We start from the raw sequence: 56,988 nt of genomic DNA on the forward strand, positions 1-56,988 counted from the left end.
CGATGATCTCGGGGAAGGCGCCGGAGACATCCTCCCCGCCCCGGCTCCACAGCCGCCGCCCGCCCGGCCCGGCGGTGAGCTGCACCCGAATGCCGTCCCATTTCCACTCCGCCCGCCACTGCGCCGGATCCAGCGCTGCGAGGTCGGCATCCTCCAGCGGGTGCGCCAGCATCAGGGGCCGGAAGACCGGCGCCTCCCGCGGGTCCGGGCGCTCCGCCTTGCCCTCCAGCCAGTGGAACAGGGCGGTGTAGGGCGGCGCGACGCCGTGCCACACCTCCTCGATCTCCTCCACCGCCCGGCCGGACCATTCGGCCAGCGCCACCCGCGCCAGCCGGCCGGAGACGCCGACGCGCAACCCCCCGGTGATGAGCTTGATCAGCGCCAGCCGCCCGGTGGCATCCAGCGCATCCAGCCATCCGGCGATCAGCCCTGGCAGCTCCGCCTTCGGCGTCAGCTCCAGCGCCTCCACCACCTCGGCCAGGTCCGGGGCCGGCGTGTTCACCCCCTCGCGCTCCGGCCAGATCAGCGCCACCGTCTCGGCGAAATCGCCGACATAGTCATGGCTCAGCGCCAGCAGCACCGGGTCGGTGCGGGCGGCCACCATGTCCCGGATCAGGGCCGGCTTGGCGGCGGTGAAGACCAGCTCCCCGGTCAGCGCTGCCAGCCCCACCCCGCGGTCCGGGTCCGGCTGGGTGGCGTACCAATCCCGCAGCAGGGCCAGCTTGGCGAGGCGCCCGGGGGTGAAGACCAGCCGTTCCAGCAGGGCGGCGAAGGCGGGCAGGCTCATGCCGGTTTCACTTTTCCGTGGCGGGACGCGGGGGTTTTCGGGCAGAACCCGGTCCCGTGTCCGAGGCCCTTCTCACCCGCGGCCCGGCCGCGCGCTTCCTGCCGGCAGCGGGAACGGCGCCGGCCCTGGCCTTCTCCATCTGCACCCTGGTGAATGACCGGGCGCAGCACGCCGCCATGGCGGAGAGCTTCGCCGCCGGCGGCTTCGGGCCGGAGCGGGCCGAGTTCATCGCCATCGACACCACGGAGGGCGCCGGCTGCGATGCCTTTCAGGGCATTCCCCGCCTGCTGGAAGCCGCGCGCGGCCGCTACGTGATCCTCTGCCACCAGGATGTCCGGCTGCTGGAGGAGGGCGCCGAGGCGCTGCTGGCCCGGCTGGCGGAGCTCGACCGGCTGGACCCGGACTGGGCACTGGCCGGCAATGCCGGCGGCACGCCGGAGGGGGAGCTGGCGATCCGCATCTCCGACCCCTATGGCGAGGATCAGCGGCGCGGCCGGCTGCCGGCCCGGGCGGTGAGCCTCGACGAGAATTTCCTCGTGCTCCGCCGCGCGGCGCCGATCGGGCTTTCGGCCGACCTGGCGGGATTCCATCTCTACGGCGCCGATCTCTGCCTGCAGGCCGGGCTGGCCGGGCGCGGTGCCTGGGTGATCGACTTCCATCTGCGGCATCTCAGCCCGGGGCGGAAGGATGCCAGCTTCCACGCGGCCCAGGCGGGGTTCGAGGCGAAATACGCGGCGCTGCCGACGCGCCTCCGCCGCATCCGCACCACCTGCACGAAGCTCGATCTTCGCCGCTCCCGCCTCGGCCGCTGGCTGTGGCGCCGGCGGCGCGGCCTCGGCTAGGCCGGGACGCCGGCAGGCCCGCTCAGGCCGCATCCACCCCCTCCTCCTCCTCGCCCAGCCCCACCAGGTGCAGCGCCCGGCCCCGCACCCCGCGCTGCGCCAGCGCATGCACCAGCGCATCGTCCCGCCCATGCGTCACCCACACCTCCGGCGCCCCCACCTCGGCGATGGTGCGCAGCAGGTCATCCCAATCGGCGTGGTCGGAGATCACCAGCGGCAACTCCACCCCGCCCTGCTTTGCCCGCTGCCGCACCCGCATCCAGCCGGAGGCCATGCACACCACGGGATCCTCCAGCCGCCGCGCCCAGCGATCCGCGATGGCCGAGGGCGGCGCCAGCACGATGGCGCCGCGCAGCGCGGATTTCTCCGCCACCGTCGCCGGCCGCAACTCGCCGAGTTCCACCCCCAGCTCCTGGTACAGCCGGCAGAGCGGGATCAGCGTGCCATGCAGCCAGATCGGCTGCTGCCACCCCGCCTGCCGCAGCAGCGCGATCAGCCGCTGCGCCTTGCCCAGCGCGTAGCAGCCGATGACATGCGTCCGCTCCGGGAACAGCGCCACGCTGCGCAGCAGGCGGCCGATCTCCTGCGCCGGCGGCGGGTGGCGGAAGACCGGCAGGGCGAAGGTCGCCTCGGTGACGAACACGTCACAGGGCACCGGCTCGAAGGAGGCGCAGGTCGGGTCCGGCTGGCGCTTGTAGTCGCCCGAGACCAGCGCCCGCGCGCCCCCATACTCCAGCACCACCTGGGCGGAGCCGAGCACATGCCCGGCCGGCACCAGCCGCAGCGCCACCTCGCCGAGGCGCAGCGTCTCGCCATAGGCCAGGGCCTGCTGGCGGTCCCCCGCCCCCTCGCCCATCCGCGCCCGCATGATGGCCAGCGTCTCCGCCGTGGCCAGCACCGCCCCATGACCCGGCCGCGCATGGTCGGCATGGCCATGGGTGATCACCGCCCGCGCCACCGGCCGCGTCGGGTCGATGAAGACCCCTGCCGGGGCGCAGAACAACCCCTGCGGCGTCACCCGCAGCCACTGCTCCGGTGGCGTCATCCTCCTGCCCCGCCCTGCATCGCCCCGCCTCTCCCCGCTGCTGCCCGCCTGTTCCCGCGCTTCCCTGCCTTGTCCCGCCTTTCTCCGCCCATCGCCACCACGCCAGGCGCCGCCCCGGACCCGGAGCCGGGGCGCCCGGCCCGGCCGGGAAGGCGCCGCAGATTCCGCCGCCGCCGCTGCATCAAAGCTGCGCCAGCCACGCGCTCTTGTGCTTCCCAGCGGCCGGAGCCCGGCCTATCCCGCTGCCGGGACGAGTCCCGGGGCCCATATGGCCGGGATATGCAACTCGGCGGTCCATGGCGCGTCCACGGCTCCGGCGGGGATTGAGTGAAGGGCAGCACGGCATGGGAGAGGCGGAGGTGCAGGGACAGCCACCCCCCGCAGCCGAGCCGACCGAAGCCGAGCTCCGCTTCCGCGCCCTCGCCGACCAGGCGCCGCTGATGATCTGGCGCTGTGATACCGACCGCCAGTGCGATTTCGTCAACCGCCCCTGGCTGGACTTCACCGGCCGGCCGATGGAACGCGAGCGCGGCTCCGGCCGGCTGGAGCTGGTGCATCCGGAGGACGCCGCCGCCTGCCTCGCCGTCTTCGCCGCCGCCTTCGAGAAGCGGGAGGAGTTCCAGGTCGAGTACCGGCTGCGCCGGCATGACGGCGCCTGGCGCTGGCTGCGGGAGCATGGCAGGCCGCTGACCGAGGGCGATGCCTTCGGCGGCTACATCGGCGCCTGCACCGACATCACCGAGATGCGGGAGGCCCAGGCGGGCCGCCAGGCGGCGGTGCAGGCGCGGGAGGAGCTGCTCTCCGAGCTGCACCACCGGGTGAAGAACAACGCCCAGGCCACGACCTCCTTCCTCAGCCTGCAGGCGGCCCGGGCCAGCGACAAGCTGGTGGCCCAGGCGCTGCGCGGCGCCGCCATGCGGGTGATGCTGGCAACGCTGGTGCAGGATCGCATGTTCCGCGTGGTGGACGATGCCGGGCTGGAGCTGGGCGAGGAGCTGGGCACCGCCGCCCGCGCCGCGCTGGAGGTGGCCGGCCGGCCCGGGCTGCGGCTCGAGATCGACCTGCAGCTCAGGCTGGAGCTGCCAGTGGCGCAGGTGCAACCCCTGGCGCTGATCGTGAACGAGCTGGTGGTGAACGCCGCCCGCCACGCCTTCCCCGGCCGCTCGAACGGCACCATCCGGCTGGCGCTGCGCCGGGGGGAGCCCGGCCAGGTCGAGCTGCTGGTGGAGGATGACGGCATCGGCCTGCCGGAGGCGACGCCGCGCAACACGCCCTCGGGCAGCCTCGGCCTGCATCTGGTGCCGCTGCTGGCCCGCCAGGCCCGCGCCAGCCTGCGCCTCGAGAGCGGCAGCGGCACCCGGGCGACGCTGCGCTTCCCCGCGGGTTGAGTGCAGGCGACCGCCGGCCCGGACAGGGCTGCCGGACCCGCCGCTTGGCGCGGCAGGCAGCGGCGGCCGTCCTGGCGTGCCCGCAGAACCCGCCGCCACCCGCCATCCTGCCGTGGCTTTGCCGCGCAAGCTCCCGGGCCTCCGGCGCTCCGGGGGTCCGAGGACGCCGCGCGGCCTCCTGGGCCCTTCCTAGAGCATGCTGCGTTCGCTTGCGCTCCCGCAGCCTGCTCCAGGCCGTTGTTTCGCGAGCATCTTCACGCGTTCAGATGAGTCCATCTGAACGCGATCTGCTCTAGATCAGGGCGACGGGCCGCACCGGCGCGCCGGTCGCGCCCCGCATCTTCGGCGGCAGCAGGATCAGGCAGAAGCGGCTGACGCCCGCCGCCGCGATCTCCTCCAGCGCCAGGTTCTCGATGATGTGCACCCCGGCCTCCGCCAGGCAGTGCTGGTGGACCGGCAGCGCCTTGCTGTGGTCCGGGTTCGGCAGCACCTCCAGCGCCATGTTGTCGGCGCCGATCGCCACCACCCCCTGGCGCGTCAACCACTCCGCGGCCGGCACGTCGATGCCCGGCGCGCCGGCGAGGTAGCGGGCATTGTCCACGGCGAAGTAGCAGCCCCAGCCGGTGCGGATCAGCGCGATGTCGCCCGGCTCCACCGCGAAGCCGGCCTTGGCCGCCGCCGCCTCCAGCTCCTCCGGCGTCACCACCCGGCCGGGCCCGAGATGCGCCCCGCCATCAAGGCCTGCCACGTCGAAGAGCAGGCCGCGGGTGATGAGCGGCGGGATCTTCTCGACGCCGAGCCGCAGTAGGCCCCAATCGCCCAGCGTCTCCGCCGCGTCGAAGCCGTTGTAGAGCCTGTCGCCCTTCGAGACATGGCCGAGCGCGTCGATATGCGTGCCGACATGCGCCGTCATCTCGATCCGCTCGACATTGCTGCCGGCGTCGTTGGTCATGCCCAGCCTGCGGCGGCGGCGGATGGAATCCCGCCAGGTGGCCCAGAGCATCATCAGGAAGGGCGGCTGGTTCGGCGCCATGTAGGGCGCATCCGCGCCGAAGACATGGGAGAGGTCGAAGACCTGCCCCGTCTCGATGCCCTTCAGCGCCGCCAGCCGCTTCTCCGGCGTCAGCAGGTTGGCGGCGCCCAGCTCGTCCTGCGGCCCCCAGCAGGCGCAGCCCCAGGGGCCGTGGTCGTGCGCGGCCGGCATCACGCCACCGCCCGGCGGGGCTGGCGCAGCGCCAGCCAGACGATCGCCGCCCCCACCACCGTCAGCAGGCCGAGCGAGAACCAGTTCAGCACGAACCAGCCGAGATGCTCCTGCAGCAGCCCGGCCAGGAAGCTGGCCGTCGCGGTGGTGCCGAAGATCAGGAAATCGTTCAGCGACTGGGTCTTGCCCCGCTCGTTCGGCCGGTAGCAGGTGGTGACCAGCGCGGTCGCGCCGACGAAGAGGAAGTTCCACCCGACGCCGTTCAGCATCAGCCCAAGCCGGAAATGCCAGGCGGAAATCCCCGCCAGCCCGCAGCCGACGCCGAGCGCCAGGACCAGCAGGCCGAGCGCCATGATCCGCGTCTCGCCGAAGCGGGTGATGAGCGCGCCGGTGAAGAAGGAGGGCACGAACATGCCCATCACATGCAGGAAGATCACCCAATGCGCCTCCGCATGCGGCATGCCGCAGGCGACGATGGCGAGCGGTGAGGCGCTCATCAGGAAGGACATCACGCCATAGGCCATCATCGCCGCGGTGACGGCGACGACGAAGCGCGGCTGGGCGGCGATCTCGCGCAGCGGCCGCGGCGGCGCCTCCGCCCGTCCCGTCCCGGCGGCGGCCGCCCGCGGCGGCGGCGGGAATTCGATGAAGGACATCAGGGTGAAGACGATGAGGTGCAGCACGAACATCGACGCGTAGGTCGCCAGATAGAGCGGCACCATCTGGTCATGTGTCAGCCGGGCGATGCTGGGGCCGAGGATGCCGGCGGCAACGCCTCCCGCCGTGACCCAGGAAATGGTCTTCGCCCGGTAGGCGGGCGGCGCCAGCTCCACCGCGGCGAAGCGGTACATCTGCAGGCTGGCCACCGCATAGCCGAGGATGAAGCCGCCGAGGCACATCAGCGGGAACATCGCGTGGTAGAGCCCGAGGCTGATGGTGACGGCGCCCACCATCCCGCAGATCGAGCCGAGCTTGAACCCGACCCGCCGCCCGAAGCGCTGCATCAGCAGCCCGGCCGGGAAGGCGGAGAGCATCACGCCGAGATGCTGCAGCGTCATCGGCAGGGTGGCGAGGTCGCGATTGGCGTAGAAGCTGATGACGGAGAGGGCGGTGGCCGAGGCCATCATCGTGTTCCCCGCCTGGCCGATCGCCTGGCAACAGGCGAGCAGCAGCAGGTTGCGCCGCATCCGCCCGGTCAGGCGCTGCGACTCTTCGGCGTTTCCAGACATGCGGGCAGAGTAGCCTTGCCGCGCCCTTGGGCAAGTTCTGCCCCTGGCATGGGCAATTCACGCATGGCGACAGGACAAGGTCCATAGGGCGGGCGATTTCACGCTGCGGCATCGAGGCTTGCGACAGGCTGCCGCGGCTTCCTCCGGCGCCACGCTCCCGCCGCGCCCAATCCACGCCGCCGGCTGCGCCCGCCGTCCCAGGCCGCCATCCGGACCGGCACGTGTCCGATGCCGATCCGTCACGCCCGGGCGCAACCGGCGCCCGCCGCCGTGGCGAGGAGCGGGATCGGCCAAGCTGCGTCAGCCAACCCGGCCCCATGCCGACCCGTGGAATTCACGCTGTCCGGCGGGAACGCCTCGCGGTCCCCCGCCGCAGCGGGCCGGGCGCCGCGCCCCGCCCCCGGGCTGGCCGGTGCGGCGCGGGGCTGCCACCGGCGCGGGTCTCGGGCATGCTCGCCGCCCACCCCCAGCGCCGGAGCCAGCCCGTCGCCATGACCGATCGCCTCGCCCTGCTCGTCATCCTGGACGGCCTCCGCCGCGACGCCCTTTCCCCGGAGCGGACCCCCAACCTCTGGCGGCTCATGGGCCGCGGCACCGCCTTCACCGGCTACCGCTCCATGTTCCCCAGCGCCACGCGCATCGTCTCGGCCAGCACCGCCACGGGCTGCCTCCCGGCCTCGCACGGGCTGGCGGGCAATTCCCTGGCGCTGCTGCGGGAGGATGGCACCCTGCTGCCCCTGGATGCCGGCGACCCCGGCTTCCTGCCCACCCGCCGCGCCCTGCGCGGCAGCGCGCTGGACCGCCCGACCCTGGCGGACCGCCTCGCGCCGCATGGCGGGGTTGCCATCTTCAGCAACGTCTCCCCCGGCGCCGCCCTGGCGCATGACCCGAACCGCAGCGGCCGGCTGGTGCAGCGCGCCATCGCCCATGAGCCGGGCCGGGAGGCGGCACCGGCCACCGACATCACCCTGGACGCCGCCGGCGACGCCAGGCTCACCGCCCGCTTCCTCGAGGAGGGCCTGGGCGGCGCCCTCGGCCTGCTCTGGCTGGGCGAGCCGGATGCCTCGCAGCACGCCCACCCGCTCGGCTCGCCCGCCGCCTGGGCCGCCATCACCGCCGCCGATACCAGGCTTGGCGAGGTGATGGCGGCGGTCGATCGCCGCCGCACCGCCGGGCAGGAGGTGCTGCTGCTGGCCGGCTCGGACCACGGGCATGAGACGGTGGAGGCGGTGATCGATGTGGAGGCGGAGCTGGCGGCGGCCGGGCTCGATCCGGGCGAGACCCTGGTCACCGCCTCCAACGGCACCTCGGTGCTGGTGCATCTGGCGCCCTCGCGGGATCCGGCCCCGGTGCTGGAATTCCTCCGCGCCCGGCCCTGGGTCGGCACGCTGCTGGAAGGCGAGGCGCTGGCCGCCGCCGGCCAGCGCCCGGGCGCCGAGGGGCTGATTGCCGCCATCGCCATGCGCCGACATGGCGGGGTCAACCAGTACGGCATCCCCGGCATGGCGCTGGCGGCGAAGCCGGTGGCCGGCAAGCCGGACCGCCTCGGCTGCGGCCAGCATGGCGGGCTCGGCGCGGCGGAGCAGGCGCCGGTGATGATCGCGGACGGGCCGGGCTTCGCCCCCGGCGGCCGCGACGCCGCCCCGGCCCGGCCGATCGACCTCGCCCCCACCCTCCTCGCCTTCCTCGGCCATGGCGATGCCGGCGTGCCGATGGATGGCCGCCCCCTGCAATCCCGCCCTTCGCAGCAGCCCCCCGGCTGAGGTCAGCCCCGCTCTGCCGGCCGCCGCGCGGCGTTGACCGATGGCCCAGCAACAGACAAGCTGCGACCTTGTCTGTGTACCACGCCGCCTTGGCACCCCCGTCTGGCGCCAAGGCGCAGAGGAGATGGAGATGCCACGGCTACGCCGCGTCGGATTGAAGACCTATCGGCAGCATCGGCTGGAGATGCTGGATGACGGCCATGAGGGCTGGGTGGTGGCGATCCATGCCCCGGATGACGGCGGGCAGGTGACGCTGCGCAACCACGTGCCGAGCGGCCTGGTGCAGCTTCTGGAGGAAGCCCGGCAGCAGGTGGACCGGCGGCTTGACCCGCGCCCCCTCGACGCCGTGGCCCCCGGCACCTCCAGCCCACGCCCTTGAAACTCACGGTGTCCAAAGGCCTTTCGGCCTTTGGTGGGGAGCCCGAGGGGCAACGCCCCTCGGGATGCCTATAGCAGCCCCAGGCTCCGCAGCTCCGCCCTGAGCGCCTCCGGCAGCTCCCCTTCCCCCTCCGCCTGCGCCATATCGGCAAGGTCCGGCGGCGCCGTCTCCGGCGCCAGGTAGCGCCAGCCCTGGAAGGGCTTCATCGGCCTTGCCGCCACCGGCACCAGCACCGGGTCCAGCACCAGCCCGGCGCAGGCGGACCCGTCCTCCCAATTCTCCTCCCGCACCTCCAGCAGGCGCTGGCGCACCTGCACGAAGCCGGCGACCACCCAGTAGATCGAGCCTCCCGCCACCAGCTCCGCCGCCCGCTTCGGGGCCATGCGGGTGCGGTGGCGCAGCGGCGGGTCTTCCGCCAGCCGGCGTTCCTGGATGGCGCGCAACTGGCCGACATCCTTCGGCCCGACGGAAAGCTTGATCAGGTGGAGCACGCCCCTGGTCTACCGCGCCCCGGCCAGGGCGCAAGCCGCCTCCCCGCCCCGGCTTCGTAACCATTGGCAAACCAGCGGCGCGCTATGCCTCCGAGGCTCTACCACGTCACAGGAGGTGCCGGCGGATGAAACGCGCACGCAAGCGGAGCCTGGTCACCGGCGGGGCCGGCTTCCTCGGCTCGCATCTCTGCGAAAGGCTGCTGGCCGCCGGCGCCGATGTCCTCTGCGTGGACAATTTCTTCACCGGCTCCCGCGACAATATCCGCCACCTGCTCGGCCATCCGAATTTCGAGGTGATGCGCCACGACGTCACCTTCCCCCTGTACGTCGAGGTGGACGAGATCTGGAACCTCGCCTGCCCGGCCTCGCCCGTGCACTACCAGCACAACCCGGTGCAGACGGTGAAGACCTCCGTCCACGGCGCCATCAACATGCTGGGGCTGGCGAAGCGCACCGGCGCGAAGATCCTCCAGGCCAGCACCTCGGAGGTCTATGGCGACCCCGCCCTGCACCCGCAGCCGGAGGAGTACCGCGGCAACGTCAACCCCATCGGCATCCGCTCCTGCTACGACGAAGGCAAGCGCTGCGCCGAGACGCTGTTCTTCGACTATCACCGGCAGAACGGCGTCAACATCCGCGTCGCCCGCATCTTCAACACCTATGGTCCGCGCATGCATCCGAATGACGGGCGCGTGGTTTCCAATTTCATCGTCCAGGCGCTGCGCGGGGAGGCCATCACCCTCTATGGCGATGGCAGCCAGACCCGCTCCTTCTGCTATGTCGACGACCTGATCGAGGGGCTGATCCGGCTGATGGATGCGCCGGACGACCTCGTCGGCCCGATCAATCTCGGCAATCCCGGAGAATTCTCCATCCGCGAGCTGGCGGAGCAGGTGCTGCGCCTCACCGGCAGCTCCTCCCCCTTCCTGCTGCGCCCCCTGCCGGCCGACGATCCGATGCAGCGCTGCCCGGACATCGCCAAGGCTCGGCGCTTCCTGGCCTGGGAGCCGCGCATCCCGCTCGCCGAGGGCCTCAGCCGCACCATCGACCATTTCACCGAGGCGCTGGGCCTGCGCCCCGCCCTCCTCGCCAGCCCGGCCTGACCCGCTTCACCCCCGACCGGAGCCAAGGATTGGCGCCCGAACTCACCGCGCTGCGCTGCATGTTCCTCGTCGCCATGCACCACGGCCTGCATCTGGCGCCGGAGGAGCTGCCGGCGATCGACGGGCCGGACATGGTCCCTTCCGTGCTGCGTGCCATGAAGAAGCTTGGGCTGCAGGGCCGCGTGCTGCGGCACTGCGACTGGGCCAAGGCCGGCGCGCTCGGCACCGCCTACCCGGCCATGGCGGTCCGCAAGGATGGATCCTGGGTCATCCTCGTCCATGTCATCCCGGGCGCCGATGGCCGCCGCAGCGCCGCCATCGTGGACCCGGCCGAGGAACGCCAGGGCATGCAGCTCTGGCCGGAGGAGCGCTTCACCGCCGAATGGACCGGCACCCTCATCCTCTGCAAGCGCGTCCATGCCCTGGCGGATGAGGCGCAGCCCTTCGGCCTGCGCTGGTTCCTGCCGGAGATCATCCGCCAGCGCCGCTTCTTCCGCGGCGTCGCCATCGCCGCCATCCTCTCCTCCCTCATCGGCTTCGCCACGCCGCTGATGTTCCAGGTGATGATCGACAAGGTCGTCACCCACCATTCCTGGCAGACGCTCTACGTCGTGGCGGCGGCCTTCATCCTGCTCTCCGGCTTCGACGCCTGCTTTTCCTACCTCCGCCAGCGGCTGATGCTGCTGGCGACGAACAAGATCGACGCCCGGCTCGGCGCCCGCACCTTCCAGCACCTGCTCGGCCTGCCGCTGCATTTCTTCGAAAGCAACACCGCCGGCGTGCTGGTGCGGCACATGCAGCAGACGGAGAAGCTCCGCCACTTCCTGACCGGGCGCCTGTTCCAGGCCATGCTGGACGCGGTGGCGCTGCCCGTGCTGCTGGTGGCGCTTGCCCTCTATTCCGGCCTGCTCACGGCCATCGTGCTCGGCTTCTCGCTGGCGATCGCCGGCGTCATCGCCGCGCTGGTGCCCGGCTTCCGCCGCCGGCTGGACCGGCTCTACCAGTCCGAGGGCAGCCGCCAGGCCTATCTGGTGGAGACGCTGCATAACATGCGCGCGGTGAAGTCCCTGGTGCTGGAGCCGGTCCGCCAGGCGGCCTGGGAGCAGAAGCTGGTTAACGCCGTACGGCAGCAGGCGGAGGTGGGGCGCATCGGCATTGCCGGCACGGTGGCCACCAACCTGCTGGAGAAGCTGATGCAGATCAGCGTGCTCGCTATCGGCGCCGCCACGGTGTTCGAGGGCAGCCTCAGCATCGGCGCGCTCGTCGCCTTCACCATGCTCTCCGGCCGCGTCACCGGCCCGCTGGTGCAGATGGTGGCGCTGATCAACGAGTACCAGGAAGCCGCGCTCTCCGTCCGCATGCTGGGCCATGTGATGAACGCCCAGCCGGAGCGCCGCGGCCAGGAAAGGCTGGCCCGCCCCGCCATCACCGGCGCCCTCGCCTTCGACCAGGTGACCTTCCGCTATCCCGGCGCCGCCATGCCGGCGCTGGACCGCGTCTCCTTCCAGGTGGAGCCGGGCCAGGTCATCGGCGTGGTCGGCCGCAGCGGCTCCGGCAAGACCACCCTCACCCGCCTCATCCAGGCCATCCACACGCCGCAATCCGGGCTGATCCGGGTCGGCGACATGGATCTCCGCCATATCGAGCTGACCCATCTCCGGCGGGGAATCGGCGTGGTGCTGCAGGAGAATCTGCTGTTCCGCGGCACGATCCGGGAGAACATCGCCGCCGCCCGCCCCGACGCCCCGCTGCATGAGGTGCTGGAGGCGGCGCGCCTCGCCGGCGCCGACGAGTTCATCGAGCGCCTACCGCATTCCTACGACACGCTGGTGGAGGAAAATGCGGCGAACTTCAGCGGCGGCCAGCGCCAGCGCCTCGCCATCGCCCGCGCCCTGCTGCCGCGGCCGAGCCTGCTGATCTTCGACGAGGCCACCAGCGCGCTGGACCCGGAGAGCGAGGCGATCGTGCAGCGCAACCTGGCGCGCATCGCGGCGGGGCGCACCATGATCATCGTCTCCCACCGCCTCGCCTCCCTGGCCGGGGCGGATGCCATCCTGGTGCTGGATCGCGGCCAGGTGGTGGACATGGCGCCGCATGCCGCGCTGCTGCAGCGCTGCGACATCTACCGGCATCTCTGGCAGCAGCAGACGCAGCATCTGCTGGCTCCGGCCTGATGCCTTCCGACGCCGCCCTGCCGGCGCTGCCCTTCCGCGCCATCGGGCGCCGCCGGCGGGCGCCGAAGCCGGTGCCGGTCGCGCCGGAGGCGATCCCCTTCCAGGACGATCTGCATGCGCTGCTGGCGGAGCCGCCGCCGCCCTTCCTCGGCGGCGCGCATTACCTCGTCGCGCTGCTCTTCCTGGCGCTGCTTGCCCTGGCCTGCGTCGCCCGGGTGGACATGGTCGTCACCGCCTCGGGGCGCCTCGCGCCGGATTCCCCGCCCATCGTGCTGCAGCCGATGGAGCGCGCGGTGCTGACCGAGCTGCGGGTGAAGCCGGGCGAGGAGGTGAAGCGCGGCCAGGTACTGGCGGTGCTGGATTCCACCTTCACTGCCGCCGACATCGCCGCCCTCACCACCCAGCGCCAGACCTTGCTGGCCCAGCGCCGCAGGCTGGAGGCGGAGATGAGCGACCAGCCCCTGCCGCCCCCCCCGCCGGGCGACCAGGACCAGCTCCTGCAATCCGTGCTCCACGCCCAGCGAGAGGCCGTCCGCCGCGCCCGGCTCCGCGCCTTCGAGGAGGAGATCGGCAGCATCGCCGCCAGCCTCCGCACGCTGGAGGACTCGACCGGGCTCCTCGCCGAGCAATCCGCCATCGCCCGGGACGTGGAGACGATGCGCGCCCGGCTGATGGAGGGCCAGGTCGGCTCCCGCCTCAACCTGCTTGGCGCCCGCTCCCAGCGCCTCAAGGCGGATCAGGACCTCTCCCAGGCCCGCAACCGCATGGCGGAGCTGCGCCACGCCCTGCAGGCCAAGCAGGCGGAGCGGCAGACCTTCCTCGATGACTGGCAGCGCCAGCTGCTGGAGGAGCTGGTGCGCATCCGCGGCGAGCTCTCCCGCACCGAGGAGACGCTGGCCAAGGCCAACCGCCTGGCGGAGCTCACCCTGGTGACGGCGCCGCAGGATGGCATCGTGCAGGAAGTCGCCCGCCGCTCTGCCGGCTCCGTGCTGCGGGAGGCGGAGCCGCTGGTGGTGCTGGTGCCCGCCCATGTGCCGCTGATCGCCGAAGCGGCGGTGCGCTCCGCCGATATCGGCTATCTGCGACAGGGGGCGGAGGTGGTGCTGAAGGTGGATGCCTTCCCCTTCAACCGCCATGGCGCCCTGCACGGCACGCTGCTGAGCGTGGGACAGGACAGCTTCGCCCGCCAGCCCGCCGCCGAGGCGCGGCCGGACCCCGGCGCCGCCGGCGCCTTCCACGCCGCCCGCATCGGCCTGACGCAGACCGCGCTGACGAACCTGCCCCCCGGCGCGCGGCCGCTGCCGGGCATGACCCTCAGCGCCGAGATCAAGGTCGGCAGCCGCCGCGTCATCTCCTACCTCGTCGATCCATTGCTGCGCGGGTTGCAGGAGAGCATCCGCGAGCCGTGACCGGCGGCTGGCGCGCTTTCCGGGGCCGCCCTGCAACGCCACCCGGGACGGCGTCGCGTCCGGGCCCGCCATGCGCGCTTGACAGCGTCGAGCGCACCCCAAGCCCATGGCCTCCGCGAGTGGCGCTTCCTGCCGGAGAGGACGCCGCCCCGTCAGGGGCCCCGCGTCAGCCTCTCCCGCTGTTGCCGCACGAGGGAAACATCCACCTCCGGCGCCGCATTGCCCCAGGCGTTGCGGACATAGCTCAGCAAATCCGCCACCTGCTGGTCGTCCAGCCGCCAGCCGAAACTCGGCATGCCCGGCGCGGTCGGCTCAAGGTCGGTCGCCGCGCTCCGCACCCCGGTCAGCACCACCCGCGCCAGCGTCTCCACCCCCGGCTGCACGGTGATCTGATTGTCCTTCAGCGAGGGGATCATCCCCGCCACGCCCGCCCCGTCCCGCCGGTGGCAGGCGGCGCAATTGTCGATGTAGAGCGCCTCCCCCGCCCGCATCCGCGGCGCATCGGCCGCCAGCGGTGCCGGCGGCGCCGGACCGCGCGGCGGCCGGTCCTTCAGGTAGACGGCAATGGCGCGCAGGTCCGCCTCCGTCATGCCGCTGGTGCTGTACTCCACCACCTCGGCCATCGGTCCGCTCGCCCGCGTCCAGGCGGTGGCGCCGGTGCGCAGATACTGCACCACGTCATCCACGCCCCAGGCGCCGACGCCCAGGGCCTCGTTGCCGCCGATATTCGGCGCGATCCAGCCCTGCAGCGACTGGCCGGCGAAGGCCTCGCTGCTGCGGCTGCCGCCCAGCGCGTTCATCGGCGTGTGGCAGACGCCACAATGTCCCGGCCCTTCCACCAGATAGGCGCCGCGATTCCACTCCTCGGATTTCGCCGGATCCGGCCGCAGTTCCCCCGGCGTGAAGAACAGCATGTTCCAGCCGATCATCGCCGCGCGGATGCGGAAGGGGAACGGCAGGGTGTTGCGGTTCACCGCATGCCGCACCGGCGGGATGGTCCGCAGGAAGGCGAAGATCGCATCCATGTCCTGCCGGCTCATCCGCGTGTACCAGGGATAGGGGAAGGCCGGGTAGAGATGCGCCCCATCCGGCCGCCGCCCCTCGCGCATCGCCTGCGCGAAATCATCCGGCGTCCAGCGCCCGATCCCCGTCTCCACATCCGGCGTGATGTTGGCGGCATTGATCATGCCGAAGGGCGTCTCGATCGGCCGCCCGCCGGCATAGTCGCTGGCGGCGACGCCCTCCGTCGCCTTGTGGCAGGCGACGCAGTCGCCGACCACGGCGAGGTAGCGGCCGCGCGCCACCTGGGTCCAGTCCTGGTTGTCGGCGCGCGCGGCGGGGGCACTCAGCAGCAGCGCGGCCAGCAGCAGCAGCGCCCTCATGCCGGCACCAGGGGCCCGGGGTTGGGCAGGTAGCGGTCGCGGATGGCATCCGCCGCCCAATAGGCCAGCGCCCCCACCGGGCCGGTCGGGTTGAATCCGGCATTCATCGGGAACAGGCTGGCGCCGGAGAGAAAGACATTCGGCACGTCCCAGACCTGGCAGTATTTGTTCGCCACGCTGGTCTTCGGGTCGCTGCCCATGATGGCGCCGCCGGTGTTGTGCGTGCTCTGGTAGGGGACGATGCTGTAGGGGCCGCTGATCTCGTTGCGCCGCACCGTGTGCGCCCCCATCGCCCGCACCGCCTCGACGCAACGGTCCACGGCGAAGCGGCTGAGCTTCCGCTCATTCTCCGGAAAGTCGAAGGTCATCCGCAGCAGCGGCAGCCCGTTGGAGTCCTTGTAGGTGGGATCGAGGTCGAGGTAGTTGCCCCGGTAGGGCATGACGCTGCCCTGCAGCCCCACCGCCGCCCAGCGATTGTAGTTGTCCCGCGTCGCCCGCTTCCATTCGCTGCCCCAGCGCGGCGTGTCCGGCGGCACCGGCCGGTTGGTGATGGGGCGGCCATTGGTCAGGATGCAGGCGAGGCTGGCGCCGCCGACGAAACCCGCCGGCCCGTGGTCGAAATTATCGGCGTTGAACTCATCCGCCACCATGCCGACCGAGCCGGCGCCGATGAAGGGGTTGAAGATCTTGTCCTGGCCGAAGAAGCCGGTGGCGCCGCCCGTCACCTGGTAGGCGTAGTTCCGCCCCACCACGCCCTCCCCCGTCGCCGGGTTGTAGGGCTTGCCGATGCCGGAGAGCAGCAGCAGCCGCACGTTGAAGAGCTGGTAGGCGCAGAGCAGCACCAGCGCCGCCGGCTGCTCCCATTCCTGCCCCGCCGTGTCCACATAGGTGACGCCGGTCGCCCGCTTCCCGTCGCGCGAGAGATTGACCCGCGTCACCTGGCATTCGGTCCGCGCCTCGAAGCCCGGATGCCGCACCAGCACCGGCAGCACGCAGGTCTGCGGACTGGACTTGGAGAAATTGCCGCAGCCGAAGCGCTCGCAGAAGCCGCAATAGGTGCAGGGCGCCAACTTGCAGCCATAGGGGTTGGTATAGGCCTGGGAGAGGTTGGCGGAGGGCTGCGGAAAGGGCTTCCAGCCCAGCTCCGTCGCGGCCTTGGCGAAGAGCTGGGGCGCCGCCGTCATCTGCATCGGCGGCGTTGGGTAGTCCCGCCGCCGCGACCCTTCGAAGGGGTTGCCGCCGGGCTGAAGCTGCCCGCCCAGATTGCCCGCCTTGCCGGAGATGCCGCAGAGATACTCGAAGCGGTCGAAGCTCTCCTCCAGCTCCTCATAGGTGATGCCCCAATCCTGCATCATGTGGTCCTGGGGCAGGAAATCCGCGCCGTAGCGCGCCACGGAGGAGCTGTGGAAGGTGAAGTCCCAGGGGTGCCAGCGCCAGGTCTGGCCGTTCCAGTGCACGCCCGCGCCGCCCACGCCATTGCCGGGCAGGAAGCTGCCCCAGCGGCGGATCGGCAGCGCCGTCTGGTTCATGGTGTTGCGGAAGGTCAGCGTCTCCTGCGCCGGCCGCACGAAGAGGTCGTGGCGGATGGAGTAGCGCAGCTCGTCCGGCGCCGTGGTCGGCGGGAAGTCGGTCGGCGTGTCGCGCCACGGCCCGCGCTCGATCGCCGTCACCCTGAGGCCAGCGCGGCAGAGCTCATAGGACATGATCGAGCCGGTCCAGCCCAGCCCCACCACCACCACATCGGTGGGCGGCAGGCGCCGGCTCACCGCGCCACCTGCCAGCTCGCCGCGCGCAGGCCGGAGAGCGGCACGGGCGGGTCGCGATAGGGCTGGTTCGGCCGGTCCAGCATCTCCCGGTAGTCGTAGCGGGTGCCAGGGAAGCCCAGCAGCTTCCACCCCGCCATGTCGCGGTTGCCGCCATAGATCGGGTCGGCGAAGAAGCCTTCCATCACGTTCTGCAGCAGCATCTCGAAGAAGGGCTTGTCCTCCAGCCCCGCGATGCCGGAGCGGCCCTCGTCGATCGCGTGCAGCAGCGCGTCCTGCTCTTCCGGACTCAGCGCCGGGAAGGCCCGGCCGCCGAAGCGGGCGCGGCAATGCGCGTTGATGGCGGAGAGCGACTGGCGGTAGAGCGCTGCCGGCGGCCGCTCATCCTGCAGCCCCTGCTCCGGCGTGCCACGGGCGAAGGGCCCCTGCATGTAGAGCCAGGAGGAAGAGCCGTAAGGCCCGGCAAGCTGGCGGTCCAGATAGATGGCGCAGCCCGCCTCCCCGCCGCCCGGCCCCAGCGCATCCGCCGGGATCAGGCGGTTGGCGATGGCCTCGATGCTCGCCGCCTCCTCGGCGGTGAAGTAGAGCCAGCCGCCGGCGGTGACGCGCGGCGGCGGATAGGCCTCGTTCGGGGACCAGGGCAGGGCGCCGCGGATGCTGCGGGCGGCCGCGGGACCGCCCAGGGCGATGAGGGCGGTGGCCGAGAGCAGCAGTCTCCGGCTGGTCGGAGCGTCAGGCATGCACGCCTCGCGGGGCAGGGATCCTGCCTCAGCGTCCGGCCGCCGCCGGCGTTCCTGCCCTGGATGCGCAACGAGCGCCGCGGCCATCGCCACGGCGCCCGGAGGAAAGGCGCGGCAGGCGGGCTTGCCGCCTGCGGGTGATCAGCGGGAGTAGAACTCGACGACCAGGTTCGGCTCCATCTGCACCGGGTAGGGCACGTCGGAGAGCTTCGGCACCCGGACCATCCGGCCGCGCATGGCGCGGTGGTCGATCTCGATGTACTCCGGCACGTCGCGCTCGCCGCTCTGCGCGGCGTCGAGCACGGAGGTGAGCTGCTTCGACTTCTCCTTCACCTCGATCAGGTCGCCTTCCTTGACCTGATAGGAGGGGATGTTGAGCCGCTTGCCGTTGATCAGGATATGGCCGTGGTTGACGAACTGCCGCGCCGCGAAGGGGGTGACCGCCAGCTTCATCCGGTACACCACGGTATCCAGGCGCCGCTCCAGCAGGCCGATCAGGTTCTCCGAGGTGTCGCCCTTCCGGCGGACCGCTTCCTCGTAGTACTTGCGGAACTGCTTCTCGCCGATGTTGCCGTAGTAGCCCTTCAGCTTCTGCTTCGCCATCAGCTGCACGCCGAAGTCCGTGGGCTTCTGCTTGCGGCGGGCGCCGTGCTGGCCGGGGATGGTCTCGCGCTTGTTGATCGGGCTCTTGGCCCGGCCCCAGAGGTTCACCCCGAGGCGGCGGTTGATCTTGTACTTGCTCTCGACGCGCTTGGTCATAGTGCAGTCCTGCCGCCCGTCATGCGGGCAGCCCTTCCTTTCGCTGTTGTCCCGGTAGTCCCAGGCCCCGAACGGGCAAGGGCGGGCGCATGGCCCGGAGCCATGTCCACATTCCCAGGAGGAGGCGCGGCCTATAGAAGCGCCCTCCCCGGCTTGTCAAACCCCGGTCCGTCCCCGTAATCCCCGGCCATGGTGACGCGCGAAGAGATCCTGGTCCTTGGCCTGACCGCCGGCGTGGTCGGCAGCCTTGTCGGCGGGCTGATGCTCGGGGTCGGGCTCGGCCTTGCGGTGAATGGCGCGCATATCGGCTGGCTGCTGGTGCTGCCGGCGGCGCCGGTCGCCGGGCTGCTGGGCTATGTGCTGGCACGGAAGCTGGCGAAGAAGATTTGAGATAGGAACAACAGTCCCGAATCGTTACCATCGTGTGAGCAAGGACGCTTCCGATGGAAACATATCAGATTACACCCGATATCGAGTCGGCTCTCACAGGGGATGTCAGCCCTTCGGTCCGCCGCGGAAAGCCGCACAAGCCTGCGAACTTGTCAAAGCCTCCATCGGATACGCCCAGAGTCAGGCGCTTCCTTAATGCAATCTGGGATATCGCAGCACAGGCACGTTCGAAGACAATTCCTGGCCAGTTTATGCTTGAGGGACGCGGCGCTCATTATCTGGACCAGGGCGCGGTTGCAATGATCAGGAACTATCTTGAGGCTGGTCCCAGCGCGATAGTCCTTACGTCGGACAACTTCGTCGCATCGATTACGCTTTCTGACGCCGCCTGGAACACCTACGTCCTGCCGCGTCTCCCCGGTTAGAGTTCCAGCCGGCAGAACATCCGCGGGGTGGCCGTGCCGATCTAAACGACATCAATCTTCCTCCGGCCGCCCCCGCCGCATCCGCCCGCGGCTCAGCTCCGTCACCACCCCGTGCAGGGTGCGCAGCTCCTGCTCCGTCACCTCGCCCCGCTCGAACCAGTGGCGGAGGTTCCGCACCATGCCGGGGCGCTTATGCGCGGGCTCCAGGAAGCCGCTGGCATCCAGCTCCGCCACCAGCCGGTCGAGGAAGCCCTCGAGCTGCCCCTTGGTCGCCACCTTCGTCGCATGGGTCTGGAGCTGGCGCGGCGGCGTCGGCTCGGCCGCCGTCCACCACTCATAGGCCAGGATCATCACCGCCTGGGCCAGGTTCAGCGACATATGCGCCGGGTTCAGCGGATAGCGCACCAGCGTGTCGGCGCAGGCGACGTCGTCATTCTCGAGGCCTGCCCGCTCCGGCCCGAACAGCACGGCGGCGCGCAGCGCCCGGCCGTTGATCTCCCGCAGATCCTCCGCCGCCGCGCGAGCGGTGCGCAGCGGCACGACGATGTGGCGCGGCCGCGGGCAGGTGGCGAAGACGCGGTGGCAATCGGCCACCGCGCTCGGCACATCGGGGAAGAGCTGCGCCGCTTCCAGGATGGCATCGGCGCCCGAGGCGGTGCGCCAGGCGCGGTCCTGCGGCCAGCCATCGCGCGGCGCCACCAGCCGCAGATGGAACAGCCCGCCATTGGCCATCGCCCGCGCCACCGTGCCGATATTCTCGGCAAGCTGCGGCCGCACCAGCACGATGATCGGACTCTCCCCCGGCGGCGGGACGAGATCGGCAGCGGGCTTGCCGCCCCGCGTCCAGGCCTCCGGCAGGATGCGATGGGCGCCGAGGGCGAAGGCCAGCGCCGGGCGCAGCTTCCAGCCGCCCGCCACCGGCTCCGCCAGCAGGGCGAGCGGCTCCGCCGGCGCGTCCCGGTCCAGCGCCGCCGCCAGCTCCACCGCCAGCGCCCGATAGGCCGCGATCTCCTGCCCCGCCGCCGCCGCCAGCGCCGCCTCCCCGGCGACGCAGCCCGGCGCGGCGAGATGCGCCTGGAACCAGGCCCGCTTCGGGTCGGTCAGGGCGATGCGCTTGAGGGCGTCGATCCAATCCTCGTTGGAGGGGGCATGATCCTCGCTCATACCGCGCCGCCCATGGCCCGGCGGCGAGCGCTTTCCCCGGCCGGCGCATGGCCGGGCCGGCCCCGGCCATCCATGGCCTGGCGCCGCGCCACGCCCGGCCATGACGGAAGGGCGCGCGCCCGCCTCATGTCCGCCGCCAGGTCGTGCCCTGCGGCCCATCCTCCAGCAGGATGCCCTTCGCCTTCAGCTCGTCCCGGATGCGGTCGGCCGCGGCGAAGTCGCGCGCCTTGCGGGCGGCCAGCCGGTCGGCGATGGCCTGCTCCACCCAGGACGTATCCTCGCCGCCCTGCAGCCAGGCCGCCGGATCGCCGGCGCAGAGGCCGAGCACCTCGGCCGCCTCGCGGAAGGCCGCCGCCGCCAGCCCCGCCACCACCGGCCAGGGCTTGCCGATCCGCCCCAGCACCGCGGTGGCGCTGCCGCCGACGCTGGCCACATTCTCCAGCGTCCGCAGGTCGCGCAGCCGGGTCAGCGCCAGCGGCGTGTTCAAATCGTCCAGCAGCGGGGCGAGCGCCCACTCCACCATCTCCTGCTGCGTCGCCTCATGGCCATCGGCCGGTGCCACGGCGCGGGCCAGCATGGCGTAGTGGTCGTCCAGCTCCGCCTTCGCCTCCTCCAGCGCCGCCTGGGTGAAGTCCAGATCGGCGCGGTAATGGGTGCGCAGCACGGTCAGGCGGAAGGCCTCGCCCGCCCAGGCGCCGCGCGCCAGCAGCTCCCGCAGCACGATGAAATTGCCGAGGGATTTGGACATCTTCTCGCCCTCGACCCGCAGCATGCCGTTGTGCAGCCAGATATTGGCCATGCGCGGGGTGCCGAAGGCGCAGCGGCTCTGCGCCAGCTCATTCTCATGATGCGGGAAGATCAGGTCGTGCCCGCCGCCATGAATGTCGAAGATTTCCCCAAGCGCCTGCCAGGACATGGCGGAGCACTCGATATGCCAGCCGGGGCGGCCCTTGCCCCAGGGGCTGTCCCAGGCCGGCACGCCGGGGGGCGAGGGTTTCCACAGCACGAAATCCCCGGCATCCCGCTTGTAGGGCGCGACATCGATGCGGGCGCCGGCCTGCAATTCCTCGGGGCTGCGGCCGGAGAGCGCGCCGTATTCGCCGAAGGAGGGCACGGAGAAGAGCACATGCCCCTCCGCCACATAGGCATGGCCGCGGGCGATCAGCTTCTCGATGAGCGCGATCATCGGCGCGATGGATTGCGTCGCGCGCGGCTCCTCATCCGGCGGCAGGGCGCCGATGGCGGCCATGTCGCGGTGGAAATCCGTCGTGGTGCGGGCGGTGATGGCAGAGATGGGCTCGCCGCTCTCGGCCGCCCGCGCATTGATCTTGTCATCCACGTCCGTGATGTTCCGGACATAGGTGACGCGGGGATAGAGCCGCCGCAGCAGGCGGGAGAGCACGTCGAAGACGATGACCGGCCGGGCATTGCCGATATGCGCCAGGTCATAGACGGTGGGGCCGCAGACATACATCCGCACATGGGAGGGGTCGATCGGCACGAAGCGGTCCTTCGTGCGGGTGAGGCTGTTGTGCAGGTGGAGGTCGGGCGTCATGCGGGGATGCATGGGGCCAAGGGCGGGCGGAAAGCAAGGGTGGGCGGCAAGGTCCGGCCGGGGCCGCACCCGCCTGGGCTACCTCTCGCCTGCTCCGGCGTTAGGCGCTGACAGGCCAGCAGGAGCAACCGGCATGGGAAAATCGGTCCTCATCATCGGCGAAGATCCGGCCGAGATCGACTTCGACGCACCGGACGCGCCGAAGAACATGTCCGCGGCCAGGATCATGGAAGGGCTGAACGGGTCCCTGGCGCGTCTTGAGGCCGCAGGCCATTCCGCTTCCCTGCTGCTTACCAAGGATGCCGAGACGGTCGAGGCGCAGGTCTCGGAAGCGCTTGCCCGGGGGAGCTACGACGTGATCGTGGTCGGGGCTGGCCTGCGCACCCTTCCGCCCATGGCCCTTCAGTTCGAGCGCTTGATGAACCTCCTGCATGAGCGGGCCCCCCGCGCCAGGCTGGCCTTCAACAGCCAGCCCGGGGATTCCGATGCGGCGGCGATGCGCTGGCTCTGAGACATCCGGCAAGACCCTTGCGCCGCTTCGCCCCATTCCAGGCCCTGACAGGGCCTTGCCTGTTCCTGGGGCTTGCGCCCGGGCAAATATTCCTATGTTGTGCCAAACTCCGTCGGCACCCGGCCTCCATGCCCCATCCCCCTCCCCCAATCAGGACCTCCGGACCGGACAGCAGGAGTGATTTGTCCGCGACCGGCAGACCCGGCCCGGGCAGCGCAGCAGGGCATTTGTCCGAAAGCTGCAGGTGGGCGGCTTTTCCCGCCCTCCCGGTCGGCGCACCATGGCAGCCTTCCAGCAAGGCGACCCGATGACCACTCCCACCGACCCCGCCCTGATGTCCGCCGAGACCCTGCTCGGCCTCTATGCCCGCCGCGCCCTCTCCCCGGTGGAGGTGCTGCAGGCGGTCCTGCAGCGCGTCGCCCTCTACAACCCCTGGGTCAATGCCTTCGCCGCCATGAACCCGCACGCCCTGCGGGAGGCCGGGGAGAGCGAGGCGCGCTGGATGGCCGGCCGCCCCATCGGGCTGCTGGACGGCGTGCCGAGCACGGTGAAGGATCTGCTGAACCTCGCCGGCTTCCCGACGCGCCGCGGCAGCAAGACCACCCCCGCCACCCCGGCCACCGAGGATGCCCCGGCGGTGATGGGGCTGAAGCAGGCCGGCGCCGTCATCCTGGGCAAGACCACCACCACGGAATTCGGCTGGAAATCCCCGGGCGACTGCCCGCTGCACGGCATCACCCGCAACCCCTGGAACCGGCAGCGGACGGTGGGCGGCTCCTCCTCCGGCGCTGGCGCCGCCGGCGCGGCCTGCTTCGGGCCGCTGCATATCGGCACCGATGCCGGCGGCTCCGTCCGCATCCCCGCCGCCTTCTGCGGGCTGGTCGGGCTGAAGCCGAGCTTCGGCCGCATCCCGCAATGGCCGCTCGGCGCCTTCGCCAATGTCGCCTGCGCCGGGCCGATGACCCGCACGGTGCGCGACGCGGCGCTGATGTTCTCCGCCATGGCGCGGCATGACCTCCGCGACCCCTTCTGCCTGCCGGACGAGCCGCGGGACTGGCGCGCCGGCATCGAGGACGGCGTCGCCGGCATGCGCGTCGCCCTGGTCCGTCGCCTCGGCTTCGAGCCGCCGCTCGACGCCGATGGCGAGGCGGTGCTGCTGGGCGCGGCGAAGCTGCTGGAGGAGCAGGGCGCCATCGTCGAGGAGGCCGACCCCGGGCTGCCCGATACCCGCGCCATCTTCGGCCGGGTCTGGGGCGTGGCGCTGGCCCGGCTGGTGGCGACGACGCCCGAGGAGAAGCGCCCCCTGCTCGATGCCGGGCTGGCCGAGGTGGCGGAGCGCGAGGGCGGCATGAGCGCCATCGACTTCCTTGGCGCCGAGGCGCTGCGGATCGAGGCGGCGCACGCCATGGCCCGCTTCCACCAGCGCTACGATCTGGTGCTGACCGCCTGCACGCCCACCGCCGCCTTCGCCGCGGACCAGCCGACCATCCGCCCGACCGAGGCGCTGTGGCGCGACTGGGCTCCCTGGACCTTCGCCTTCAACCTGACCCGCCAGCCGGCGATCAGCGTGCCGGTGGCGCTGGACGAGCACGGCATGCCGCGCGCGGTGCAGCTGGCGGCGGCGCTCTACCGGGACGACCTCGTCTTCCGCGGCGCCCGGGCGCTGGAGCGCGCGGCGGAGATCCCGCTGGCGAGCCCGGGCTGAGGGAAGGCCTCCAGGGGCTCTGCCCGCTGGCGGCAGTGCCGCCAACCCCCGCCGGGGACCGGACCGATCCCCGGACCCCGGTGGGAGTTTCAGGCCCTGGGGGTAGGACCAGCCGACTCCCTACCGGGGGCGGACCAGGGGGAGGACGGGCGGCAGGCCGGTCGCGGGGAAGCGCATCTCCGCCCGGGTGCCGCAGCCATCCTCGGTCTCGACGAGGATGGCATCCCGCGCCGTCAGCACCGCCGCCTCCGCCCGGCGGTCGAGCCGGAGCAGGCGGCCACCCGGTAGCACCTCCACGGCCTGGGTTTGCAGCAGCGGGCCACCATCCACCTGCAGCCGCACCGCCACCGGGCGCTTCCGCTCGAAGCAGATATGCGCATCGCCATTGGCCAGCACCACCATCTCCGCCAGCACGCGCAGCTGCGCCCGGGCCTCGCTGGTGCTGCCCCGCTCGGTGACGAAGGCGGCGGCGTTGGTGGCGAGGAAGCGCACCGGCCGGCCGCCGGCATCCGCCTGCTCGGTGGGCTGCCACTGGGCGCTCGCGGCAGCGGCGGCGAGGGACAGCGTGGCGGCAAGAACGGGCAGGCGCATCGATGTCTCCCCCTCCGCCGCCTCGTTACGCCGCCGCCCCGGGTTCCGCAACGCCACGCCGCATGGCAGGCTGGCGCGGCGCAGGACGAGGGAGGGCGAGATGCCGGATGTACTGGGCTGGCGGGCGGTGTTCGGCGTCATGGGCCCCTCCACCAACACCGTGGTGCAGCCGGATTTCGAGATGCTGCGGCCGCCCGGAATCACCGCGCATTACAGCCGCATCTTCACGCCCAACGCCAAGGCGATCAGCAACGACAGCTTCCGCAGCGGCATCTCGCTGATCGGCGACAACACGCTGGAGGCGGTGCGCAGCGTGATGACCTGCGAGCCCGACCACCTGATCATGGGCATGAGCGCCGTCACCTTCTTCGACGGCGCCGCCGGGGCGGACCGCTTCATCCGCCAGGTGGAGGAGGCGAGCGGCATCGGCGTCACCATCGGCTCCCATGCCTGCACCGCGGCATTGCGGGCCTATCCAGGGGTCCGGCGGATCGCCTTCCTCTCTCCCTACTGGCCGGTGATGAATGCCGAAGTGGCGCGCTACTTCACCGATATGGGCTTCAGCGTGGTGCGGGAGCGGGCGCTGCAATGCAGCTCCTGGACCGCCATCGCCCGGGTGACGCCGGCCGAGCTGGTGCCGGTGCTGCAGGCGCTGGACGGGGATGACGTGGACGCCATCGTCCAGGTGGGCACCAACCTCTCCATGGTGCGGCTGGCGGCGGCGGCGGAGCTGTTCTTCGGCAAGCCGGTCATCGCCATCAACGCCGCCACCTGGTGGCATGCGCTGCGCAGCCGGGGGATTGCCGACCGGGTGTCCGGCTTCGGGCGGCTGCTGGAGGAGTTCTGAGGCTCGGCAGGCCCGTGCCGCCGATGTCAGTCCTTCTTCAGCGCCCCCAGGAACTCCCGGAAATCCCGCGCCTCGGCGAAATTGCGATAGACGCTGGCGAAGCGGACATAGGCCACCTCATCCACCCCCTTCAGCGTGTCCATGACGATCTCGCCGATCTGGCGGGAGGTGACCTCGGACTCCGCCTCGGTCTCCAGCTTGCGTTGGATGCCGTTGACGATGCGCTCGATGCGATCCTCCTCCACCGGCCGCTTGCGCAGCGCGACGCGGATGGAGCGGGCGAGCTTCTCGCGATCGAAGGGCACGCGGCGGCCATCGGTCTTGACCACCGTGATCTCGCGGAGCTGGACCCGCTCGAAGGTGGTGAAGCGGGCGCCGCAGCCGGGGCAGGAGCGGCGGCGGCGGATGGCCGCGCCTTCCTCGGCCGGTCGGCTGTCCTTCACCTGGGTATCGTCGCGTCCGCAGAACGGGCAGCGCATGGCGAGTCTCCGTCTCTGCCACAATCTATGGCGTGACGGAGGCGGAGGAAATACCAAGTATTGCGGGGAGAGGGCGCAACGCCCTCTCCTCGGCAGGCTCAGCCCGGATAGACGGGGAAGCGCCGGCAGAGATCCAGCACCTTGGCCTTCACCTTCTGCTCCACGGCCGTGTTGCCGTCCGGGGCGTTGGCCGCGGCCAGGCCGTCCAGCACCTCGCCGATCAGCTTGCCCACCTCGCGGAACTCGGCCTCGCCAAAGCCGCGGGTAGTCGCCGCCGGGGTGCCGAGGCGGACGCCGGAGGTCACCATCGGCTTCTCCGGGTCGAAGGGGATGGCGTTCTTGTTGCAGGTCAGATGGGCGCGGTTCAGCGCCGCCTCGGAGGCCTTGCCGGTCAGCTTCTTCGGCCGGAGGTCCACCAGCAGCAGGTGATTGTCGGTGCCGCCGGTGACGAGGTCGAGGCCCTGCGCCTTCAGCTCCTCCGCCAGCGCCGCGGCATTGGCGACGACGGCGCGGGAATAGGCGCGGAATTCCGGCTTCAGCGCCTCCCCGAAGGCGACCGCCTTGGCGGCGATCACATGCATCAGCGGCCCGCCCTGCAGGCCGGGGAAGACGGCGCTGTTGAGCTTCTTCGCCAGCGCCTCGTCATTGGTCAGGATCATGCCGCCGCGCGGGCCGCGCAGCGTCTTGTGCGTGGTGGTGGTGGCGATGTGGGCGTGCGGGAAGGGCGAGGGGTGCGCGCCGCCGGCGACGAGGCCCGCGAAATGCGCCATGTCCACCATGAAATAGGCGCCGACCTCATCCGCGATGGCGCGGAACCCGGCGAAGTCCCAGTGCCGGGCATAGGCGCTGCCGCCGGCGATGATCAGCTTCGGCTTCGCCTCCAGCGCGATGCGGCGGACCTCCGCCATGTCGATGCGCTGGTCCTCGCGCCGCACGGTATAGGGCACCGGCTTGAACCACTTGCCGGAGAGGTTGGCGAGCGAGCCATGCGTCAGGTGACCGCCGGCGGCGAGGTCGAGGCCCATGAAGGCATCGCCCGGCTGCAGCAGCGCCAGGAACACCGCCTGGTTGGCCTGGGCGCCGCTATGCGGCTGGACATTGGCGAAGCCGCAGCCGAACAGCTTGCAGGCGCGCTGGATCGCCAGCGTCTCCGCCACATCGACATATTCGCAGCCGCCATAGTAGCGGCGGCCGGGATAGCCCTCGGCGTATTTGTTGGTCAGGACCGAGCCCTGCGCCTCCAGCACGGCGCAGGAGACGATGTTCTCGCTGGCGATCAGCTCGATGCCGTCCTGCTGCCGGCCGAGCTCCTGGCCGATGGCGGCCGCCAGCTCGGGGTCGGCCTCGGCGAGGCCGGCCTGGAAGAAGCGCTCGGGGATGCGGTAGGCGGCGGTTTCGTTCATCTCGGCGGTCCTGGCCTCTCAGGCGGGCATCAGCTTGGCGAGGCGGCGGGCATGGCGGCCGCCCTCGAATTCCGTGGCGAGGAAGCTGCGCAGCGCATCCAGCGCCGGCTCCGGCCCCACCAGCCGGGCGCCGAAGCAGGCGACATTCGCATCGTTATGGGCGCGGGTCAGGCGGGCTTCCGTGGTGTTGTGCAGCACGGCGGCACGGATGCCGGGGTGGCGGTTGGCGGCGATGGCGATGCCGATGCCGGTGCCGCAGACCAGCACCCCGAAGCGGGCCGAGCCGGCCTCCACCGCCTCCGCCACCTTGTGGGCGAAATCCGGGTAATCCACGGAATCCGGGCTGTTGGTGCCGAAATCCAGCAGGCTGTGCCCGGCCTCGGCCAGGGCGGCCTGGAGGATGGTCTTCAGCGGCAGGCCGGCATGGTCGCCACCGATGGCAATGGTGAGGGCGCTCATGCCGGCGCCTTAGCACTTCCGGCCGGGGGGCGCGATAGCGCGGGGCGCGGCCCTGGGCCGGGCCTGGATCAGGCCTCGGCCGCGTCCTCCTCGGCGGGGGGCGGGAACGGCACCTCCTCGTAGAGCTCCTCCAGCGGCAGGGAGATGCCGATCTCCGGCAGCTCGAGGGTCTCGCCGGCGACCAGGATGCTCACCATCCAGCGGTCCCCCTCCCGGGCATGGATGGTGGCGGCGGGCCGGTCCTGCTCCAGCATGACGTAGCGCATGGCGGAGGGGGTATCGCGGTATTCGCGGGCCTTGACGATGCGGTCCATGGCCTGGGTGCCGGGCGAGAGGATCTCGAACAGCACCACCGGGTCATGGAGCACCCGGTCATTGGCCGCAGCGGGGGAGCAGGCGACGAAGCCATCCGGGTAGCGGATCGAGCCGGCCACCTGCACCTTCAGCTCCGGCCCGTAGAAGCGGCAGGGCGTGCCACGCAGCCGGTTCCGCAGCGCCGTCGTCAGATTCCCCCGGATGAGGGCATGCGCGACCGTCACCCCGACCATCGCCACCGGGGCGAAGCCGTCATATTCCCATTTCCGCTCCTGCCGTTCCTCCCAGGCGAGGAACTCGGCGAGCCCCATGGGCCGGCGCAGCGCTATGTTCATGGTCACAGCCTACCACGCGCCGCCCGAACCATCCCAGCACCATCGCGCTTCCGTCATGGCCCTGGACATGGCAGGGATAGCGCCGCAAAGGGAGGACCCCATGGTCACCAGCTCCAATCCCGAGACCCTGGCGCTGCATGGCGGCAGCCACCGTGCGGATCCCAGCACCGGCTCCGTCGCCGTGCCGATCCACCAGACCACCAGCTACCAGTTCCAGGACACCGGCCACGCCGCCCGGCTGTTCGGGCTGCAGGAGCTGGGGAACATCTACACCCGCATCATGAACCCGACGCAGGATGCGCTGGAAACGCGGATCGCGGCGGTGGAGGGCGGGGTGGCGGCGCTTGCGGTGGCCTCCGGCCAGGCGGCGACCAGCTTCTGCATCCTCAACCTGACCCAGCCGGGGGACAACATCGTCTCCTCCACGGATCTTTACGGCGGCACCTGGAACCTCTTCGCCAACACGCTGAAGGGCATGGGCGTCGAGGTCCGCTTCGTCGACCCCGCCGATCCGGAGGCCTTCGCCCGCGCCACCGATGCGCGGACCCGCGCCTACTACGCCGAGACCCTGCCGAACCCGAAGCTGCAGGTCTTCCCGATCGGCGAGGTGGCGGCGATCGGGCGGAAGCTCGGCGTGCCGCTCATCATGGACAACACGGCGGCGCCCATCCTGTGCAAGCCGCTCGCCCATGGGGCCGCCGTGGTGATGCATTCCAGCACCAAATTCATCGGCGGCCACGGCACCAGCATCGGCGGCATCGTGGTGGATGGCGGCAATTTCGACTGGGAGGCCGGCGGCGATCGCTTCCCCACGCTGAACACGCCGGACCCCAGCTACCATGGCGCGATCTGGACCCAAGCGGCGAAGCCGCTCGGCCCCATCGCCTATATCCTCCGGATGCGCACCTGCCTGCTGCGCGACCTCGGCGCGGCGACGACGCCGATGAACGCCTTCTTCCATATCCAGGGGCTGGAGACGCTGCCGCTGCGGATGGAGCGGCATTGCAGCAACGCGCTGAAGGTCGCCGCCTGGCTGGCCGAGCAGCCCGGCGTGACCCAGGTGATCCATCCGAGCCTGCAGCGGGGCGAGGCGAAGCGCCGGGCAGATGCCTATCTCAAGGGTGGCTACGGTTCGCTGATGGGGTTCGAGCTGGCCGGCGGCGCCGAGGCCGGGGCGAAGTTCATCAACGCGCTGAAGATGTTCTACCACGTCGCCAATATCGGCGATGCGCGGTCCCTGGCGATCCACCCCGCCACCACCACGCACAGCCAGCTTTCGGTGGAGGAACAGGCCGCGACCGGCGTGACGCCGGGCTATGTGCGGCTCTCCATCGGCATCGAGCATATCGATGATATCATCGCGGACCTCGACCAGGCGCTGAAGGCAGCACGGACATGAATGCGGATCGCAGGATGGGCATGGGGCGGGCGGAGCTGGCGGAGGAGGCGCCGTCGCCCGGCGCCTATCCTGCGGTCCGCCTGCGCCGCAACCGGCGGGATACCTGGACGCGGCGGCTGGTGGCGGAGAACACGCTTTCCGTCGATGACCTGATCTGGCCGATCTTCGTCATCGAGGGGAAGAACGAGGAGCGCCCCGTCGCCTCCATGCCCGGCCAGGTGCGCGTCACCGTGGACCGGGTGGCGAAGCATGTGGAGGAGGCGGCGAAGCTCGGCATTCCCGCCATCGCCATCTTCCCGGCCACGCCCGCCGAGGCGAAGGATGCCGAGGGCAGCGAGGCGCTGAACCCGGACAACCTCATCTGCCGCGCGGCGCGCGAGCTGAAGCGGGAGTTCCCGGAGGTCGGGCTGATCGGCGACGTGGCGCTGGACCCCTATACCGACCATGGCCATGACGGGGTGTTCCGCGAGACCCGCACCGGCGAGTACATCCACAATGACGACACCGTGGCGGTGCTGGTCCGCCAGGCGCTGAACCAGGCGGAGGCCGGCATCGACGTCATCGCACCCTCCGACATGATGGATGGCCGCATCGGCGCCATCCGCCGGGCGCTGGACGCCGAGGGCTTCATCGACACCCGCATCATGTCCTACGCCGCCAAATACGCCTCCGCCTTCTACGGCCCGTTCCGGGATGCGTTGGGCAACAGCCAGGCGTTGCGCGGCGACAAGAAGACCTACCAGATGGACCCGGCCAATTCGGACGAGGCGCTGCGCGAAGTGGCGATGGACCTCGCCGAGGGCGCCGACACCGTGATGGTAAAGCCGGGGATGCCCTATCTCGACATCATCCGCCGGGTGAAGGACCGCTTCGGCGTGCCGACCTTCGCCTATCAGGTCAGCGGCGAATACGCGATGATCATGGCCGCCGTGAACAATGGCTGGCTGGACCACGACCGGACGATGCTGGAAAGCCTGATGGGCTTCAAGCGCGCCGGCGCCAGCGGCGTGCTCAGCTATTTCTCGGTGAAGGCGGCGAGGCTGCTGAAGGGTTGACCCTCCCTCCCCTTCGGGCCTCAGATCGGGGCCCTGAGTGGGAGGACGCAGAATGAACACCGATTGGCTCGGCCTGGGCGGCAAGGTGGCCGTGGTGACGGGTGCGGGCGGCGGCATCGGCCGCGCCTGCGCCAGATCCTTCGTCGAGGCGGGCGCCTCGGTCATGCTGCTCGACCTGGATGCGGAGCGGTTGGCGGCGGTCGAGCAGGAGCTGCGCGCGGCGGGCGGCCAGGTGGCGGCGAAGGTGTGCGACACCACCTCCGAAGCGAGCATCAAGGCGGCCGCCGAAGCAACACAGCAGGCGCTGGGGCCGGCGGAGATCCTGGTGAACAATGCCGGCATCCTGCGGCCGGGGCCGCTGGCGACGCTGTCGCTGGCCGAATGGAATGCGCTGCTGGCGGTGAACCTCACCGGCTACCTGCTCTGCGCTCAGGCCTTCCGGCCGCAGATGCTGGCAAAGAAGGGCGGCGCGATCGTCTCGGTCGCCTCCATCGCCGGCCGCAACCCGCAGCCGCGCTCCGGCGCCTATTCGCCGAGCAAGGCGGGCGTGCTCATGCTGTCCAAGCAGCTCGCGCTGGAATGGGGACCAGAGGGGATCCGCAGCAATGTCGTCTCGCCGGGGCTGGTGCGCACGCCGCTGTCGGAGGCCTTCTACCAGGCGCCGGGCGTGGCGGAGAAGCGCGCCGCCATGGTGCCGCTGAAGCGCGTGGCGGGGCCGCAGGACATGGCGGATGCGGTGCTGTATCTCGCCAGCCCGCGGGCCAGCTATGTGACCGGCGCCGAGATCCTGGTGGATGGCGGTCTCGACCAGATGGTGATGGAGCTGACGCCGCGGCCGGGGTTCTAGAGCAGATCGCCGTAGGGCGGCATCACCCGAAGGCGTGAATCTGCTCTGCCAACAAAGGCGTAGAGCGTTTTCGGTGAACGCATGTAAACCGAAAACGCTCTAGCATTCCCACGACGTCGCTGCGTGACGCCGCGGGGCCCCGGAGGCGCTGAGTGACCGCGCTCCGCGCAGCCCCGCGCGGCAAAGCCGCGCCGGGGCAACGGGCGAGCCGGGTGGCGGTATCGGAGGCGGAGATGTCGCCGCGCGTAGCGGGCTGAGGTCGCAGCCTTGCGCAGCTGCGCGCCGCCCCTGGCTATCGCAGGGAGCTCTGGACAGCACCAGGGGGTGCGGCATGCCCTCCCCGCGCCCGGTCGCGATGCCGCGCGGATGCCGCCTCGGCTTCTGTGCCGCTGCATAGCGGCCCGCACCACGATACCGTCCTGCTGCCACGTGACACGACCCACCACCGACCGGCGCAGTGCGGCTTCGCCGGCGCGGCTTTCACGATCGCCGCCTGAGCGGCACCGCTCGCACGGGCTGCTGCCTGACGGCCCAGTGGAGACGACCGGCGGCGACAGCCAGTGGGTGGCAGGCCGGAGCTACGCCGCGTCGCTGCTCGCCGCCTGGGCATTGGCAGATGCGGCGGCCTCCTCCCCCTCATTCGCCGCCGTCAGCGCTTCCTTACCCGAGCTGCCCTGGGCCAACCCCTCGCAGAAGGCCCCCAGCGCTCGCACCGAGAGGCTTTCCCAATGCCAGTCATAGAAGCCGCAATGGCCGCCGCCCCGTACCACCAGCTTCAGCACCGCCGGGCAGGCGCGCCAATCGACGCCGGCGAGGCTGTCCACCGGCACCAGCGGGTCATCCGCCGCCATCAGCAGCAGGGCCGGGCGGCGCAGTCGGGGAAGCACGGAGGCCGGGCGGTTCAGCTCGCAGAACACGGCGTAGGAGGGGTAGCCGAAGCGCGGCGCCGTCACCTCCGCCTCGAATTCCGTCAGGCAGCGCGCGGTGCGGGCGGCGTCGCGCAGCGGCTCCGGCAGGTCCTTTGCCGGCACCGCCAGCACCTCCCGCCGGTACATGGCCAGCAGCGCCCGGCCCAGCAGCCAGTTCGCGTCGATGGCGGCATGGGCCAGGGCAGGCTCCAGCGGCGGGCAGAGGGCGGCGACCCCCAGCAGCTCCGGCATGCCCGGCTCGCTGAGGTGCCGGTCCAACAGCAGCAGGCTCAGCGAGCCGCCCAGCGACCAGCCCGCGACAACCACGCCATGGCGCACCAGCGCCGCCGGCAGGGCGCGCAGCGCGACGGCCAGATCCTCGCTGCGGCCGAGATGGTAGTGGCTGGTGCTGCGCGGCTGGGAGAAGGCGCTGCCGCGCAGGTTCAGCCGCAACACCGGAAATCCCCGGCGCAGCAGGCCCTGGGCGGCCTCGCGCAGATAGGGGTCGTCCTCGGTGCCCGTCAGCCCGTGCACCAGCAGGATAAGCGGCCGATGGGCGGCGGCCTCCGGCGCGTGCAGCATGGCGGCCAGCGCATCGCCATCGCCCAGCGGCAGCCAGAGGCGATGCCCTGCCGGCAGGGCAGCCGGGATGGGATAGCGCAGCGCGCGCAAGGTCTGCAGCGTGCCGCCAAGCCAGGGGGGACGGGCGCGAAAGGGGATCATGCCAGGCCGAACGCGGCTCAGCCCCTCAGCGTTGCGCCCAAACCCATGGTTTCCAAAGGCCCTTCGGCCTTTGGTGGGTGGGGGTCCGGGAGAGGGCAAGGCCCTCCCCCGGCACAGGCTCAGAGAATCCCCTTCTCCTTCAACCCGGCGATCTCCGCCTCGCTCATCCCCACCACCTCGCGCAGCACCTCCTGCGTATGCTGCCCCAGCACCGGTGCGGCGCTGCGGTAGGAGGGCGGGGTGCGGGAGAGCTTCACCGGGTTGGCGATGACCTGCACGGTCTCGCCCGAGGCATGCGGCATCTCCACCACCATGTTCCGCGCCTGCACATGCGGGTCGCTGAACACGTCCTTCAGCGTGTTGATCGGGCCGCAGCCGATCTTCTGCGCCTCCAGCGCCGTGATCCACTCGGCGGTGGTCTTGCTCTGCATCACCGGCGTCAGCGTCTCCGTCACCAGGTCGCGGTTCTGCACGCGGATGGGGTTGGTGGCGAAGCGCGGGTCGCTCAGCAGGTGTTCCTGGCCGAAGGCCTTGCAGAAGCGCTCGAAGGTCGGGTCGTTGCCGACCGCCAGGATGATGTAGCCGTCCTTCGTCGGGAATTCCTGGTAGGGCGCGATGTTCGGGTGCTGGTTGCCGAGACGGGGCGGATTCTCGCCCGTCGCCAGGTAGTTCATGCCCTGGTTGGCCAGCCAGGCGACATGGGTGTCCAGCATGCCGATGTCGATCTGCTGCCCCTCCCCGGTCGCGTGGCGGTGGTTCACCGCGGCGAGGATGCCGATGCAGCCATAGAGGCCGGCGAAGAGGTCGGCGACCGGCACGCCCACCTTCTGCGGAGAGCCCTTGGGCTCGCCCGTCAGGGACATGACGCCGCCCATGGCCTGGATCAGCGCGTCATAGCCCGGGCGGGGGGCGTAGGGGCCGGTCTGGCCGAAGCCGGTGATGGAGCAGTAGATGAGGCGGGGAAACTTCGCCGCGAGCTGCTCGTAGCCCAGGCCGTACTTGGCCAGCGCGCCGACCTTGAAGTTCTCGACGAGGATGTCGCAGCTCTCGAGCAGCTTCAGGATGACCGCCTGGCCCTCCGGCTTGGCGATGTCGAGCGTGACCGACTTCTTGTTGCGGTTCACGCCGACGAAATAGGCGCTTTCCTTGGTCTTCGGGACGAAGGGCGGGGCGAAGCCGCGGGTGTCGTCGCCGGCTTCCGGCCGCTCGATCTTGATCACCTCGGCGCCCAGGTCGCCGAGCATCTGGGTGCAGGTGGGCCCGGCCAGCACGCGGGTGAGGTCGAGGACGCGAAGGCCCGAAAGGGGGCCAGTCGGCGGGGCAGACATGGTAGGGCGGCGCTCCTTCTGCGATCGATTCCCGTCCGGGCCGGCAGGCGGGGCCCAAACCGTGGAAGGCCCGGGGCTCGCGCCGCGCGGTGCCATCCGAGGGGTGACAGGGATAAGGCAGCGCCGCCGAAAGTCCAGCACTCCCCGCCGGGCCGGCGCCTGCCGCCGCTCACCGGGGTATGGGCATGAGTCGGCGCAGCGGCGAGGCCAGGGCATTCCGCCACAGGTGCCGCTGGTGCTCGGTCGCCAGGGCAAGCAGTGGAATCAGCGCGATAATCGCCAGGAAGGTCGCCACCGGTCCGATGCCAAGCCCTTCGTGCAGCAGGGTCAGGAGCGGCTTGTGGAACAGGTAGAGGCTCAGGGTGCAGGAGGCGAGACCTGCGCAGAACGGACGCATGGCCGCGAGCAGGCGACCGAGCCGGGGCAGGTTGTCCACGGCGATGAAGTTCAGCGCGATCACCAACCCCAGCAGATAATCCGCCAGAAAGGCGGTGGATGCCCCCAGGCGCCATGACCGCCCGGAGGTGACGGCGGAGAGGAAGGTTCGGGCCTGGTTCGGGAGATCGATGACGTAGGCACCGACATACAGCAGGACACTCAGGGCCAGCAGGGCGGCAGCCAGGCGCGGCTCCAGCCTCGGCCGCCAGCGATAGAGCAGGACGCCTAGGGTCCAGACCGGCAGGAGCACCACGATCTTGGGTCCGGCGAGGCAGACTGCGCCCGCTGCGAGCCACCACCGGTGACCTCGCCCGAACTGCCAGAGGCCGAGCACCAAGTAGTACCAGGCCTCATATGAAAGCGACCACATGGGCGGGTTGTGCGGCGGCGCGATATCCAGCAGCCAGAGCTGGGCCAGGAAGGCGAGGTTCAGCAACGACGCCACCACCGCCGCCAGCTCCAGCTCCCCCTTCATCCCGACATCGAGGGCAAGGCCGAGCAGCAGCGCGGGGACCATCACCGACCAGAGCCGCGCCAGCCGGGCCGTGGCGAAGGCCGTGGGGGAGGTTTCCCGGCGGTCGACGACCATCGCCACGACATAGCCGGACAGCACGAAGAAGACGATGACGGCGTCATGCCCGGGGAACAGCGAGGTCGGCGTGCCGAACAGGACCGGGCAGAGGTGATCAAGGAAGACCACCGCGGCTGCACCGAAGCGGACGAGGTCGAAATAGGCTGACAATCCGGGCGCGATGCCACCCGGCTGAAATGGGGCCTGAGCCGGTGGCATCGCTGTCTCTCTGCACATTCGGAACAAATATATTCGAATGGCTGTAGTTGGACAATCTGCTTCGCGCAGCGCGTTAGCCCGCCCGCGCCGGCGCCTTCTCCTCCCCGCCCAGCAGCCGCCCCAGGGCGAAGCGGCTGCCCGCCGGCACGGCCGGCTTCGCCGGCGCCAGCAGCGCCTCCACCGCCGCCGAGCGGACCACCTGGCCGGAATGGATGAAGGCCTCGTGGTTCGCCTCGATGGCATCGGGGTCGTAGAGGTAGTTCACCATCACCCCGTAGCTCTCGCGCAGCCCGCGCTCTGCCACATTGCCCAGCCAGTTCACCCGCTCCAGCCGCGCGCCGTTGCCGAGGTGGAAGCGCGCCACCGGGTCGATCCCGCCCATGCCGGTATTGGGCCGCGTCAGGTAGCTGGCGGCCAGGCGCAGCAGCGCCGGGCGCAGCGCCGCCTCCCGCGCCGGGTCCTCCGGCCAGCCGGGCGAGACCAGGGATTTGAAGGCGGCGACCACATCCTCCTCCCCGGCGGCCGCCACTAGGGCCTGGGCCTCCTCCGGCAGGAAGGGGCTCGCCTCCCCGCCCAGCCTGCGCTCCAGCCAGCGGCGGAAGCCGGGCACGGGGGAGAGGGTGGCGAAGCGGGCAAGCTGGGGCAGCTCCGCCTTCAGCTCCTCCACCACCTGCTTGATGAGGAAATTGCCGAAGGAGATGCTCCGCAGCCCCTCCTGGCAGTTCGAGATGGAATAGAAGATCGCGGTATCGGCCTCGGAGGCGCGACCGATCTCGCCATCCCGCACCAGCAGCGGCTGCACCGCGCCGGCCATGCCGCGCACCAGCGCGACCTCGACGAAGATCAGCGGCTCCCCCGGCAGGGCAGGGTGGAAGAAGGCGAAGCAGCGGCGATCGGCCTCCAGCCGCCGGCGAAGATCCTCCCAGCCCTGGATCTCATGCACCGCCTCATAGGCGATCAGCTTCTCCAGCACCGAGGCGGGGGTCTGCCAGTCGATCCGCCGCAGCTCCAGGAAGCCGCGGTTGAACCAGGAGTTGAACAGGTGGCGCAGGTCGGAATCGAGCGGCCGCAGGCTGGGCTGGGCCTTCAGCAGGCCGAGCAGCTCTTCCCGCATCTTCACCAGCGTGGCGGTGCCGCCGGGGCTGTGGTTCATCCGCCGCAGCAGCTCCTGCCGCGGCGGCTCGGCGGCGTCCGCCAGGCGGGCGGCGGCCTCGGCGCCGGGGCTGGCGAGCCAGGCCTCGGCGGCGGCGCGCAGCTCCGCCTCATCGGGGGCGAAGCCCTCGGCGAGGAAGCGATAGAAGCCGAGGCGATCCTCCACCGAGAGGGCGGCGAAGGCGTCTCGCAGCGCCCGGGCGACGGCGGCGCCGGAGGCCTCGCCCCGCTCGGAGAGCAGGGTCTCGGCCAGGGAGCGGGCCCGGTCCAGCGGCGGCAGGCTGGTGCTCGGCACGTCGGCGAAGGCGCGGCCGCGTTCGGCGATGGTGGACCAGAGCCGTTCCAGCCAGTTGCGCGATTCAGGAAGGGTGATGCTGGTGGACGCCATGCAGCCTCGTGCTCCTGCAAATCGGGGACAGCCTAGGGCAGATGGCAGCGCGGCGGGAACCGGCTTGCGGATCGGTGCGGCAGCGGTGCGGTGCGGCGCCCCCTCCCCGCTTGCCCTTCGCCCCCTGCCGGCCCATGGTCGCGACCTCAGAGATCCCCGGGAGGACCCGATGCTCGACCGGCCCATGCCGACCCCCGCCGCCCCGCTGCTCGATCCCTTCGCGCTGGCCAAGGCGCTGTCCGGCTACCACTTCATCGGCGGCGGCTATGTGCCCGGGCGGAACGGCAAGAATTTCGCCGTGGTGAATCCGGCGACCGGCCAGCAGGTGGCGGAAGCCGCCGAGGGCGACGCCGCGGATGTCGAGGCCGCGGTGCAGAACGCGGCGAAGGCGCAGAAGGAATGGGCCAAGCTGCCGGCGCGGAAGCGTGGCGCCCTGGTCCATCAATGCGCCGCCCTGCTGAAGGAGCATCAGGAGGAGCTGGCGAAGCTCATCGCGCTTGAGACCGGCAAGGCGCTGCGCACCGAAAGCCGCGTCGAGGCCGGCGTGGTGGCCGACATCTTCGAGTTCTTCGGCGGCCTCGGCTCCGAGCTGAAGGGCGAGTCCGTGCCCTTCGCGCCGAACGTCCTCTCCGTGACGGTGCGGGAGCCGCTCGGCGTGGTCGGCGCCATCATCCCCTGGAACGTGCCGATGCTGCTGATGGCGCTGAAGGTGGCGCCGGCGCTGGTGGCAGGCAATTCCGTGGTGGTGAAGAGCGCGGAGGAAGCCCCGCTCGCGGTGCTGCGGATCTGCGAGCTGATGAACCGCATCCTGCCGCCGGGCGTGTTCAACATGCTGTCGGGCTTCGGGCCGGAATGCGGCGCGCCGCTCGTCTCCCACCCGCTGGTGCGCAAGGTGACCTTCACCGGCTCGGTCGAGACCGGGAAGATCGTCGCCCGCGCGGCGGCGGAGAAGCTGGTGCCCGTCACGCTCGAGCTCGGCGGCAAGAGCCCGATGATCGTCTTCGCCGATTGCGACTTCGAGAAAACGGTCGCCGGCGCGCTGACCTCCATGCGCTTCACCCGCCAGGGGCAGAGCTGCACCGCCGCCAGCCGCATCTATGTCGAACGCCCGATCTTCGACCGCTTCGTCACCGCCATGAAGGACGCGGTGAACAAGATGGTCATGGGCGACCCGCTGGACGAGAAGACCGATATCGGCACCATCGTCTCCGAGGGTCAGCTCCAGAAGGTGAAGGCCTTCATCGAGGAGGGGACGAAGACGCCGGGCGCCACGGCCCATGTCTGCTCCGCCATGCCGAGCGATCCGGCGCTGAAGAAGGGGCTGTTCATCCAGCCCGTCATCTTCACCGGCCTGACCAAGGAGAGCCGGCTGGTGCGGGAGGAGATCTTCGGCCCGGTGACCGTCATCGCGCCCTTCGACGATCCGGAGAGCGTGCTGGCCGAGGCGAATGACAGCGAATACGGCCTCGCCGCCTCGCTCTGGACCAACAACCTCAAGGTCGGGCTGGATCTGGCGCACCGTCTGGAAGCTGGCCTCGTGCAGATCAACCAGAACCTCGTGGTGCAGGCCAACCTCTCCTACGGCGGGGTGAAGTCCTCGGGCCTCGGCAAGGAGGCCTCGCTGGAGGCGATGCTGGAGCACTTCACCCACAAGAAGACCATCATGGTGAACATGGCCTGACGTCCCGGCGGCGGCACTCGGTATCTCAAAGGCTTAGAGTCCGAATATGTTCGTTGAGGTACCGGGCTGACCGCGCTAAACTGTCCCCATCCGGGCGGGTGAGCACCCGAAACGCACCCGAGATTGGGGCTACCGATGGGGTTGTTGAACGATCTGGCGTGCCGCCGCGCGAAGCCAGGTTCTGAGCTGCACGACGGGGACAATCTGGTTCTCCGGGTAGGCACGCGCCGGAAGACGTGGACCCTCGTCTGGCGTCAGGATGGCCGCGTTCGGAAGGCGGCGCTGGGCACCTACCCGGAGATCGGGCTTGCCGCGGCCCGTGCGGCAGCCCAGGAGGGCATAGTGCGAGCGCGCGCAGGTTTCGCGCCTGTGGCGCCGCCGGAGCCGACCACGCCCGCCCTGCCGCCGCCACGAGGCACTTCGGTCAAGGCAGTGCTGAAGACCTACATAACCCGGCACGTGCGTGCCGAGAGCCGTGACCCCGACCAGATTGAGTGGGTAGCCGATGTGCTCCTGGCACCTATCCATGAGCGCGACGCCACCACCCTTACTCGCCGCGACATCACCAAGTTCCTCGACACGGTGGCCGACCAACGGGGCGGGCCCAGCGCCTACCGGGCCGGCAGCGTGTTACGCGCGGCGTTCCGTTTCAGCGTCAGGCGCGGCGATTTGGAAAACGATCCGACGCATCTCATCGCCCTTCCCTCCTCCGGTAAACCACGCGAGCGGATTCTCTCCGACCTGGAGCTCACCGCGGTATGGAAGTCGGCGGTGCCGGTGTGGTCGCGGCTGGCGCGCGTACTGCTGCTAACCGGCTTGCGGCTGCGTGAGGCCGCAGATGCACCGGTGGATGAATTCCAAGGCGAGCAGTGGCTGATTCCCGCAGCGAGGATGAAGGGCGGCCGGCCCCACGTGGTGCCGATGTTCCCCGCGCTCCAATTCCAGATTGGGGATCTCGACGGAGCACGATGGGTCTTCAAATCGCCCCGGCGCTTCGATCAGCCAGTCTCGGGCTTCTCCCGCGGTCTAGAGTTGCTCCAGCGCGAAAGCGGCACCGAGGGGTGGACGTGGCATGATTTGCGACGGACCACTGCTAGCGGCCTGCAGCGGCTGGGCTGCCCGCATGATGTGATCGAAGCCATCCTCGCCCACCGGAAGCCCGGCGTTGCCGGCATCTATCAACGCCATGACTTCCTACCTGAGCGAAGAAAGTGGCTGGCACGTTGGGCAGAGCACGCGCAGTCGGTAGATCGTGCGAAATCAGTTGAGACGTAGCCCTCTCCGAATCGGAGAGGGTGGTAGCCTTGGCGCTCCCCCCAGCTTGCCGCACTCGCAGTGCCGCCCCAGAGCCTAGCTAGGGTGCCTAAATTGGCACCAGAGCCACAAAGCCCCGCTGGCCCGACCACTTAGCGGGCTTAGCAATCATGATACATGCCTCCGCGCTAGCGTTCCAGGCTTGGCGGTCTTGCGGAATCAGAACGAGCAAGCACGATATGATCACGCGAATCGGAGGAGCGTACCTTGGGTTTTCTTACTGAAGAGGAATCGTCCTGTCTTCGCATCAATCACGTCATTCTGCACGTCGTCGGAGGCAAGGCTGAATTCGAACCCCAGCCAGAACTTTGCGACCACGTCCATGCTGACTTCTTTCTCGGTCGAATTCGAGATTCAGCCATCGATAGTGTCCATCGCTTCAGAGACAATTCAGAAACGAAAGAGAAGCTAGAGCGGATTGCCAAAGGCGAAATCTCCTTCGAGGCAGGAGCACAGGATCTTTCGCGAGCGTTCTCTCGCGGACATGTTGGGAGCAGCAAAGATGGTGCCTTTTTTGTATTCGAACTCGGCGCCACCTGTCCGAACACGCATCTTTTCTGCATGATAAAATACGACTATCGGCAGGCAATAGAGCTATATGATAACGGAGGTCAAAATGCTTTAAGGGAAATTGTACAAGCATTCATCAAAGAGCCTCGTGCAATACAGAAGATTTGCTTAGTTCGCGTCATTGATGGCGTCGCGGATGCTAACGTTTCTGCACGTGATCGTATGGGAAATGCGCCAGATCTAACGGAATATTTTGAGAAATTTCTTGATGTTAAGCGGGAGCGTGACAACAGTGAACTCACTCGGAACATGAGTGAGGCAGTGCGCGCCTCTCTTCAGGACTGCCGCGAGTTCCTGCCCGATGGCAGCGTTGCAACCGCCCTCTCCGCCGTGAAGGAGACGCTTCGAACCCGCGAAACCGTTGACGATGAGGCAGTCCGTGAAGCGGTACTGGTCGCCGCTGGGCGTCCTACCGACGAGAACGTCCGAGCGGCGTTGGAGAAATCCGTAAACCGTCACCTTAAGAACAAGCGGATATTCGGCGTCGTATTCCGCCCAGACGCCCAGGTGCTAGGTCGCGCCCCGCGCCGCTTCATAAGAACCGCCGAGAACGTCGAGGTGACATATCCTGGAGATCAGGAAGGCCACGCTGTCAAACGGGTTGAAAATTCGGATGGAAGTGTAACTATATCCATCAGAACGGCACAGAAGCTGATTGAGGATGGCGTCCTCGCTGAGCGCAATGGCAGAAGAGGTTGATGGCTGGGCGGAGGCGAAAGCTGCGCTCGTTACTGAAACCGACGACGCCCTGGTAGTTGACCGGCTCAACGCCGATCATGCGATACGCCTCTGCCAGCTCCTTCAAGCCGAGGGATGGCCGTTTGTCCTGGAGGATGAGACACAAAGCCATTCTCGGGTGGAAGACATCTCGCAGGACTTTGAGCCATACCGTATCCGAGCTGACAAGCCAGATGCGCCGGCGAACGTAAGTCTAATCGTGACAAACGCGGGGCTGTCCGATTGGCTGAGGCGGGCGCCGTCTGCGCCAGTGGCGCACGTAGCGCGGATCAAAGCTCCGTTCGTAACAAGGGCCGTACGCTTCACGTTTTGGGGCGATCGCTCACCGTTTGAGCCTACGCCTCTTTCTGCTGATCCCAGACGCATAGTGCGCGAGGCTACGGAGATCCGCAGGGTTCCCGGCGATCTCAGCCCTTGGTTATTGAACGACCCCAACACTGAGCTCGATTGGAGTTGTCTAACATTACGCACTTGGGCCGAGCTTGCTGCTATAGCTCTAATCCATGCGCTTGCTAGCGAGATCGAAGCGGGCGGATACTTGGTATTTCGCGGGCCGCCAATCTTGCGCCTCCGCATCGCGGAACGGAACTCCGAAATGCTTGGCCGGCCTGGCTTCGCTGACGTCCAGCGCGCCGCTCATTGGGTGTATGACAACGAACGTGAAGCTGAGAATCGACACGGTCTGTATGCCGCAGAAATGGCCCGGACAGCCGTTCAAGGTAGCGATGCTGGCTCCGTCTTCAAGAAGGCGGCGGCGCCCGCACTGGAAGGCGCGAAAATCGCTTACCAGCTAGGCATCTCGCAGTTAAGCCGGGATTCACTAAAGGCGATGGCAGACCTGCGTAAGGCGGTGTCGGACGAAGCAGCCAAGCTTTCGGATACGACTAGGCAGCTCGCAAGCGCTGCAGCTACCGCTACCTTTGCGGGCATCGGTGTAATTACCGCGCGCCTGACTGTCCCTTTCGGGAACGAGATCGTAGCCGCAGCCGTTATCGTATTAGGGATTATTTTGTCTGCATACATAGCGGCCGTTATTGTGAGCAGCTACCAATTTGTTCTGTTACAGCGTGGGTTACGCCTACAATGGCGCGACAAGCTGTACCGCTTTCTGCCAGATCATGAATACGACGTGATGGTTTCTGGTCCGGCAGAAAAAGCAGAACGAGTTTTCAAGATTTCTGCTTGGATTAGTGGCCTTTTGGCATTTGTTTTACTCATAGTTGTAGTTGTGATAGCTACCCAGGCACCGATACCGACGCCAACTGAAACGCTTACAACTACCCCGCCGAGGCGCCCGCTCGAAATGACCGCGCCGGAAGGGCCTGATGTGCACGGTAAGCCCGAAACCACGGCCCAGCCTGAGACAGGGGGTTCGCCTCTTGTAGTGCCTTCAGAGCCAACTCCCACACAGGCGCCGAGCCTGCAATAAACCCGGGCCTCCCTTCGCGCCAATCTGGGGATTCAGATGCATATTGGTCTGTTGCAACCGATCCGATCGGCGCCCAGCCAGTCTCTATGGCGTCCGTCCGCTCCAGGGAAGGACGCGGCGCCGGCCCGCCACACTTGAGGCGCCCCTGCACCGTAGCGCCTGGGCGGCTTGCGCCACCTCAGTCAACCCGACCGTTGCAGCGGTCTGCCCTTCTCGTTTGCGACTGCATCTGGGCGCAATGCAGAGCGCGCTCGGCGAGGCTTCGGCATTCGCGGCGAGCGTCGAGACAGTAGCAGATCCACCACACTACCGTCAGCGCGCCTACCGCAGTGAAAAACTGGAATACCCCGCCCCATCCGCTATCGGCCATAAACACGGCTAGTAGAAAGCCGCCCAGTAACGTGCCGCCCATGACATTGCGCTGCAGCTTGAGGCGGCGCTTCCGAGTCTGCGCCTCGGCCGAGCGGTAGTACGCTACATCATCTGGTTCGCTGGTCTGCTGACAGTGTCTCATCGGGCCTCTCAGCTTAGAGTCGCGTTGACGAATCGAGCACAGCGCTGCGACCCGTCTATGGTGCTCCGCGACAGCCGCCTGTCCCCGCACTACGTGCGTGGAGCACTCTTGTCACGTTGATCGAATATCGCAACAAAACATTGCAGCGATAGGAGGCACAACGGCACTTACCGGTCGGCGATCACAACATCGCTTCGAAGCTACCCGCCGGGAGGACACTCCGCGCGACGCCCGATCGAGATACGAGCGGCCATTGAGGTGCCGCTCCGACATTTTGCCGCCCCACACGCGATCGCGCCTGGACCATGGCAGCGTGCCATCCTGGCGTCCGCCTCCTCCCGCCGTGGACAATGGCACGTCTCTACCGGGCGACCTGTCGTGACTGGCAGCACCATGGTGTTCTGTATATGTTCCCACAGCCTACAGTCAGAGGATGCCCGGTGATGCCCGATGATCCCCAGCCAACCCCTCCTCCGGCTTGGATCGCACCCACTCTCTGGCAGACACTGGTCACCGCGCGCGATGCCGCCCTTGCCGCCGGCAGCAGCCCCGACGAGGCTCTGGACGCCGCCCGGCAGGGTGCCCTGGCGTCCTGGCCCGCTCTGCCCATCAGCCACCTGACAGAGGCCCTGCTGGTGCTGGCAAGCCGTCCGCCGCATACCGAGACCGGCACAGCCACATGGCTGGCGGAGCTCAATCCAGCACCCCGAGAGGAGGTGGTCGCCTGCCTAGCCTATGCGCTGCGCCATGACGCTCGTGGCAAGCCCACCCCCGGCACCAAGGACGTCACCGCCAAGCTGGCTGCCGAGTGGCTCGCCGACCATCTGGCGCGGAGCCGCTTCGTCATCACCCGACTGCCGCCAGCGGCGCTCCACCGCGCCGGGGGATGACCGGCTTCGCCGAGCTTGGCGCGCGGCCTTACTTCTCCCTGCTGGACGGCGCGTCTTTGCCGCATGAGCTGGTGGCCACCGCCATGTGCAGCAAGGATCGACTCCAGCCAACGATCGAGATCCTTAGCCGCCCGCACTCTCGTCGCCTCGCAACCCAGGCCCGTCAGCCCAGCTCGAAGGGAACATACGGCAACGAAAAAAGGCGCCCAGGTAGTGCTAAACGCTGCCAAAGCCCTAAGCTCAAGCTTCTGCTGTCCCGTCCAGAACTGGAGAAGCGCATGTCACCGACCCTGCTCCCCTTCCTGGAGAGTAAGCTCACGGTGAGAGCAGTGCTGGCAGTTTCGTCATTATTTACTGCTATATTTGGCTGTTACTTAGTTTTGTCTGGCATTAAGGATGATGGTTTCATAGATCTTAAAACCACTTTCCTCGAAGGGCGCTTAAAGAGCGGGATGGCTGGGATTACTATAATATTCTTGTCGGTAATTCAGGGGATATTTCTCATTATCGGGTCCGGAGCATCGAACAAGCACCGAGTCATCGAGATTTCAATTAATGAACGCACCAAAATTTCAATAACTGGTGTCCACTCGATGCGTGAAACCATTGAACGATTGACGCCGGTCATTCGCGGCATAGTGGCAGATGAGAGGAAGCACGAAGCTGAGCGATGAAGGTTGCACCGGGGCGGCCAGCTTCACGTTGCACGACGCCACGACGCCCGCGGTGGACTGGGCGCTCTAAGCACGACGGGATGGCGTTTGCGCCAGCCCGCCCCTCACGCGCCTCTGCAGTGCGGTCACACCACCTCTCTCGTAACCGACCGCGATGCACTCACCTGCCCTGGTCGTTTGACGATGGCGGCAAAGGTTCAGCTGTCACGTAGTGGTGCAGGCATTGCGCAGCAAGCAACTCTGCTTCGCCTCCTCTCATCCGCATCCATCCGCCTCGGCACCACCGTCGACTCACTGGGCTAGGCGGCGGAGCGGCATGGCGAACGCTGCCTGAAGCGCTGACGAATACGCTGCGTGTGCTGGAGGCGGCGCGACGACTGCGATCGGGCTGCCATCTGCGGGGCCGTCATCCACTACCGCAGCGCCGTCCGCGAGGTCGGTGAGGCCCTGCGCCTGCCTGAGGACATCACCGGCGGCTTGGCGAAGCTCGGCGGGTGGCTAGGCCGTTGCCGATTGTCTGATGCGATGCGATAGAAGGCTCGGGTGTTCGCTCCGGCAGCGGAGCGGGCAGGGGTTCAGCGTTGGTCGGGCCGCCGGCGGCGCAATCCATGCCCGGAGGCCTGCTCATGGCCCAGCCCCGCCACGCCCAACCAAGTGCTTTGCGCCGATTCCTTGAAGGCCAATCCTCCGCGGGACTGGTGTTGATGGCCGCTGCCGCTTTGGCGCTGCTGATTGCCAACTCGCCGCTTGGGCCAAACTACGAGGCGCTGCTACACGCCTACGTCGGCCCGCTTTCCATCGGGCACTGGATCAACGACGGCCTTATGGCCGTGTTCTTCCTGCTCGTCGGCCTGGAGATCAAGCGGGAGATGCTGGTGGGTCAGCTCTCCAGTTGGCCGCGCCGCGCCCTGCCGGAGATCGCTGCCGCCGGAGGCATGGTGGTGCCTGCGCTGGTGTACCTGGCCTTCAACTCCGGCCCCACCTCCCATGGTTGGGCCATCCCAGCCGCCACCGACATCGCCTTCGCACTGGGCGTTATCTCCCTCCTCGGCAAGCGGGTCCCGGCCTCGCTGCGGGTCTTCCTGGCGGCACTGGCCATTATCGACGACCTCGGCGCCGTGGTCATCATTGCTCTATTCTATTCGGCGAGACTGTCGCTGCTGGACTTGGCGGGGGCCGCCACCGTGGTCGCGGTCCTGGTCGGGATGAACCGGTTCGGTGTGCGCCGCCTGTTGCCCTACCTTCTCCTCGGGCTTGTGCTTTGGGTGTTCGTACTTCGCTCCGGCATCCATGCCACGCTCGCGGGCGTCGTCCTCGCGTTCACCATTCCCCTGCAAAGCGTCCCAGGACACGCGGATGAGAAACGCACCAGTCCGCTGCACCGCCTGGAGCATGCCCTGCACCTGCCCGTCGGCTTCCTCGTCGTGCCTGTCTTCGGGTTGGCCAACGCAGGTGTACCCTTCCTGGGCCTGTCCGCCGAAGCCTTGACGGCGCCTGTCACGCTCGGCGTGGGCCTGGGTCTGCTGGTCGGCAAGGTGGTGGGCGTGTTGGGGTTCAGCCTGCTGGCCATCCGCCTTGGGCTCGCGGACATGCCAGCCTATGCTGGGCGACTGCAGATGGCGGGGATAGCAATGCTCTGCGGCATTGGCTTCACCATGAGCCTGTTCATCACCCTCCTCGCCTTCCCCGGCGACCCGCTCCTCCAGGCGGAGGCTAAGATCGGTATTCTTGCGGGCTCCTTCTTGTCCGGCCTGCTGGGCTACGCCCTGCTGCGCGGCGCACCGCAGGGCTGGCCGGGAACCCCTTCTCGGTAGGTCCAAGGAAAAGCGGCATCGGGCACGGGCTCGCCCTTGGGCGGGTGGAGCGGACGGAGGAGGCGACGGAGGTGCCGATCATCCATCTCACCGTGGATCGGTTGGTGGACAGGTCGGACCTGTTGGACGGGCTCGGCGAGATCGAGGGCGGGTCCGCCGGCCTGGACCGCGCGCTCGGTCGGGCGGATGAGGTGCGGCGGCCGGACCCGGGGTCCCGAAGGCCGCGGATTGAGCAGAAGACGCGGGATTTCAAGTAGCCAGCTAGCCCGGGGCGCTGGGCAGCAACGTCTACAACGCCCGGCCGCCACCCTGGTACTGCCTGGTTGGACCGCCGAGGCAGAGCGGACTAGCACCGGCCGGGCGGCGGCTGGTGGCCAGGCGGGCGGTCGGGATACCAGTCACGGCATTCGCCAGGGCCGGCGCGCGGTCGTGGACGTGCCGTCGCCCTGGCGCCGGCCAAGCGCATGAACTACCCATGGCACCGGGGCTGCTGAACTGTTTGCTCGACGTGCCCGGCTGGGTGGTCGGTGGCCGCGGTCTGGCCTCCGATGCCTTTCGCGAGCAGATCTGGAACATTGGCGCCCGTCAGGCAATCCCGCCCAAGCGCACCGACGCACCCGTCGCCTGCCCGCCATCGATCTATGCCAACCGCCATCTGGTCGAGAATCCCTCGGCGCGTCTCAAGGAATGGCGGGCAATCGTCACCCTCGATTGGCCTCAGGCGCTAATGGGACCCAACTCCCTGGCTCCCGTTCGCGCAGAATCTGATCCAGCTCAAACAGATTGTTCCTACAATAATTCCAAGTTATACTTGGATTTAATACCCGATACGTCAAGTGGGATTGACCTACCGCCGGAGTGATGTGGAGGCTGAAGTGGCGAAATCGTCGGCGATCGCTCCCGACACCTTCCGGGCCAAGGGTGAAGGCGACTTGTCCGGCACGCAGTCCGGCGCCTGGGTCTCGGTGTCGGGTGATTTCGTGATCCGCCTGCGCACCGGCGCCGGTGGCGCCTGGAGCGGCACGGTGACCCTGGAGCGCACCGAGGACGGTGGGGCAACCGCCGACCCGGTCTATATCTACGACGAACCCGTGCAGTTCACGACGAACGGCGCCCGGCCCTGGACCGAGCCCGAGGCGGGGGTGAAGTACCGGCTGACCGCGAACCTGAGCGCCGGCTCGGTCTCCTGGCGGGTCTCGAACTGATGGCGCTGCCTCCGACCCCGCCAGTCAAAACCTCGCGTATAGCGAACATCGCCCGCCCGCGCGCCCGCTGATCTGCGCGAATAACTGTACGGCGCTCGCACTCAAGCGACTGGACACGTCGCCGGCAAACAACACCGACAACGGACGCCTCAAGCTCACGTTTGGTCGGGCTGGCTACCATTCGATCCGTGTCTTTGCAGCCAATTACTACCAGAATGACATCGAGCGCACGGACGTGGACGCCATCGCTCTCCAGATGGCGATTGAGTTCAACAACTCGCCGCGCAACCGCAACATGCTCTGGGGCGGGCAGCGCATCCTGAACCTGGCAGCCGGGGATACTGCGTTCAGCGACCCGGCCTTTGAGTTTGCCGGTGGCGATACGGCGTGGCTGCGCTGGTATCTCAATGTCGCGTCGCTCACGAGCGGCTGGCCTGTTTGGCGCACCCCCCGTGCCACGGGTGAGGGCTTCACGCAATCCGTGGGCGGTGCGAACCAGGCATACGGCCTGGGAACGTTGAGCGCGGCTGGCGGCAGTAATGGTGCAGGCTGGGCGCCGCAGGGGGTCATCGGTATCCCGCACGCCGACAGTCCAGAGTGGACGCGCCGCGCGGTGATCTGCGACGGCGACAGCATCATAGCGGGCACGGGCGACACGGCCGACACGGCGACCGGCAACATCGCCTACTCGAAGGGGCTGGTGGATCGCGATGGCTACCTGATCCCCTATGTCAACCAGGGGCGCGCGCAGGACCAGCTCTCCTTCCAGGTCGACGCGAACCTCACCCCGCGCTGGCGCAAGCAGCTCATGTGGGCCTATGCGACCCACTACCTCTGCAACTTCGGCACGAACGACATCGCCAATGGCCGAACTCTCTCGCAGATGCAGGCTGATGCTGCTTACGTGTGGGGCCGAGCCAGGAAATACGGCCTGAAAGTCGCGCAGATCCTGGTGACGCCGCGACAACTGTCGGTCGGCGGTGCGGTGCATTCGGATTGGGCTCCGGGTGGGCTGCGCGATCAGTGGAATGCCTGGGTCCGCACGCAGGTCGGCGTCCTGATTGACGATGTGATCGACCCCAACCCGTATGTGGAGAGCGCGACCACGCATGGCGCCTGGGCCAGCGATACTTACACCCCGGACGGCTTACACATGCTGCCTGCCGGTTATGCTGCCGCGAACCAGGCGGTGACGGCGTGGGCACAAACGCGGGTGGCGGTGTAATGCCCTCGGACATCGACGACGCGGCCCGGATGGCGCGTTCGCCGGTCCGAACCGTGCACTTGGTCGGCCGATGAGCCGCAGCGACCGGATCCAGGATCCCGGCGGCCGCGGATCGCGCAGAAGACGCGGGTTTCAGGTGAGAGAGAAGGCCGGGGTTCATTCGGGCGCACCCGTTGGATGATGAAGATTTTCTAATAATATAGATCAGAATAGACCAAAATCGTATAGCGAGCATCCGACAATACCCTACAATACTCAACTATTTTATGCCCTACATCTGATAATACGCCTTCATCCGTATAATCACATTAATTTGGGCAGCGAGTCTTGTGATTGCGTATTTCGAGCCAATTCGCGAGTCATCCTGCGCACGTTGCTTGCTAGGAGGGCTGACATGCCAGGGCCAGGGCACGATTGCCGTCGCCTTACATATGTCTGTGGACCGGTTGCCACGCAGCAGGAGCTACGCAGCACGTATCGCGCGCCACGGAGGGCGGGGCCGTGACCGCCTATGGATACGTTCGTTCGGACTGGCCGGAGGGGTACCAGCCCGAGACCGAGCAGCGCGCCGAAATTTGCCTCGCCGCTGCACAGGCAGGCGTGGCGCTGACGGAGATCTTCGAGGACAACGCCTGGTGCCGAGCGCGGTTAATGCGTTCTCGACCCGGCGGGAAGGCGCTATTCGCCAAGATCGCCGCAGGCGACACCCTTTTCGTCGCTAGCCTCCTTCAGCTCTCCCGCCGTCCGCTTGACGTGCTGAACCTGCTGCTAATGCTGAAGCGAAAAGCCATTGCGCTTGTCGTGACCAATATCGGCCCGCAGCCGATAACCGGCCAGGACGAAATGCCGGTGGTGACCACCTTGCTCACTGCAGCAGCCACTCTCAGTCCACATCGAGGTGGGGAGCGCGGCCTTGGCGTAGAGCACCATCCGCAGTCCTCATCGATTGCCCGACTGCAGGAAATCGCCATCGATATCGAGAGGCACCTTGGTTTCTGGCCCGGCAACGCGCAGCCGTGGATGGTGCACTACGCGGAATCCCACACTGTGATCGCTAACGACGCAGGGGGCAGCGGCGCGGAGCTGAATGATCCTGCTTAAGCGCTGCAATTTCGGTGGCTGGAAGGTACAGGGGTGGTGCTCCCCGCGGCTCGTCGACAGCTCTTTCCAAGCGATTTCGCTGAAGCTGCTCGCCACAGAGCCATGGGGCCTGGCGCGACCGACAACGCGAGCCAGCAGGCAGTTGGCCAAGCCGAACCGCCGCTCCTCGCCACCCCAATCACCACGCCGCCGAGGCGCCTGGAGGGAACGCCCGCGATGGGCTGGAGCACCTTGCCTGGGAGCTGATGCTATGAGCGTCTACGGATACGTCCGCGCAGGTAAATCCTGGGAGGCCTCAACGGCTGCCGAGCAGCGGGCAGAGATCGCCAGCGCGGCAAGGAGGGCGCTGATGGAGATCACCGAGATCTTCGAAGACTATAACGTCCATAGAGACCTCCCCTTGGAGGCTCGGCCAGGCGGTGCTGCAGCGCTGTCGACGCTGACTGCCGGCGATACGCTGTTCGTCGCTAATCTGAACCGCGCGTTCAAGGATCCCTCGGACGCGTTGGCCGTGATCGGTATGCTGAAGGAGAAGTGTGTCAACCTTATCGTGTTGGGACTAGGGACAGCCCCGGTCACTAGCCCGGCAGAAAGCCACCTCGTCAGCACGTTGCTCAGCGCCGTCGCAGCGTTCCATTCTCCGCTGCCGGGCCGTCAGTTCCGCTATCACACGTCGACCCTGACTCGCCTCCGCGAAATAGCCGCGGAAATGGAAGCCCTCCTAGGCTTTCACGCGAACTTGCCGGGCTCGAACGACTCCCCCGCGGCCTTGAAGCTCAAGGTCGGGGAGTTACCGCCGGCGCCGTTCCCGCCGGACATGCTTCTCACACAGGATGAAGCAGCCGCACGGCTCAGGATATCGAAGAAGACGCTGTACCGGCTCAGGGCCGCAGGGAAGGTGCGCTTTCTGCCTGGCCGGCCGGTCAAACTGATTGCCCGCGACGTCGAAGCCCTGATTGCGGACAACACCGTCAAGAACCCCGTACCTCAGCCCCCGCGCCAACTCAGCCCAACCGCGCAGGTGAGATTGATGCGGCTCCGTGACCGCATCCGCCGCACGGCGAAGAAGGGCTAACCGCCTGAACCGGCGCCTCTCCGCACGGTCCTGCATACAGACACCGTACGGGAGTTTGCCCACGAGGCGGCTGATAAGGTTGGAAAGGAGGAGAAGCGGCGTCGGCGGTTGCACCGGGTTGGTGGAAGCCCTGAACTATCTTGAGATTCCGGGAGGTGTCAGTGGAGATAGTGAAAGCGCGTATTTGGCCCCTACACCCGGGGGTATCCTTGTCTGTGTCCGGCACGGACGCGTGGCAGCTATGCTTCGCGGTACACAAGCGGGTTCGGTTAAAGCGACGTTTCTTATTGATTTATATTGCGACGTATTCCACGATTGTGACCGGAGCCTGATAAACTCCGCTGCTACAGTCGAACCGCCCGATATGGCATCTATCTACTGCGCGCCATCCTCCGGGGGGCATGCGTGTATGTCCGAAGGTGCCGCTTCGCCGCGGCTGCCCAAAGACGCATGCGCCCGTCTGTAGCCGGGTTATCAGCCCCCGGAGCTGCGCGCCCTGATAAGCGAACTGCCCCGGCAACCTGTGGCTACAGGATGTTGCACGATGGGTGCCGTCATCGAATCTCGCTTTTTTCGCTTGGCCCAAGCGTACCTCCACGCCCCTGCGATGGAGGACCGGCAGGTTGCACTCGGCGCCATGTTGGACCTGGCGATGGGCCCGGACAGCGCCGAGGCCACTGCAGCCCGCATGTTCTCCGCCGACACCATGGGCGTATCGCTGACCTGGGAGTATGGGAGCTACACGGCGACGCTGTCCCGCCCGATCCCCGTGTACCGGGAGGGAGAAGTTGTCGTGCTCCGGCCGGGGCAGCAGGCTGGCGCCCCAGCCGACATCGTGGCCACGGGTGGCCAGCGCCGCCCCTCGCCCATGCCGAGTGATGCGCCTCGCCAGGGAGAAGAGGCACGGCTTGCGCTCGCTGTGCGGAAGCTGGACGGAAAGGCGCCGCCCGAGAGCCGGGCCGAGGCTTTCGAGGCCATGATGTGGCTGGCGACCACTGCGGCCAGTCAAAAGATGCGCGAGGCAGCCTGTGCCGAGCTGGCGAAGCACGGGGTACGCCTCCTGCCCGCGGGCAGTCAGGCCGAATCCGGCGCTGCCCAGCCCATACGGAAAACCCGGTCACCGCGCCGCGGCAAGACCCGCGGTTAACCGCGGCCGCGCCGCCGGCGTTTTGCCCATACGGGAACCAAATGTTTTCCGTATGGCGCGGGCCGCTGGCGCGGCCTCCCTCCTTCCCCCGCCGAGGAAACCTCCATGCCACGCGGTCAGCTCAAACGCGCAGCCCTATACCTCCGGGTATCGACCGACGGCCAGACGGTTGAGAATCAGCGGATGGTCCTGCTGGAGGTGGCAGAGCGGCGAGGCTGGCCTGTCGTCGCCATCTATGAGGACGCCGGCATCAGCGGCGCCGGCGGCCGCGACAAGCGGCCTGGCTTCGACCGCATGCTGAAGGATGCTGCCCGCCGGCGCTTTGACGTGCTGATGGTGGCAGCGGTCGATCGGTTGGGCCGCTCCACCGCTACGGTGTCCGTCGCGCTAGCCGAGCTGGCGGCAGCCGGGGTGGAGCCCTACAGCCACCGCGAGGGCATGGACGGAACCACGGCCTACGGCCGCGCCATGCTGAACATGGCCAGCGTCTTCGCCGAGCTCGAACGGGACCTGATCCGGGATCGGGTGAAAGCCGGCCTGGCACGGGCAAAGGCGCAGGGAAGGCGCTTGGGCCGCCCCACGATCAGTGGCGCGACCGAGGCGGAGATCCGCGCCCAGCTCGCCGCTGGCACCGGGGTGCTGAAGGTGGCGCGAACCCTTGGAGTCGGTGTCAGCACGGTGCAGCGGGTGAAGGGCACCGCCGCAGCGGCGGCCACGCTGTAAGGCGGGCGCCGATAGGCGCGGAGTGCTGACGGCCTACGACACCCGGGTTCCGCCACCGAGTGTGGAGGCCCGGCGCGCAACGGCCTCTGGTCGTGTTGCGCCTTCCGCCGGGGCCGACGCCATCCCCCCGACACCGGGCAAGGTGATGTAAGCACGGGCGCGGCTGAGCCCAATACCCTGACTTGCTGTGTCGCGGCACTGCGAGGCGACGCACGGGATTGCAGCGTCCTGCGGCGCTGCGGTGCCAGCCACGATACTGGCGAGGCTCAGGGCGGTGTCAGGCGGATGGCCCAGCCGCTCCGCCACGACCACGGCCCAGAGGGTCAGCACGGGGGCTCGGTTCACGTGAATCGGAGGAGAAGCTGCGGGCATAGCGCTTCTACGCACGGGCTGGCGCAGGGCTTCACCTGCAGCCTCGCCACCGGCCCATATCGACGTGGAAGTGGTTTTGGTGCGCCGCGTTATAGTCGGGGCCGAGCACGAGGTTGAACCACCGACAGGCTCCATCGCGCACCGCACGAAGGAAGGCGGCCTCCGGGCCAGGGCGCGGCCAGTCCCGCGCTACGCTGACCTGACGGCCGCTGGATAGGACGAAGGCAGCAACGTCGATCGCGTTGGCGGAGGCATGCTCGCTGCGCCGGCCCGCCGCAGCATGGTTGACGTTCCGGCAGTTGTAGGTACCCAGGTGGCGGACCTCCGCCACCTCCGCCCCGAGGTGCAGCCGGGCGGCAGGCTGCAGCGTATTGCGCTCGAACAGCGTCCAGGCCGCGGCCAAGCGGCACGTCGCCAGCGGGGAACGCGGCACCACCCGGCTGCCGGCAGGTAGCAGCACCGCGTTCTCCACCTCGCAACCACTGTCGGATAGCCGGTCCGGCGCCCTGACAACGGGAATGTCCGAGGCCGTGAAAGCCGCGAAGCAGGCCGATGGGCTTTGCGACAGCCACCAGAGCTTCAGGTCGGTAACCGGGTTGGGCGGAGCATCCAGGTTGAGCGGCGCCCGGGGGTCCCACTCCGGTGGGAGGTACCGCAGCGAGAGCAAGGCAACCCCGATCAGCATGGCGAGGAGGAGGAGAAGCAGGCGCACGGAAGGTAGATGGGGCCGGGCACCGGGATGGTCACCAGGCCCGTGCCTTAGGCCGGGCGGGCACGGTACATGGGGGCGAGCGCACTCAGCCGTCCCGAGGCCCCACAAGGCGTGAACCGGGCTCCCCACCCGGAGGACCGGCGTTGCGCGCCGGGAGGGGCGACGCCTAACCTATCAGCGCCCTGCGCCGGAGCATCCTGGGTCCGGCCGCGAGGTGTAGCCCCACTGTCCTTTTGCTGCACGCAGGGCGCTTCCGCTTGGCCAGCAGTCGATCTGCTTCCGGCAGCCTCGTCGGGGGACCGCATGGTTCGGCTGGCTGCGTCGGGACGCTAGGAGGCGGCGCCTGAGCTGCAGCGCCGTGCGCAGGGTGAGCCGTTCCGGCCACCAGATGGCGGACGGCTGCTTGCCGCCGCATCCGGGGCAGGTAAGGCGCGACTGGCACCGAAGTGCGACGGTGACGGAGACAAATGCCCCGGGTGCAACGGTCGATGCTCGGGCTGCACCTGAAGCCAAGCCCATCCCTTGGCACGGGGCACTGAGACCTACACTCGCAAGCAGGCAGCGCGAAAGCGATAACGGCGGTGTGGACGGTAAATCGTCATCCCCACGCTGCTTGGTTCGCATCGTCCGATGCTGTCGCGCCCCGCGTTTTCACCGAGCCGGCGCAATATAGGTCCGGTTCGGACCTAACAAGCTCACGCGCCACAGACGAGTCGGCGGACCAGCGAAACCTACCGCTACCGCGCCACCGATCTATGCCGGCGCATTCGCTTATAGATCTGGCACGGAGGTGGGTGCCGCTCCTGCCGCTATTCCACCAAACCGGTGGAAGCGCCGAGCCAGCGCCAGGGGGTCAAAGGGGTCAAGCGGGGTCAAACACCCCTTCTGACCACCCGGGCACGGGTGGGAAGGGGGTCAAAGGGGGTCATCTCTCTATAGAGATGACCCCTTGACCACCCCCAGCCCCTTAAAGCGTGCTTCGCCTTTGCGCCCGGTTGCTGCCGTGGCAGCCAGGCTTTAGCGTTCCGCCGATGCGACAACCTGGCCCGGTACGGCGCACGGTGTGTGGCCGTCGGGCTGGAACGGGACCGCGTCTGCCCCGCCGGCCCGCTCAGCTCCGGCTCCCCTCCGGTAGCGCGCCGCCGCTGCAATCGCCGCACTGTCCGAAGTACTCGGCAGAGGCGCGCCGGACAGCTGCGCAAGCCGATCGACGTAAAGCTCCATGCTATGTTCATTCGTCTGCGAACGAAGCGCTCCGATAAGCGTCCGCGCCGCCGCGCCCGGCAGCTCCCGCTCGACATCCACGGTGCCGGGCATCCAGAAGCGCCCGCCCGGCATGAGCAGTAGCAGCTGCCCGAGATGCTGGTAGTCGGTAAGCCGGTTCCCGGTGAGCCAGTCCAATCTGAAAAAATGGCTCCCCTTTGACTCGCTTACCGGCACGATGGTGACCGGGTCGCCGCAATTCACCACACGGATAAAGGATTCGTTGATCCAGAAGAGCCCGGCGGCGCCGTCGTTGCTGAACACCTTCGGCTGCCCATACGTGAATATCCCCTGCACCTGGTACGGCGGTGTCCTCTGTTCCGCCCGCATGTACAGGCCGAGCACGAGCGCCGCCGCACCGCCCAGCGAATGGCCGGTCAGGACCACGGGTTTCGACGGGTCGAGGCGTCCCTTGTCCCGGATGTCGCGATAAATCGCCTCAGCGACCCGCCGGAACCCGGTGTGCAAGGCCGTGCCCAGGGGGTCGTCCGACGCGCGCCGCGTGTCCAGATCGATCAGCGCGTCTTCCAGATTCGCCGTGCCGCGCACCGCTACCACCTGTACGTCGCCACTCGTGTCGACCAGATAGATGGCGCGATGCTCCCGCCTGGCGCCCTCCACCTTCACGCCGAAGCAGGGAATGTCTAGCGTCACCACGGCCGTGTCATGGCAGGACGGTTCCGCGTTCCTGGGTACATAGGCAGCCAAGGAAAGGTCGGCGTATCGTACAATCTGTGGCAGTTGCGACCGCAGCCGCCGTTGCATGGCCTCCTTATCGACCGGCGGCACGAAGGCGGCGCATCCCGCCATCGCCGCCGCAAGCATCGCCGCCCCCAGTGTCCGCACCCGTCGGCGCATCGTCATCCGCATCTCGCC

At 68.8% G+C, this 56,988-nt stretch carries 51 protein-coding genes (1 of these 51 cut by a window edge); 29 read left to right on the top strand and 22 right to left on the bottom strand.

Features of this window, described 5'->3' with window-relative positions; genetic code table 11:
• Nucleotides 1-787, bottom strand: partial view of a cisplatin damage response ATP-dependent DNA ligase gene (locus NJ376_RS05590; protein WP_252952246.1) — the start only. 824 nt of this gene lie to the left of the window's left edge; the window shows 787 of its 1,611 coding nt (coding positions 1-787); its start codon is at nt 785-787; its stop codon lies off the left edge, out of view.
• Between the two features lie 56 nt (nt 788-843).
• Between NJ376_RS05590 and NJ376_RS05595 the strand changes: the two genes are divergently transcribed.
• A complete protein-coding gene (locus tag NJ376_RS05595; protein ID WP_252952247.1) occupies nt 844-1,629 on the top strand; it encodes a hypothetical protein in 786 nt (261 codons plus the stop codon).
• 22 nt (nt 1,630-1,651) lie between these two features.
• Here the strand turns inward: NJ376_RS05595 and NJ376_RS05600 are convergent, their stop codons facing one another.
• A complete protein-coding gene (locus tag NJ376_RS05600) occupies nt 1,652-2,674 on the bottom strand; it encodes a ligase-associated DNA damage response exonuclease (RefSeq protein ID WP_252952248.1) in 1,023 nt (340 codons plus the stop codon).
• 359 nt (nt 2,675-3,033) lie between these two features.
• Here NJ376_RS05600 and NJ376_RS05605 point away from each other — a divergent pair, with 359 nt between their 5' ends.
• Nucleotides 3,034-4,062 carry a sensor histidine kinase gene (locus tag NJ376_RS05605; RefSeq protein ID WP_252952249.1) on the top strand — a complete coding sequence of 343 codons (1,029 nt, stop codon included), beginning with the start codon at nt 3,034-3,036 and terminating at the stop codon, nt 4,060-4,062.
• A gap of 292 nt (nt 4,063-4,354) precedes the next feature.
• Here NJ376_RS05605 and NJ376_RS05610 read toward each other — a convergent pair whose 3' ends face one another.
• Entirely contained in the window at nt 4,355-5,266 is a 912-nt protein-coding gene (locus NJ376_RS05610) for a cyclase family protein (RefSeq protein ID WP_252952250.1), read from the bottom strand.
• On the bottom strand, nt 5,266-6,495 hold the full coding sequence (locus tag NJ376_RS05615) for an MFS transporter (protein WP_252952251.1): 1,230 nt from the start codon (nt 6,493-6,495) through the stop codon (nt 5,266-5,268). The genes NJ376_RS05610 and NJ376_RS05615 overlap by 1 nt, the downstream gene beginning before the upstream one ends.
• Before the next feature lie 491 nt (nt 6,496-6,986).
• On the opposite strand from NJ376_RS05615, the gene NJ376_RS05620 reads away from it, so the two are divergent.
• Together NJ376_RS05620 and NJ376_RS05625 are read left to right on the top strand one after the other, a co-directional pair.
• Nucleotides 6,987-8,258, top strand: coding sequence for an alkaline phosphatase family protein (locus NJ376_RS05620; protein WP_252952252.1), 1,272 nt, complete (start codon nt 6,987-6,989; stop codon nt 8,256-8,258).
• 130 nt (nt 8,259-8,388) lie between these two features.
• Nucleotides 8,389-8,637, top strand: coding sequence for a hypothetical protein (locus tag NJ376_RS05625; protein WP_252952253.1), 249 nt, complete (start codon nt 8,389-8,391; stop codon nt 8,635-8,637).
• Between the two features lie 68 nt (nt 8,638-8,705).
• On the opposite strand, the gene NJ376_RS05630 is transcribed toward NJ376_RS05625, so the two are convergent.
• Nucleotides 8,706-9,128: a DUF1489 family protein gene (locus NJ376_RS05630; RefSeq protein WP_252952254.1), complete on the bottom strand. Its 423-nt coding sequence runs from the start codon at nt 9,126-9,128 to the stop codon at nt 8,706-8,708.
• Nucleotides 9,129-9,253: 125 nt separating this feature from the next.
• Between NJ376_RS05630 and NJ376_RS05635 the strand changes: the two genes are divergently transcribed.
• The 3 genes from NJ376_RS05635 to NJ376_RS05645 are packed head-to-tail and all read left to right on the top strand — an operon-like array spanning nt 9,254 to nt 13,814.
• On the top strand, nt 9,254-10,231 hold the full coding sequence (locus tag NJ376_RS05635; RefSeq protein ID WP_252952255.1) for a UDP-glucuronic acid decarboxylase family protein: 978 nt from the start codon (nt 9,254-9,256) through the stop codon (nt 10,229-10,231).
• Nucleotides 10,232-10,260: 29 nt separating this feature from the next.
• Entirely contained in the window at nt 10,261-12,405 is a 2,145-nt protein-coding gene (locus NJ376_RS05640; protein ID WP_252952256.1) for a peptidase domain-containing ABC transporter, read from the top strand.
• Nucleotides 12,405-13,814 (top strand): HlyD family type I secretion periplasmic adaptor subunit, encoded by a 1,410-nt coding sequence (locus tag NJ376_RS05645; RefSeq protein WP_252952257.1) that lies wholly within the window; start codon nt 12,405-12,407, stop codon nt 13,812-13,814. The genes NJ376_RS05640 and NJ376_RS05645 overlap by 1 nt, the downstream gene beginning before the upstream one ends.
• Before the next feature lie 152 nt (nt 13,815-13,966).
• Here NJ376_RS05645 and NJ376_RS05650 read toward each other — a convergent pair whose 3' ends face one another.
• The 4 genes from NJ376_RS05650 to rpsD form a co-directional block, all read right to left on the bottom strand.
• Nucleotides 13,967-15,196, bottom strand: coding sequence for a c-type cytochrome (locus tag NJ376_RS05650; RefSeq protein ID WP_252952258.1), 1,230 nt, complete (start codon nt 15,194-15,196; stop codon nt 13,967-13,969).
• The gene (locus NJ376_RS05655; RefSeq protein WP_252952259.1) at nt 15,193-16,962 is read right to left on the bottom strand and encodes a GMC family oxidoreductase; all 1,770 of its coding nucleotides are present in this window, start codon (nt 16,960-16,962) and stop codon (nt 15,193-15,195) included. The genes NJ376_RS05650 and NJ376_RS05655 overlap by 4 nt, the downstream gene beginning before the upstream one ends.
• Nucleotides 16,959-17,699: a gluconate 2-dehydrogenase subunit 3 family protein gene (locus NJ376_RS05660; protein WP_252952260.1), complete on the bottom strand. Its 741-nt coding sequence runs from the start codon at nt 17,697-17,699 to the stop codon at nt 16,959-16,961. The genes NJ376_RS05655 and NJ376_RS05660 overlap by 4 nt, the downstream gene beginning before the upstream one ends.
• A 141-nt stretch (nt 17,700-17,840) precedes the next feature.
• The gene (rpsD, locus tag NJ376_RS05665) at nt 17,841-18,458 is read right to left on the bottom strand and encodes a 30S ribosomal protein S4 (RefSeq protein ID WP_252952261.1); all 618 of its coding nucleotides are present in this window, start codon (nt 18,456-18,458) and stop codon (nt 17,841-17,843) included.
• 189 nt (nt 18,459-18,647) lie between these two features.
• On the opposite strand from rpsD, the gene NJ376_RS05670 reads away from it, so the two are divergent.
• The gene (locus NJ376_RS05670; RefSeq protein WP_252952262.1) at nt 18,648-18,848 is read left to right on the top strand and encodes a hypothetical protein; all 201 of its coding nucleotides are present in this window, start codon (nt 18,648-18,650) and stop codon (nt 18,846-18,848) included.
• A gap of 476 nt (nt 18,849-19,324) precedes the next feature.
• On the opposite strand, the gene NJ376_RS05675 is transcribed toward NJ376_RS05670, so the two are convergent.
• Nucleotides 19,325-20,131 carry an RNA methyltransferase gene (locus NJ376_RS05675; protein ID WP_370287984.1) on the bottom strand — a complete coding sequence of 269 codons (807 nt, stop codon included), beginning with the start codon at nt 20,129-20,131 and terminating at the stop codon, nt 19,325-19,327.
• Between the two features lie 430 nt (nt 20,132-20,561).
• Nucleotides 20,562-22,004 (bottom strand): cysteine--tRNA ligase, encoded by a 1,443-nt coding sequence (gene cysS, locus NJ376_RS05680; protein ID WP_456309010.1) that lies wholly within the window; start codon nt 22,002-22,004, stop codon nt 20,562-20,564.
• A 121-nt stretch (nt 22,005-22,125) separates the two neighbouring features.
• On the opposite strand from cysS, the gene NJ376_RS05685 reads away from it, so the two are divergent.
• Both NJ376_RS05685 and NJ376_RS05690 read left to right on the top strand, forming a co-directional pair.
• The gene (locus tag NJ376_RS05685) at nt 22,126-22,503 is read left to right on the top strand and encodes a hypothetical protein (RefSeq protein WP_252952264.1); all 378 of its coding nucleotides are present in this window, start codon (nt 22,126-22,128) and stop codon (nt 22,501-22,503) included.
• 307 nt (nt 22,504-22,810) lie between these two features.
• Nucleotides 22,811-24,208: an amidase gene (locus tag NJ376_RS05690; protein WP_252952265.1), complete on the top strand. Its 1,398-nt coding sequence runs from the start codon at nt 22,811-22,813 to the stop codon at nt 24,206-24,208.
• Between the two features lie 120 nt (nt 24,209-24,328).
• On the opposite strand, the gene NJ376_RS05695 is transcribed toward NJ376_RS05690, so the two are convergent.
• Nucleotides 24,329-24,940, bottom strand: coding sequence for a hypothetical protein (locus NJ376_RS05695; protein ID WP_252952266.1), 612 nt, complete (start codon nt 24,938-24,940; stop codon nt 24,329-24,331).
• Here NJ376_RS05695 and NJ376_RS05700 point away from each other — a divergent pair.
• Nucleotides 24,900-25,646 (top strand): maleate cis-trans isomerase family protein, encoded by a 747-nt coding sequence (locus NJ376_RS05700; protein WP_252952267.1) that lies wholly within the window; start codon nt 24,900-24,902, stop codon nt 25,644-25,646. The genes NJ376_RS05695 and NJ376_RS05700 overlap by 41 nt on opposite strands.
• A gap of 26 nt (nt 25,647-25,672) precedes the next feature.
• On the opposite strand, the gene nrdR is transcribed toward NJ376_RS05700, so the two are convergent.
• The 4 genes from nrdR to NJ376_RS05720 all read right to left on the bottom strand — a co-directional run bounded on the left by nrdR (nt 25,673) and on the right by NJ376_RS05720 (nt 28,637).
• On the bottom strand, nt 25,673-26,125 hold the full coding sequence (nrdR, locus tag NJ376_RS05705) for a transcriptional regulator NrdR (protein ID WP_252952268.1): 453 nt from the start codon (nt 26,123-26,125) through the stop codon (nt 25,673-25,675).
• 98 nt (nt 26,126-26,223) lie between these two features.
• Nucleotides 26,224-27,528, bottom strand: coding sequence for a serine hydroxymethyltransferase (gene glyA, locus NJ376_RS05710; protein WP_252952269.1), 1,305 nt, complete (start codon nt 27,526-27,528; stop codon nt 26,224-26,226).
• 18 nt (nt 27,529-27,546) lie between these two features.
• Entirely contained in the window at nt 27,547-27,987 is a 441-nt protein-coding gene (gene rpiB / locus NJ376_RS05715; RefSeq protein ID WP_252952270.1) for a ribose 5-phosphate isomerase B, read from the bottom strand.
• 68 nt (nt 27,988-28,055) lie between these two features.
• The gene (locus NJ376_RS05720) at nt 28,056-28,637 is read right to left on the bottom strand and encodes a Uma2 family endonuclease (RefSeq protein WP_252952271.1); all 582 of its coding nucleotides are present in this window, start codon (nt 28,635-28,637) and stop codon (nt 28,056-28,058) included.
• Nucleotides 28,638-28,737: 100 nt separating this feature from the next.
• On the opposite strand from NJ376_RS05720, the gene NJ376_RS05725 reads away from it, so the two are divergent.
• From NJ376_RS05725 to NJ376_RS05735, 3 genes are read left to right on the top strand one after another with little or no spacing between them, the layout of a single operon-like run.
• Nucleotides 28,738-30,036 (top strand): O-acetylhomoserine aminocarboxypropyltransferase/cysteine synthase family protein, encoded by a 1,299-nt coding sequence (locus NJ376_RS05725; RefSeq protein ID WP_252952272.1) that lies wholly within the window; start codon nt 28,738-28,740, stop codon nt 30,034-30,036.
• A 20-nt stretch (nt 30,037-30,056) separates the two neighbouring features.
• Complete coding sequence (gene hemB, locus NJ376_RS05730) at nt 30,057-31,091, top strand: porphobilinogen synthase (RefSeq protein WP_252952332.1); 1,035 nt, start codon at nt 30,057-30,059, stop codon at nt 31,089-31,091.
• A 52-nt stretch (nt 31,092-31,143) separates the two neighbouring features.
• Nucleotides 31,144-31,938: an SDR family NAD(P)-dependent oxidoreductase gene (locus tag NJ376_RS05735; protein WP_252952273.1), complete on the top strand. Its 795-nt coding sequence runs from the start codon at nt 31,144-31,146 to the stop codon at nt 31,936-31,938.
• 578 nt (nt 31,939-32,516) lie between these two features.
• Here the strand turns inward: NJ376_RS05735 and NJ376_RS05740 are convergent.
• The 4 genes from NJ376_RS05740 to NJ376_RS05755 form a co-directional block, all read right to left on the bottom strand.
• Nucleotides 32,517-33,569 (bottom strand): alpha/beta fold hydrolase, encoded by a 1,053-nt coding sequence (locus NJ376_RS05740; RefSeq protein ID WP_252952274.1) that lies wholly within the window; start codon nt 33,567-33,569, stop codon nt 32,517-32,519.
• Nucleotides 33,570-33,688: 119 nt separating this feature from the next.
• Complete coding sequence (locus tag NJ376_RS05745) at nt 33,689-34,897, bottom strand: CaiB/BaiF CoA transferase family protein (protein WP_252952275.1); 1,209 nt, start codon at nt 34,895-34,897, stop codon at nt 33,689-33,691.
• Between the two features lie 169 nt (nt 34,898-35,066).
• On the bottom strand, nt 35,067-36,125 hold the full coding sequence (locus tag NJ376_RS05750; protein WP_252952276.1) for an acyltransferase family protein: 1,059 nt from the start codon (nt 36,123-36,125) through the stop codon (nt 35,067-35,069).
• Nucleotides 36,126-36,198: 73 nt separating this feature from the next.
• On the bottom strand, nt 36,199-37,665 hold the full coding sequence (locus tag NJ376_RS05755) for a malonyl-CoA decarboxylase (RefSeq protein WP_252952277.1): 1,467 nt from the start codon (nt 37,663-37,665) through the stop codon (nt 36,199-36,201).
• Nucleotides 37,666-37,834: 169 nt separating this feature from the next.
• Here NJ376_RS05755 and NJ376_RS05760 point away from each other — a divergent pair, with 169 nt between their 5' ends.
• The 15 genes from NJ376_RS05760 to NJ376_RS05830 all read left to right on the top strand — a co-directional run bounded on the left by NJ376_RS05760 (nt 37,835) and on the right by NJ376_RS05830 (nt 53,765).
• Nucleotides 37,835-39,346 (top strand): aldehyde dehydrogenase family protein, encoded by a 1,512-nt coding sequence (locus NJ376_RS05760; protein ID WP_252952278.1) that lies wholly within the window; start codon nt 37,835-37,837, stop codon nt 39,344-39,346.
• A 144-nt stretch (nt 39,347-39,490) separates the two neighbouring features.
• The gene (locus tag NJ376_RS05765) at nt 39,491-40,621 is read left to right on the top strand and encodes a tyrosine-type recombinase/integrase (protein WP_252952279.1); all 1,131 of its coding nucleotides are present in this window, start codon (nt 39,491-39,493) and stop codon (nt 40,619-40,621) included.
• A gap of 246 nt (nt 40,622-40,867) precedes the next feature.
• Nucleotides 40,868-41,929 (top strand): nucleoid-associated protein, encoded by a 1,062-nt coding sequence (locus tag NJ376_RS05770; RefSeq protein ID WP_252952280.1) that lies wholly within the window; start codon nt 40,868-40,870, stop codon nt 41,927-41,929.
• Complete coding sequence (locus NJ376_RS05775) at nt 41,892-43,397, top strand: hypothetical protein (protein WP_252952281.1); 1,506 nt, start codon at nt 41,892-41,894, stop codon at nt 43,395-43,397. The genes NJ376_RS05770 and NJ376_RS05775 overlap by 38 nt, the downstream gene beginning before the upstream one ends.
• A gap of 957 nt (nt 43,398-44,354) precedes the next feature.
• Nucleotides 44,355-44,801, top strand: coding sequence for a hypothetical protein (locus NJ376_RS05780; RefSeq protein ID WP_252952282.1), 447 nt, complete (start codon nt 44,355-44,357; stop codon nt 44,799-44,801).
• Nucleotides 44,798-45,475, top strand: coding sequence for a hypothetical protein (locus NJ376_RS05785; protein ID WP_252952283.1), 678 nt, complete (start codon nt 44,798-44,800; stop codon nt 45,473-45,475). The genes NJ376_RS05780 and NJ376_RS05785 overlap by 4 nt, the downstream gene beginning before the upstream one ends.
• 626 nt (nt 45,476-46,101) lie before the next feature.
• Nucleotides 46,102-47,289 carry a Na+/H+ antiporter NhaA gene (gene nhaA, locus NJ376_RS05790; RefSeq protein ID WP_252952284.1) on the top strand — a complete coding sequence of 396 codons (1,188 nt, stop codon included), beginning with the start codon at nt 46,102-46,104 and terminating at the stop codon, nt 47,287-47,289.
• Nucleotides 47,290-47,360: 71 nt separating this feature from the next.
• The gene (locus NJ376_RS05795) at nt 47,361-47,546 is read left to right on the top strand and encodes a hypothetical protein (protein WP_252952285.1); all 186 of its coding nucleotides are present in this window, start codon (nt 47,361-47,363) and stop codon (nt 47,544-47,546) included.
• Nucleotides 47,547-47,764: 218 nt separating this feature from the next.
• On the top strand, nt 47,765-48,151 hold the full coding sequence (locus NJ376_RS29150) for a hypothetical protein (protein ID WP_370287973.1): 387 nt from the start codon (nt 47,765-47,767) through the stop codon (nt 48,149-48,151).
• Nucleotides 48,152-48,164: 13 nt separating this feature from the next.
• Nucleotides 48,165-48,494, top strand: a complete 330-nt coding sequence (locus tag NJ376_RS05805) for a hypothetical protein (RefSeq protein WP_252952286.1) — start codon at nt 48,165-48,167, stop codon at nt 48,492-48,494.
• Between the two features lie 235 nt (nt 48,495-48,729).
• The gene (locus NJ376_RS05810) at nt 48,730-49,719 is read left to right on the top strand and encodes an SGNH/GDSL hydrolase family protein (protein ID WP_252952287.1); all 990 of its coding nucleotides are present in this window, start codon (nt 48,730-48,732) and stop codon (nt 49,717-49,719) included.
• Between the two features lie 501 nt (nt 49,720-50,220).
• Nucleotides 50,221-50,820 (top strand): recombinase family protein, encoded by a 600-nt coding sequence (locus NJ376_RS05815; protein WP_252952288.1) that lies wholly within the window; start codon nt 50,221-50,223, stop codon nt 50,818-50,820.
• A 250-nt stretch (nt 50,821-51,070) separates the two neighbouring features.
• Nucleotides 51,071-51,895 carry a recombinase family protein gene (locus tag NJ376_RS05820; protein ID WP_252952289.1) on the top strand — a complete coding sequence of 275 codons (825 nt, stop codon included), beginning with the start codon at nt 51,071-51,073 and terminating at the stop codon, nt 51,893-51,895.
• Between the two features lie 544 nt (nt 51,896-52,439).
• The gene (locus tag NJ376_RS05825; protein WP_252952290.1) at nt 52,440-53,042 is read left to right on the top strand and encodes a hypothetical protein; all 603 of its coding nucleotides are present in this window, start codon (nt 52,440-52,442) and stop codon (nt 53,040-53,042) included.
• 105 nt (nt 53,043-53,147) lie between these two features.
• Nucleotides 53,148-53,765: a recombinase family protein gene (locus NJ376_RS05830; protein WP_252952291.1), complete on the top strand. Its 618-nt coding sequence runs from the start codon at nt 53,148-53,150 to the stop codon at nt 53,763-53,765.
• Between the two features lie 403 nt (nt 53,766-54,168).
• On the opposite strand, the gene NJ376_RS05835 is transcribed toward NJ376_RS05830, so the two are convergent.
• On the bottom strand, nt 54,169-54,849 hold the full coding sequence (locus NJ376_RS05835) for an extensin-like domain-containing protein (protein WP_252952292.1): 681 nt from the start codon (nt 54,847-54,849) through the stop codon (nt 54,169-54,171).
• 1,017 nt (nt 54,850-55,866) lie between these two features.
• Nucleotides 55,867-56,982 (bottom strand): lipase family protein, encoded by a 1,116-nt coding sequence (locus NJ376_RS05840; protein ID WP_252952293.1) that lies wholly within the window; start codon nt 56,980-56,982, stop codon nt 55,867-55,869.
• Nucleotides 56,983-56,988: the final 6 nt, after the last annotated feature.

This window comes from Siccirubricoccus soli (genome assembly GCF_024178315.1).
In the GTDB taxonomy this organism is placed as follows: Bacteria; Pseudomonadota; Alphaproteobacteria; order Acetobacterales; family Acetobacteraceae; genus Siccirubricoccus; species Siccirubricoccus soli.

Bases quoted from the DNA above. Each gene is read 5' to 3' on its own strand.
- nhaA (WP_252952284.1), top strand. From the start codon at position 46,102: ATGGCCCAGCCCCGCCACGCCCAACCAAGTGCTTTGCGCCGATTCCTT.
- NJ376_RS05745 (WP_252952275.1), bottom strand. From the start codon at position 34,897: ATGTCTGCCCCGCCGACTGGCCCCCTTTCGGGCCTTCGCGTCCTCGAC.
- NJ376_RS05645 (WP_252952257.1), top strand. From the start codon at position 12,405: ATGCCTTCCGACGCCGCCCTGCCGGCGCTGCCCTTCCGCGCCATCGGG.
- NJ376_RS05740 (WP_252952274.1), bottom strand. From the start codon at position 33,569: ATGATCCCCTTTCGCGCCCGTCCCCCCTGGCTTGGCGGCACGCTGCAG.
- NJ376_RS05840 (WP_252952293.1), bottom strand. From the start codon at position 56,982: ATGCGGATGACGATGCGCCGACGGGTGCGGACACTGGGGGCGGCGATG.
- NJ376_RS05700 (WP_252952267.1), top strand. From the start codon at position 24,900: ATGCCGGATGTACTGGGCTGGCGGGCGGTGTTCGGCGTCATGGGCCCC.
- NJ376_RS05660 (WP_252952260.1), bottom strand. From the start codon at position 17,699: ATGCCTGACGCTCCGACCAGCCGGAGACTGCTGCTCTCGGCCACCGCC.
- NJ376_RS05625 (WP_252952253.1), top strand. From the start codon at position 8,389: ATGCCACGGCTACGCCGCGTCGGATTGAAGACCTATCGGCAGCATCGG.
- glyA (WP_252952269.1), bottom strand. From the start codon at position 27,528: ATGAACGAAACCGCCGCCTACCGCATCCCCGAGCGCTTCTTCCAGGCC.
- NJ376_RS05725 (WP_252952272.1), top strand. From the start codon at position 28,738: ATGGTCACCAGCTCCAATCCCGAGACCCTGGCGCTGCATGGCGGCAGC.
- rpiB (WP_252952270.1), bottom strand. From the start codon at position 27,987: ATGAGCGCCCTCACCATTGCCATCGGTGGCGACCATGCCGGCCTGCCG.
- NJ376_RS05615 (WP_252952251.1), bottom strand. From the start codon at position 6,495: ATGTCTGGAAACGCCGAAGAGTCGCAGCGCCTGACCGGGCGGATGCGG.
- NJ376_RS05690 (WP_252952265.1), top strand. From the start codon at position 22,811: ATGACCACTCCCACCGACCCCGCCCTGATGTCCGCCGAGACCCTGCTC.
- NJ376_RS05760 (WP_252952278.1), top strand. From the start codon at position 37,835: ATGCTCGACCGGCCCATGCCGACCCCCGCCGCCCCGCTGCTCGATCCC.
- nrdR (WP_252952268.1), bottom strand. From the start codon at position 26,125: ATGCGCTGCCCGTTCTGCGGACGCGACGATACCCAGGTGAAGGACAGC.
- NJ376_RS05750 (WP_252952276.1), bottom strand. From the start codon at position 36,125: ATGCCACCGGCTCAGGCCCCATTTCAGCCGGGTGGCATCGCGCCCGGA.
- NJ376_RS05685 (WP_252952264.1), top strand. From the start codon at position 22,126: ATGGGAAAATCGGTCCTCATCATCGGCGAAGATCCGGCCGAGATCGAC.
- NJ376_RS05670 (WP_252952262.1), top strand. From the start codon at position 18,648: ATGGTGACGCGCGAAGAGATCCTGGTCCTTGGCCTGACCGCCGGCGTG.
- NJ376_RS05720 (WP_252952271.1), bottom strand. From the start codon at position 28,637: ATGAACATAGCGCTGCGCCGGCCCATGGGGCTCGCCGAGTTCCTCGCC.
- rpsD (WP_252952261.1), bottom strand. From the start codon at position 18,458: ATGACCAAGCGCGTCGAGAGCAAGTACAAGATCAACCGCCGCCTCGGG.
- cysS (WP_456309010.1), bottom strand. From the start codon at position 22,004: ATGCATCCCCGCATGACGCCCGACCTCCACCTGCACAACAGCCTCACC.
- NJ376_RS05825 (WP_252952290.1), top strand. From the start codon at position 52,440: ATGGGTGCCGTCATCGAATCTCGCTTTTTTCGCTTGGCCCAAGCGTAC.
- NJ376_RS05635 (WP_252952255.1), top strand. From the start codon at position 9,254: ATGAAACGCGCACGCAAGCGGAGCCTGGTCACCGGCGGGGCCGGCTTC.
- NJ376_RS05620 (WP_252952252.1), top strand. From the start codon at position 6,987: ATGACCGATCGCCTCGCCCTGCTCGTCATCCTGGACGGCCTCCGCCGC.
- NJ376_RS05695 (WP_252952266.1), bottom strand. From the start codon at position 24,940: ATGACGCCGAACACCGCCCGCCAGCCCAGTACATCCGGCATCTCGCCC.
- NJ376_RS05785 (WP_252952283.1), top strand. From the start codon at position 44,798: ATGACCGGCTTCGCCGAGCTTGGCGCGCGGCCTTACTTCTCCCTGCTG.
- NJ376_RS05775 (WP_252952281.1), top strand. From the start codon at position 41,892: ATGGCGTCCTCGCTGAGCGCAATGGCAGAAGAGGTTGATGGCTGGGCG.
- hemB (WP_252952332.1), top strand. From the start codon at position 30,057: ATGGGGCGGGCGGAGCTGGCGGAGGAGGCGCCGTCGCCCGGCGCCTAT.
- NJ376_RS05830 (WP_252952291.1), top strand. From the start codon at position 53,148: ATGCCACGCGGTCAGCTCAAACGCGCAGCCCTATACCTCCGGGTATCG.
- NJ376_RS05610 (WP_252952250.1), bottom strand. From the start codon at position 5,266: ATGCCGGCCGCGCACGACCACGGCCCCTGGGGCTGCGCCTGCTGGGGG.
- NJ376_RS05600 (WP_252952248.1), bottom strand. From the start codon at position 2,674: ATGACGCCACCGGAGCAGTGGCTGCGGGTGACGCCGCAGGGGTTGTTC.
- NJ376_RS05650 (WP_252952258.1), bottom strand. From the start codon at position 15,196: ATGAGGGCGCTGCTGCTGCTGGCCGCGCTGCTGCTGAGTGCCCCCGCC.
- NJ376_RS05755 (WP_252952277.1), bottom strand. From the start codon at position 37,665: ATGGCGTCCACCAGCATCACCCTTCCTGAATCGCGCAACTGGCTGGAA.
- NJ376_RS05820 (WP_252952289.1), top strand. From the start codon at position 51,071: ATGAGCGTCTACGGATACGTCCGCGCAGGTAAATCCTGGGAGGCCTCA.
- NJ376_RS05780 (WP_252952282.1), top strand. From the start codon at position 44,355: ATGCCCGATGATCCCCAGCCAACCCCTCCTCCGGCTTGGATCGCACCC.
- NJ376_RS29150 (WP_370287973.1), top strand. From the start codon at position 47,765: ATGGCACCGGGGCTGCTGAACTGTTTGCTCGACGTGCCCGGCTGGGTG.
- NJ376_RS05735 (WP_252952273.1), top strand. From the start codon at position 31,144: ATGAACACCGATTGGCTCGGCCTGGGCGGCAAGGTGGCCGTGGTGACG.